Annotated in this window: 54 protein-coding genes (2 of these 54 only partly in view); 20 read left to right on the forward strand and 34 right to left on the reverse strand. The window is 64.8% G+C overall.

Features of this window, described 5'->3' with window-relative positions:
- The 15 genes from F6X59_RS18670 to benA form a co-directional block, all read right to left on the reverse strand.
- Window positions 1–132, reverse strand: the 5' portion of a protein-coding gene (locus tag F6X59_RS18670) for a hypothetical protein (protein ID WP_152957501.1). It extends 75 nt beyond the left edge of the window; the window shows 132 of its 207 coding nt (coding positions 1–132); it begins with the start codon at window positions 130–132; its stop codon lies beyond the left edge, outside the window.
- 73 nt (window positions 133–205) lie between these two features.
- A complete protein-coding gene (locus F6X59_RS18675; RefSeq protein ID WP_152957502.1) occupies window positions 206–418 on the reverse strand; it encodes a cold-shock protein in 213 nt (70 codons plus the stop codon).
- A gap of 154 nt (window positions 419–572) precedes the next feature.
- Complete coding sequence (locus F6X59_RS18680) at window positions 573–1,553, reverse strand: LLM class flavin-dependent oxidoreductase (protein ID WP_152957503.1); 981 nt, start codon at window positions 1,551–1,553, stop codon at window positions 573–575.
- A gap of 99 nt (window positions 1,554–1,652) precedes the next feature.
- A complete protein-coding gene (locus F6X59_RS18685) occupies window positions 1,653–2,564 on the reverse strand; it encodes a LysR family transcriptional regulator (protein WP_152957504.1) in 912 nt (303 codons plus the stop codon).
- Between the two features lie 69 nt (window positions 2,565–2,633).
- The gene (locus tag F6X59_RS18690; RefSeq protein ID WP_152957505.1) at window positions 2,634–3,689 is read right to left on the reverse strand and encodes a metal-dependent hydrolase; all 1,056 of its coding nucleotides are present in this window, start codon (window positions 3,687–3,689) and stop codon (window positions 2,634–2,636) included.
- Between the two features lie 94 nt (window positions 3,690–3,783).
- A complete protein-coding gene (locus F6X59_RS18695; RefSeq protein ID WP_152957506.1) occupies window positions 3,784–5,034 on the reverse strand; it encodes an OprD family porin in 1,251 nt (416 codons plus the stop codon).
- A gap of 54 nt (window positions 5,035–5,088) precedes the next feature.
- On the reverse strand, window positions 5,089–6,288 hold the full coding sequence (locus F6X59_RS18700) for a benzoate/H(+) symporter BenE family transporter (RefSeq protein ID WP_152957507.1): 1,200 nt from the start codon (window positions 6,286–6,288) through the stop codon (window positions 5,089–5,091).
- Between the two features lie 97 nt (window positions 6,289–6,385).
- On the reverse strand, window positions 6,386–7,300 hold the full coding sequence (catA, locus tag F6X59_RS18705; protein ID WP_152957508.1) for a catechol 1,2-dioxygenase: 915 nt from the start codon (window positions 7,298–7,300) through the stop codon (window positions 6,386–6,388).
- A gap of 38 nt (window positions 7,301–7,338) precedes the next feature.
- On the reverse strand, window positions 7,339–7,629 hold the full coding sequence (catC, locus tag F6X59_RS18710) for a muconolactone Delta-isomerase (protein ID WP_152957509.1): 291 nt from the start codon (window positions 7,627–7,629) through the stop codon (window positions 7,339–7,341).
- A 19-nt stretch (window positions 7,630–7,648) separates the two neighbouring features.
- Window positions 7,649–8,770 (reverse strand): muconate cycloisomerase family protein, encoded by a 1,122-nt coding sequence (locus F6X59_RS18715; RefSeq protein ID WP_152957510.1) that lies wholly within the window; start codon window positions 8,768–8,770, stop codon window positions 7,649–7,651.
- Between the two features lie 30 nt (window positions 8,771–8,800).
- Entirely contained in the window at window positions 8,801–10,123 is a 1,323-nt protein-coding gene (locus F6X59_RS18720; protein WP_152957511.1) for an aromatic acid/H+ symport family MFS transporter, read from the reverse strand.
- A 65-nt stretch (window positions 10,124–10,188) separates the two neighbouring features.
- The gene (locus F6X59_RS18725) at window positions 10,189–10,950 is read right to left on the reverse strand and encodes a 1,6-dihydroxycyclohexa-2,4-diene-1-carboxylate dehydrogenase (protein ID WP_152957512.1); all 762 of its coding nucleotides are present in this window, start codon (window positions 10,948–10,950) and stop codon (window positions 10,189–10,191) included.
- A gap of 104 nt (window positions 10,951–11,054) precedes the next feature.
- On the reverse strand, window positions 11,055–12,068 hold the full coding sequence (gene benC / locus F6X59_RS18730; protein ID WP_152957513.1) for a benzoate 1,2-dioxygenase electron transfer component BenC: 1,014 nt from the start codon (window positions 12,066–12,068) through the stop codon (window positions 11,055–11,057).
- A gap of 70 nt (window positions 12,069–12,138) precedes the next feature.
- Complete coding sequence (gene benB, locus F6X59_RS18735) at window positions 12,139–12,624, reverse strand: benzoate 1,2-dioxygenase small subunit (RefSeq protein WP_152957514.1); 486 nt, start codon at window positions 12,622–12,624, stop codon at window positions 12,139–12,141.
- The gene (gene benA, locus F6X59_RS18740) at window positions 12,621–13,991 is read right to left on the reverse strand and encodes a benzoate 1,2-dioxygenase large subunit (RefSeq protein ID WP_152957515.1); all 1,371 of its coding nucleotides are present in this window, start codon (window positions 13,989–13,991) and stop codon (window positions 12,621–12,623) included. The genes benB and benA overlap by 4 nt, the downstream gene beginning before the upstream one ends.
- Before the next feature lie 632 nt (window positions 13,992–14,623).
- Here benA and F6X59_RS18745 point away from each other — a divergent pair.
- From F6X59_RS18745 to F6X59_RS18800, 12 genes are all read left to right on the forward strand, one after another.
- The gene (locus F6X59_RS18745; RefSeq protein WP_152957516.1) at window positions 14,624–15,685 is read left to right on the forward strand and encodes a 3-deoxy-7-phosphoheptulonate synthase; all 1,062 of its coding nucleotides are present in this window, start codon (window positions 14,624–14,626) and stop codon (window positions 15,683–15,685) included.
- Window positions 15,686–15,766: 81 nt separating this feature from the next.
- Complete coding sequence (locus tag F6X59_RS18750; protein WP_054884552.1) at window positions 15,767–16,048, forward strand: peptidylprolyl isomerase; 282 nt, start codon at window positions 15,767–15,769, stop codon at window positions 16,046–16,048.
- Window positions 16,049–16,055: 7 nt separating this feature from the next.
- Window positions 16,056–17,984 carry an extracellular solute-binding protein gene (locus F6X59_RS18755; protein WP_372240451.1) on the forward strand — a complete coding sequence of 643 codons (1,929 nt, stop codon included), beginning with the start codon at window positions 16,056–16,058 and terminating at the stop codon, window positions 17,982–17,984.
- The gene (locus tag F6X59_RS18760; protein ID WP_152957518.1) at window positions 17,981–19,039 is read left to right on the forward strand and encodes a microcin C ABC transporter permease YejB; all 1,059 of its coding nucleotides are present in this window, start codon (window positions 17,981–17,983) and stop codon (window positions 19,037–19,039) included. The genes F6X59_RS18755 and F6X59_RS18760 overlap by 4 nt, the downstream gene beginning before the upstream one ends.
- The gene (locus F6X59_RS18765) at window positions 19,039–20,055 is read left to right on the forward strand and encodes an ABC transporter permease (protein ID WP_152957519.1); all 1,017 of its coding nucleotides are present in this window, start codon (window positions 19,039–19,041) and stop codon (window positions 20,053–20,055) included. The genes F6X59_RS18760 and F6X59_RS18765 overlap by 1 nt, the downstream gene beginning before the upstream one ends.
- A gap of 17 nt (window positions 20,056–20,072) precedes the next feature.
- On the forward strand, window positions 20,073–21,455 hold the full coding sequence (locus F6X59_RS18770) for a sigma-54-dependent Fis family transcriptional regulator (RefSeq protein WP_152957520.1): 1,383 nt from the start codon (window positions 20,073–20,075) through the stop codon (window positions 21,453–21,455).
- A 272-nt stretch (window positions 21,456–21,727) separates the two neighbouring features.
- Complete coding sequence (locus tag F6X59_RS18775) at window positions 21,728–23,119, forward strand: GntP family permease (RefSeq protein WP_152957521.1); 1,392 nt, start codon at window positions 21,728–21,730, stop codon at window positions 23,117–23,119.
- A gap of 11 nt (window positions 23,120–23,130) precedes the next feature.
- Complete coding sequence (hbdH, locus tag F6X59_RS18780; protein WP_152957522.1) at window positions 23,131–23,901, forward strand: 3-hydroxybutyrate dehydrogenase; 771 nt, start codon at window positions 23,131–23,133, stop codon at window positions 23,899–23,901.
- 54 nt (window positions 23,902–23,955) lie between these two features.
- Window positions 23,956–24,435, forward strand: coding sequence for a serine protease inhibitor ecotin (eco, locus tag F6X59_RS18785; protein ID WP_152957523.1), 480 nt, complete (start codon window positions 23,956–23,958; stop codon window positions 24,433–24,435).
- A 58-nt stretch (window positions 24,436–24,493) separates the two neighbouring features.
- On the forward strand, window positions 24,494–26,452 hold the full coding sequence (locus F6X59_RS18790) for an acetoacetate--CoA ligase (protein ID WP_152957524.1): 1,959 nt from the start codon (window positions 24,494–24,496) through the stop codon (window positions 26,450–26,452).
- Window positions 26,453–26,488: 36 nt separating this feature from the next.
- On the forward strand, window positions 26,489–26,764 hold the full coding sequence (locus F6X59_RS18795) for a peptidylprolyl isomerase (RefSeq protein WP_008095636.1): 276 nt from the start codon (window positions 26,489–26,491) through the stop codon (window positions 26,762–26,764).
- 133 nt (window positions 26,765–26,897) lie between these two features.
- Window positions 26,898–29,222, forward strand: coding sequence for an autotransporter outer membrane beta-barrel domain-containing protein (locus F6X59_RS18800; protein WP_152957525.1), 2,325 nt, complete (start codon window positions 26,898–26,900; stop codon window positions 29,220–29,222).
- Here F6X59_RS18800 and F6X59_RS18805 read toward each other — a convergent pair.
- Window positions 29,219–29,842 carry a LysE family translocator gene (locus tag F6X59_RS18805; protein ID WP_152957526.1) on the reverse strand — a complete coding sequence of 208 codons (624 nt, stop codon included), beginning with the start codon at window positions 29,840–29,842 and terminating at the stop codon, window positions 29,219–29,221. The two genes, F6X59_RS18800 and F6X59_RS18805, sit on opposite strands and share 4 nt — an antisense overlap.
- A 131-nt stretch (window positions 29,843–29,973) precedes the next feature.
- On the opposite strand from F6X59_RS18805, the gene F6X59_RS18810 reads away from it, so the two are divergent.
- Both F6X59_RS18810 and F6X59_RS18815 read left to right on the forward strand, forming a co-directional pair.
- Complete coding sequence (locus F6X59_RS18810; RefSeq protein ID WP_152957527.1) at window positions 29,974–30,792, forward strand: AraC family transcriptional regulator; 819 nt, start codon at window positions 29,974–29,976, stop codon at window positions 30,790–30,792.
- A 61-nt stretch (window positions 30,793–30,853) separates the two neighbouring features.
- Window positions 30,854–31,468, forward strand: a complete 615-nt coding sequence (locus F6X59_RS18815) for a LysE family translocator (RefSeq protein ID WP_152957528.1) — start codon at window positions 30,854–30,856, stop codon at window positions 31,466–31,468.
- Here F6X59_RS18815 and F6X59_RS18820 read toward each other — a convergent pair.
- Window positions 31,416–32,141: a metallophosphoesterase gene (locus F6X59_RS18820; protein ID WP_152957529.1), complete on the reverse strand. Its 726-nt coding sequence runs from the start codon at window positions 32,139–32,141 to the stop codon at window positions 31,416–31,418. The two genes, F6X59_RS18815 and F6X59_RS18820, sit on opposite strands and share 53 nt — an antisense overlap.
- 74 nt (window positions 32,142–32,215) lie before the next feature.
- Here F6X59_RS18820 and F6X59_RS18825 point away from each other — a divergent pair, with 74 nt between their 5' ends.
- On the forward strand, window positions 32,216–32,731 hold the full coding sequence (locus F6X59_RS18825; protein WP_152957530.1) for a DUF3016 domain-containing protein: 516 nt from the start codon (window positions 32,216–32,218) through the stop codon (window positions 32,729–32,731).
- A 78-nt stretch (window positions 32,732–32,809) separates the two neighbouring features.
- A complete protein-coding gene (locus F6X59_RS18830; RefSeq protein ID WP_152957531.1) occupies window positions 32,810–33,544 on the forward strand; it encodes a carbon-nitrogen hydrolase family protein in 735 nt (244 codons plus the stop codon).
- Between the two features lie 21 nt (window positions 33,545–33,565).
- On the opposite strand, the gene F6X59_RS18835 is transcribed toward F6X59_RS18830, so the two are convergent.
- The 8 genes from F6X59_RS18835 to F6X59_RS18870 all read right to left on the reverse strand — a co-directional run bounded on the left by F6X59_RS18835 (window position 33,566) and on the right by F6X59_RS18870 (window position 45,035).
- Window positions 33,566–34,066 carry a methylated-DNA--[protein]-cysteine S-methyltransferase gene (locus tag F6X59_RS18835; protein WP_152957532.1) on the reverse strand — a complete coding sequence of 167 codons (501 nt, stop codon included), beginning with the start codon at window positions 34,064–34,066 and terminating at the stop codon, window positions 33,566–33,568.
- Window positions 34,067–34,144: 78 nt separating this feature from the next.
- On the reverse strand, window positions 34,145–35,791 hold the full coding sequence (locus tag F6X59_RS18840) for a fatty acid--CoA ligase (protein ID WP_152957533.1): 1,647 nt from the start codon (window positions 35,789–35,791) through the stop codon (window positions 34,145–34,147).
- An 11-nt stretch (window positions 35,792–35,802) separates the two neighbouring features.
- Window positions 35,803–37,572, reverse strand: coding sequence for an acyl-CoA dehydrogenase C-terminal domain-containing protein (locus F6X59_RS18845; RefSeq protein ID WP_152957534.1), 1,770 nt, complete (start codon window positions 37,570–37,572; stop codon window positions 35,803–35,805).
- Window positions 37,565–40,030: an RND family transporter gene (locus F6X59_RS18850; protein ID WP_152957535.1), complete on the reverse strand. Its 2,466-nt coding sequence runs from the start codon at window positions 40,028–40,030 to the stop codon at window positions 37,565–37,567. The genes F6X59_RS18845 and F6X59_RS18850 overlap by 8 nt, the downstream gene beginning before the upstream one ends.
- Window positions 40,030–41,007: a YCF48-related protein gene (locus F6X59_RS18855; RefSeq protein WP_152957536.1), complete on the reverse strand. Its 978-nt coding sequence runs from the start codon at window positions 41,005–41,007 to the stop codon at window positions 40,030–40,032. Before F6X59_RS18855 ends, F6X59_RS18850 begins: the two co-directional genes overlap by 1 nt.
- A gap of 22 nt (window positions 41,008–41,029) precedes the next feature.
- Window positions 41,030–42,388, reverse strand: coding sequence for a DUF1329 domain-containing protein (locus F6X59_RS18860; protein WP_152957537.1), 1,359 nt, complete (start codon window positions 42,386–42,388; stop codon window positions 41,030–41,032).
- Between the two features lie 38 nt (window positions 42,389–42,426).
- Entirely contained in the window at window positions 42,427–44,382 is a 1,956-nt protein-coding gene (locus F6X59_RS18865) for a DUF1302 domain-containing protein (protein ID WP_152957538.1), read from the reverse strand.
- Between the two features lie 86 nt (window positions 44,383–44,468).
- Window positions 44,469–45,035, reverse strand: a complete 567-nt coding sequence (locus tag F6X59_RS18870) for an RBBP9/YdeN family alpha/beta hydrolase (protein WP_372240444.1) — start codon at window positions 45,033–45,035, stop codon at window positions 44,469–44,471.
- Between the two features lie 179 nt (window positions 45,036–45,214).
- Between F6X59_RS18870 and F6X59_RS18875 the strand changes: the two genes are divergently transcribed.
- A complete protein-coding gene (locus F6X59_RS18875; protein WP_152957539.1) occupies window positions 45,215–46,225 on the forward strand; it encodes an AraC family transcriptional regulator in 1,011 nt (336 codons plus the stop codon).
- Here the strand turns inward: F6X59_RS18875 and F6X59_RS18880 are convergent.
- The 7 genes from F6X59_RS18880 to F6X59_RS18910 form a co-directional block, all read right to left on the reverse strand.
- Window positions 46,222–47,232 carry a YeiH family protein gene (locus F6X59_RS18880; protein ID WP_152957540.1) on the reverse strand — a complete coding sequence of 337 codons (1,011 nt, stop codon included), beginning with the start codon at window positions 47,230–47,232 and terminating at the stop codon, window positions 46,222–46,224. The two genes, F6X59_RS18875 and F6X59_RS18880, sit on opposite strands and share 4 nt — an antisense overlap.
- Window positions 47,229–47,555 carry a Rieske 2Fe-2S domain-containing protein gene (locus tag F6X59_RS18885; protein ID WP_152957541.1) on the reverse strand — a complete coding sequence of 109 codons (327 nt, stop codon included), beginning with the start codon at window positions 47,553–47,555 and terminating at the stop codon, window positions 47,229–47,231. The genes F6X59_RS18880 and F6X59_RS18885 overlap by 4 nt, the downstream gene beginning before the upstream one ends.
- A complete protein-coding gene (locus F6X59_RS18890) occupies window positions 47,552–48,205 on the reverse strand; it encodes a DsbA family protein (RefSeq protein WP_346651995.1) in 654 nt (217 codons plus the stop codon). Before F6X59_RS18890 ends, F6X59_RS18885 begins: the two co-directional genes overlap by 4 nt.
- Window positions 48,202–49,506: an MFS transporter gene (locus F6X59_RS18895; protein WP_152957542.1), complete on the reverse strand. Its 1,305-nt coding sequence runs from the start codon at window positions 49,504–49,506 to the stop codon at window positions 48,202–48,204. Before F6X59_RS18895 ends, F6X59_RS18890 begins: the two co-directional genes overlap by 4 nt.
- 135 nt (window positions 49,507–49,641) lie before the next feature.
- Window positions 49,642–50,694, reverse strand: a complete 1,053-nt coding sequence (locus tag F6X59_RS18900; protein ID WP_152957543.1) for a 3-keto-5-aminohexanoate cleavage protein — start codon at window positions 50,692–50,694, stop codon at window positions 49,642–49,644.
- A gap of 66 nt (window positions 50,695–50,760) precedes the next feature.
- Window positions 50,761–51,609, reverse strand: coding sequence for a TauD/TfdA family dioxygenase (locus F6X59_RS18905; RefSeq protein ID WP_152957544.1), 849 nt, complete (start codon window positions 51,607–51,609; stop codon window positions 50,761–50,763).
- Between the two features lie 13 nt (window positions 51,610–51,622).
- A complete protein-coding gene (locus F6X59_RS18910; protein WP_152957545.1) occupies window positions 51,623–52,603 on the reverse strand; it encodes a quinone oxidoreductase in 981 nt (326 codons plus the stop codon).
- A gap of 219 nt (window positions 52,604–52,822) precedes the next feature.
- On the opposite strand from F6X59_RS18910, the gene F6X59_RS18915 reads away from it, so the two are divergent.
- Complete coding sequence (locus tag F6X59_RS18915) at window positions 52,823–53,029, forward strand: hypothetical protein (protein ID WP_152957546.1); 207 nt, start codon at window positions 52,823–52,825, stop codon at window positions 53,027–53,029.
- Between the two features lie 4 nt (window positions 53,030–53,033).
- Here F6X59_RS18915 and F6X59_RS18920 read toward each other — a convergent pair whose 3' ends face one another.
- Entirely contained in the window at window positions 53,034–53,438 is a 405-nt protein-coding gene (locus F6X59_RS18920; RefSeq protein WP_152957547.1) for a MerR family transcriptional regulator, read from the reverse strand.
- Between the two features lie 101 nt (window positions 53,439–53,539).
- Here F6X59_RS18920 and F6X59_RS18925 point away from each other — a divergent pair, with 101 nt between their 5' ends.
- Both F6X59_RS18925 and osmE read left to right on the forward strand, forming a co-directional pair.
- Entirely contained in the window at window positions 53,540–54,775 is a 1,236-nt protein-coding gene (locus F6X59_RS18925) for an NADH:flavin oxidoreductase/NADH oxidase family protein (protein ID WP_152957548.1), read from the forward strand.
- A 39-nt stretch (window positions 54,776–54,814) separates the two neighbouring features.
- A complete protein-coding gene (osmE, locus tag F6X59_RS18930) occupies window positions 54,815–55,180 on the forward strand; it encodes an osmotically-inducible lipoprotein OsmE (RefSeq protein ID WP_152957549.1) in 366 nt (121 codons plus the stop codon).
- Window positions 55,181–55,196: 16 nt separating this feature from the next.
- On the opposite strand, the gene F6X59_RS18935 is transcribed toward osmE, so the two are convergent.
- Window positions 55,197–55,384 carry the 3' portion of a hypothetical protein gene (locus F6X59_RS18935; RefSeq protein WP_110638049.1) on the reverse strand. Its footprint extends 142 nt past the window's final position, so the window shows 188 of its 330 coding nt (coding positions 143–330); its start codon lies off the right edge, out of view — the gene reads right to left on this strand; the stop codon is at window positions 55,197–55,199.

Genomic DNA, 55,384 nt, shown 5'->3' on the forward strand with positions numbered 1-55,384 from the left:
GTAGGAGACCGTCTGGCCTTCACGGAATTGTTTGCCGGGCTCCTGCAGAAAATACATGCCTTGTTCTGCAGCCTCAATCTCAGGATCAGCAGATACGGATAGCGGGTTTGTCTTGCGAACGCGACTGGACATGATCAACACCTCCGTGCGGATAAGCCTTGCGCTCATTCAGGCAATGAGCGAACAAGCGCAAGGCAAAGGCCTGCTATACAGGACGCACGCGGGCTGCCTGCATGCCTTTCTGGCCCTTTTCAGCCACAAAACTGACCTTTTGGCCTTCTTTCAAACTCTTGAACCCGTCCGCCTCAATGGATTTGAAATGGACGAAAAGATCATCACCGCCACCATCAGGCGTGATGAATCCAAAGCCTTTTTCATCGTTGAACCATTTCACCGTGCCCGTTTGTTCTCCAGCCATGTTCTTCACCTTAATCTCTGAATTTTGTTTTTACTGGGCAACCGTCGTGACAGTGATGTCCAGCGCAGCCTTATCTTCGAACGATCACGCAAGAATAGCTACTAGCATTTTTATCAGGTGTGTTCGTCTTTAATATGAGAAAACGTACTAGGCATTATCCGAGTTCCGCCAAAGCCCGCGCCGCATAGGCATGCGAGCGCAAACGCGCCAACGGGTCATGGATCCGGCAATCGATCATCAGCTCATCCGCAGCGGTCTGCTCGATCAGCGAACGCAGCCCTTCACGCACCCGCTCAGGCCCACCGGCAATGCTGCAGGCCATCACCTGTTCCAGTACCGCCCGCTCGTGACCCGGCAAGCTCTGCACATACCCTTCCTGCGGTTTGGGCAGCAAGCCGAAGCGCCCGACGTGCAAGTCGAGCATCCACTTGCGATGCGAACTGGCCTGGTAATCCGCCTCGGCATCGCTGTCGGCGGCGAACAGGTTTACGCCCACCATCACATACGGTTTGGCCAGTTGCGCGGACGGCTGGAAGTTCGCCCGGTAATGGGCGATCGCCTGCAGCAGGTAACGCGGCGCGAAGTGCGAGGCGAAGGCATAGGGCAGACCAAGCTTCGCCGCCAGGTCTGCACCGAACAGGCTGGAGCCGAGGATCCATATTGGTACCTCGTGCGCGCCCGGTACGCCACGGACCTGGCGTTTGCCGTTGTCGGCCAGATAGTCGCGCAGCTCGGCGATGTCCTGGTTGAAGTCGCGCTCCGGCGCGGCGCCACGCAGGGCCCGCACGGTCGGTCCGGAGGTACCGGGTGCACGGCCCAGACCGAGGTCGATACGGCCCGGATGCAGGGTGTCGAGGGTGCCGAACTGCTCAGCGACCACCAGCGGCGCATGGTTGGGCAGCATGATGCCGCCGGCACCCACGCGGATGTGCTTCGTGGCATTGGCGATCTCGTTGATCACCAGCGAGGTGGCAGCCGAACCAATGCCAGGCATGTCGTGGTGCTCGGCGATCCAGTAGCGGCTGTAGCCATGCTGCTCGACATGGCGAGCCAGTTGGCGGGATTCTTCGATCGCGTCGGCGAAGGTCTTGCCCTCGCCGATCATGACCAGATCCAGTACAGACAAGGCAGTCATGGGGTCTCCAGATGGATTATCAGTGACGCCAGTGTCTGCGCTCTGGCGCCAGGGATAAACACGGCTTCAGGCCCCACATAGGGGCCTGGCAATCCCCAATCAGTCCTCCCAGGGCACACCTTGCTCCCAAGTCGCTACCAACAGGTCGATGAACCCGCGTACCCGTGGCGACAGGTGGCGCTTGCTCGGGTAAACCACACGGATCGGGTCGGCGGGTGGGCGATAGTCGTGCAGCACTTCCACCAACGTACCGGCCCGCAAGTCGCCGCCAGTAATGTAAGACGGCAGATGAATCAGGCCGAAACCGGCCCGGGCACCATCGAGCATCGCCTCGGAGCTGTCGATGTTCAGCCGCCCGGGCTCCTCGCACAGGTGAAGCCCCTCGGCGGTATGGAAGCGCCAGGGCATCGACTTTTCGCCAGTGAGGAAGGCGATCTTGTCGTGCCCATACAAGTCCGCCGGAACCTGCGGCACACCGTGCTGGCGCAGGTATTCGGGCGAGGCGCAGGTCACGAACTGCTGCCAGCCAACAGTGCGGGTCAACAGTTGCGAGTCTTCCTTCGGCACGCCGATGCGCACGGCAACGTCCACGCCCTCTTCCACCAGGTCGACAAGACGGTCGGTGAAACGGATATCAGCCCGCAGCTCCGGCCACTGCTTGAGGTAGGCATCGAGAATCGGCAGCACATGGCGCTGGCCGAGCGACAGCGGCGCAGTCAGGCGCAGGGTGCCGGTGGGCTTGCCACGGCGCTGGGCCATGGTGCTTTCCACCTCGTCCAGGTCATCGAGAATCTGCCGCCAGCGCTCGTAAGCTACCAGGCCCTCGTCGGTCAGGCTCAGCTTGCGCGTGGTACGGTTGAGCAGGCGCACGGCCATGCGCGCCTCCAGGCGGGCGATGCTCTTGCCCACTGCCGAGCGGGTCAGGCCCAGGCTGGCAGCTGCGGCGGTGAAGCTGCCAGCCTTCACGGCACTGACGAAGGCGGCGATGTCGCCGAAGCGGTTGGGTTCCATGGCTGATTCCTGGGCATGCAGAAGGCCGGCTTAAATGGTTGCAAATCGCAGTATTGCAAGGGCAAGTGCTCAGCGCTCGCTCCAGGCGGCCAACGGCAACGGCGGTCGCTGGTCGAGAATCCGCCGCCAGATCAGCGCCAGGTCACCGTTATTGAACATCGCGCCGACCCCTGAGCCGGCCCAGCGGCTTGGCGTATCAGCGACCCACTGCCCGTGGCCATCGCGGTGGGCCATGTTGAAGCGAAAGGTGTAATTGCCGGGGATGCCCATGCGCAGGTCGGTGACCACCAGTTGGTCGTCGATGACGTCATAGCGCAGCCAGTCACCGGTAAACCAGCGCAGCCGCTCAAGCAAAGGCGCATCGTACAGCTCATCGCGCGCCGCCAGGTTCAGTGGCAGGCGCTGCATCTCCGGTGGTTCACGGTCAAACGTGCTGCTGATGCCCTCGTAGTAGAAACCCTCCGGGGTCTTGGCCAGCACCCGCCAGACCAGGCTGTTGAATGCGATGGGCACGGCGCGCACTTCGCTTGCCTGGATACCTTGCTGCCCGAGCGCCAGTTGAAAGCGCTGCTCGGCGGCAATGCGCCCGGCCAGGCCGAACCCCAGGTAGGCGGTGCTCAATACCAGTGCCAGGCTCAACAGCTGCACGGCCCTGCCCTGCAGCCCCTTGAAGGCGGCGTAAAGCACAGCCGCCAACAGCGGCACGGTATAGACCGGATCGATGATGAACACCGCCGCCCAGCTCAACGGGGTGACTTGCAGCGGCCAGAACAGCTGGGTGCCGTAGACCGTGAACGCGTCGAGGATCGGGTGGGTTACCAGCACCAGCCAGAACGCCAAAAACAGCCGGGGCAGCGTGTAGCCTTTGTCGGGCCATCTTGTTCGGGTGAGCCGGTTGACCAGCCAGGCCAGCAGCAGGGCCAGGCCGGTGAGGACGAAGATCGAATGGGAGAAGCCGCGGTGGTAGGTCATCTGCGACACCGGGTCGGCGTAGCGGATGACCACGTCGAGGTCCGGCACGGTGCCCAGGGCAGCGCCATAGATAAGCGAGCGGCGGCCCTGGATACGGCCGAGTACCGTGCCTTGCAGCGCAGCACCGAGCACGGCTTGGGTGATGGAGTCCAAAGTCAGGTTTCCTCAGTGGCCATTGAGGAAACCTAACCCCCGTTACCCGGGTGGCGCAATCGCTGCTGTGTGACAACAAATGGCCGGTGACGCCTCAAAACAGCTGCCAGGTGTACACCAGCGTCAACCGGTTCTCGTCGATATCACTGCGGTAGTTGGAGCGCGCCATGGCGTTGCGAACCCTGATGCCCAGCCCTTTTAGCACCCCACTCTGCACGGCATAGCCTATATCCAGATCGCGTTCGCGATCCTTGCCTTCGTACCCTTTGCCCGTGTCGACGTTGTTCCCGGTGATATAGCGCACCGTCGCTGTCAGGCCTGGAACACCCATGGCCGCGAAGTTGTAGTCGTAACGCAGCTGGTACGAACGCTCGTCGGTATAGGCAAACTCATAGGTCGGCACTTCGTTGCCCAACGGCGAAATGTTGGCGAACACCCGTGGGAACGGGCTGTCACCATAGATGCCCTGGTAGCCGGCATGGAAACTGTGGCCACCCAGCCGGGCAGTGAACATCGAGAAAAACGCCTGGTTGTCGATCTTGCCCAGCAACGCATCGCCATCCTCCTGGGCGGTGAAATAGCCAAGATTGGCACTCAGCACCCAGTCCCCCACCGGCTTGCTGTGCTTCAGGCCCAGGAAACCCTGGTGGTAGATATCTTCAAGCTGCCCGTACCACAGGCTGACGCTGCTCTGGTTGGCGTTGAACGCATAGTCACCGCCCACATAGTTGAAGGCATCGCTTTCGGCCTGGCGCTGGGGCACATGGCCGAGCATGGCGTTCATCTTGCCATCGCCGCCCTCGTTGCGCAGGTGGCTGCTGGTCAGGTGCCCGGCCTGTAAGGTCAGCCCGTCGATTTCCGCCGAGCTGATGCTGGTGCCCTGGTAGGTCGGCGGCAGCAGGCGGATATCACTGAAGGTCAGCACCGGCAGGTTGGGCTGCAACTCGCCCACGCGCAGCTCGGTCTTCGACAGCCGGGCCTTGAATGCGGGGCCCAGGCGGCTGTACTCGTCAGCCGCGCGGCCATCACCGTGCACCGGCAGCAGACCGGTGTTGACCCGGTCCGGGCTGCTGTCGAGCTTGATGCCAAGCAGGCCCAGGGCATCGACGCCGAAGCCGACCGGGCCTGGCGTGTAGCCGGACTTGAAATCGAGGATGAAGCCCTGGGCCCACTCCTCGGCCTTGGACTGCTGGTTGGCCCCGACGATGTCGGAAAAATCACGGCTGAAGTAGTAGTTGCGGGCGCTGAGGCTGGCTTTGGCATCCTCGAAGAAGCCGCCTTCGGCGGCGAACAAGGAGGGGCTGAGCAAGGTCAGCCCAATGGCGACGCAAGGGGTGTGGTTCATTCCGAAGCTCTCTTGATCTTGTTGTTATGGATAAAGCGCGGGGAACACGGGGTTTCAGGAATTGCGGCGCAGCACCTCGCGGCGTTGCGGGCGGCGCAGGCGCAGCAGTGCATGGGCCAGCAGGCCGAACAGCAGGCCCCAGAACGCTGCCGACAGGCCCAGGAAGGACACCCCCGAGGCGGTGACCAGGAAGGTGAACAACCCGGCATCACGCTCGCTGGGTTCGGCCAGGCTGCGTGCCAGGGCCTCGCTGATGGCGCCGTACAGGGCAAGCCCGGCCAGGGCGGCGATCAGCGCGGCGGGAAACGCAGCAAACAGCGACATCAAGGTGGCCCCGGCAACCCCCAGCAGCAGGTACAACGTGCTGCCGGCGACGGCCGCGACATAGCGCCGGCGCGGGTTCTCATGGGCTTCATGGCCGGTGCACAGGCTGGCAGTAACGGCCGCGAGGTTCAGGCCATGGCAACCGAACGGTGCGAGCAGCGCACCGGCCAGCGCGCTGGCGCTGATCAGCGGGCTGGCCGGCGTGCCGTAGCCTGCGTTGCGCAGCACTGCCATGCCCGGCATGAACTGCCCGGTCAGTGCCACCAGCACCATGGGCAGTGCCAGGCTGAAGGTTGCCGCCAGGCTGAACTGCGGGGTAATCCACTGTGGCGAGGCCAGCTCCAGCACCAGTGCCTCGCTGCGCAAGGCACCACTGGCCAGGGTTACCAACGCACCGACGCACAGCACGGCAGCGACGGCATAGCGCGGTTGCAGCCTGCGCATCAGCAGGTAGGTAGTGAACATCGCCAGCACCAGCAGCGGCTGCACCGGCAGGGCCCGGAAAACCTCGGTGCCGAAGCTGAACAGGATGCCGGCCTGCATACCCGCGGCGATGGCGCCCGGCAGGTGCGCGATGATGCGGTCGAAGGCCCCGCTGATGCCGATCAGCAGCAGGAGCAGGTTGGCGACCAGGTACGCACCTACGGCCTGCTCCAGGCCGAGCTGGGGCAAGGCGGTGACCAGCAGTGCCGATCCTGGGATCGACCAGGCAATCACCACCGGCACCCGGTAATGCAGGCTGAGCACCGCCCCCAGCACGGCGCTGCCCATGGACACGGCCCAGACCCAGGACGACAGCATGGCGTGGGACAGGCCGGCGGCTTCGGCGGCATGGAAGATGATCACCAGTGGGCCGGCGTAGGAAATCAGGGTCGCGATGCAGCCGGCGACCAGGGCTGACAGGGAGCAGTCCTTGATCAGGGTTTTCATGAGACTTCTCGCAAGGCATCGGCCGGCCTTGGTGGCTGGCTCTTGTTCTGTGTCGGCTTCTTCGCGGGCACGCCTGCGAAGAAGCCAAGGCGATGTATCAGCCCTCCTGCAAGGCCCGTGGCCGACCACTGCGCTGTTCATCCGCATTGGCCTGGGCCTTCTGCAGCTGGAAGTCGAACTTCAACTCGGCATGGCGCCCCTCTGCCCCTTCATGGAACACCACCTCGCCCACCAGCCCGTCACGGGTGGCGTAGGCAAAGTCGTCCCATAGGTACTTATCCCCGGCCAGGTTGATCTGCGTGGTCAGGTGGCGATGCCCCGGCGCCGAAATGAAGAAGTGCACGTGTGCCGGGCGCTGGCCATGGCGACCGAGCAGGTCCAGGCATTCCTGGGTCGGGCCCTGCGGGTCGCAGCCATAACCGGACGGCACGATGGAGCGCGCGCGATAACGGCCTTCGGCATCGGTGATGATGCGTCGGCGCAGGTTGTATTCGGACTGGCTCTGATCGAAGAACGAGTAGGTGCCACGGGTATTGGCATGCCACAAGTCGACAATGGCGCCGGCCAGCGGCTGGCCCTGAGGGTCGAACACCTGGCCCTCGAGGAACATCACGGTAGCCACGCCCTCCTCGCTGCCGTCGTCCATGCGCACTTCACCTTCAGCGAGCGGCGCACCGGCCACATACAGCGGGCCTTCGATGGTGCGCGGGGTGCCGCCGGTCAAACCGACTTCGGCGTCCTTGGCATCCTGCAGCAGGTCGAGGAAGTGCTCGATGCCCAGGCCTGCCACCAGCAACCCGGCCTCACCGCGCCCGCCGAGGCGGTTGAGATAGTCGACGGCGTGCCAGAACTCGTCCTCGGTGATGTCCAGGTCTTCGATCAGCCGCGCGGTGTCCTGCAGCACACGCTGGATGATGCGCTTGAGGCGCGGGCTGCCTTGGTCGTTGCCAAAGCCGGCGGCTTCTTCGAAGAACTTCTGGATATCGGCAGTGTGGGAAATCTTCACGGTCATGATGGTTACCTCATGGTGTTCTTGGGCAAAGGGTTGAATCAGCGGTCGTCGCTGTGGATCGACGACGGGTGGCGGCACAGGCCGTCGACCTCGATGTCCATGTACGGGAACAGCGGCAGCTGCATCAGCGTGTCGTGCAATGCCTCGACGCTGGGCACGTCGAACACGCTGTAGTTGGCGTAGTGCCCGGCGATGCGCCACAGGTGGCGCCAGGTGCCCTCGCGCTGCAGGCGCTGGGCCAGTTCCTTCTCGTCGGCCTTCAGTTGCGCGGCTTTGGCCGGGGCCATGTCGACCGGCAATTTCACGGTCATCTTCACGTGGAACAGCATGTTCAGTTCTCCTGTTGGTTCAGCGGCGGGCAAAGCGCGCCAGGCGTTGTTCGTCGAGGGTCAGGCCCAGGCCCGGGGTGCGCGGCACGTGCAGCTGGAAGTCGTGGTACTGCGGCGGCTCGTTGACGATCTCTTCGGTCAGCAGCAGCGGCCCGAACAGTTCGGTGCCCCAGGTCAGCTGGCGCAGCGTGAGGAAGGCATGGGCCGAGGCCAGGGTGCCGATCGAGCCTTCGAGCATGGTCCCGCCATACAGCGCGATACCGGCCGCTTCGGCGATCTGCGCGGTGCGCAGCACGGCCCGCGGGCCGCCGTTCTTGGCGATCTTCAGGGCGAAGATGCTGGCTGCGCCGTCGGCGGCCAGGCTGAAGGCGTCCTCGACGCTCTCGATGGATTCGTCGGCCATGATCGGTGCCGGGCTGCGCTGGTTCAGGCGCACCTGGCCGGTGCGGTTGATGCGCGAGATCGGCTGTTCGATCAGGTCGATGCCGTTGTCGCCGAGCACCTGGCAGGCGCGAATGGCTTGCGACTCGTCCCAGTACTGGTTGACGTCGACGCGCACGCTGGCGCGCTCGCCCAGCTCGCGCTTGATCGCCACCACGTGCTTGAGGTCGTGCTCCAGCGGGTTGGCGCCGATCTTCAGCTTGAACACGCGGTGGCGGCGGACTTCCAGCATGTGCTCGGCTTCGGCGATGTCGCGGGCGGTGTCGCCGCTGGCCAAGGTCCAGGCCACTTCCAGGCTGTCGCGCACACGGCCGCCGAGCAGTTCGCTGACCGGCAGGCCGAGGCGCTTGCCCTGGGCGTCGAGCAAGGCGCTTTCGATGCCGGACTTGGCGAAGGTGTTGCCCTTGGCCAGCTTGTCGAGCTTGAGCATGGCGGCGTTGATGTTGTCGGCTGGCAGGCCGACCAGCGCGGGCGCCAGGTGCGCGTCAATGTTGGCCTTGATGCCCTCGGGGCTCTCGTAGCCGTAGGCCAGGCCGCCGATGGTGGTGGCCTCGCCGATGCCTTCGACGCCGTCGCTGCAGCGCAGGCGCAGCACTACCAGGGTCTGCTGCTGCATCGTGTGCATGGCCAGCTTGTGCGGGCGGATGGTCGGCAGGTCGACGATGATCGCGTCCAGCCGTTCGATGGTCGGGCTTGTCATGCAAAAGCTCCAGTTCAGTCAGTTGAAGAATCAGGCCGCCGCCATCTGGGCCTGGCGCCGGCCACTGGCCAGGTGCACGGCCATGGCCAGCGCGGCAATCGCGCCGGGGATGGCGAAGGCGATGAAATTGAGTTGCAGCGGCAGGTTGATGCCCATCAGCGCGCCGCCAAGCAGCGGGCCGACGATGGCACCGTTGCGGCCGATGCCCGATGCCCAGCCAAGGCCGGTGGAGCGCACCGACAGGCCGTAGAGCTGGGCAGCACCGGCATACAGCAGGATCTGCGTGCCGATGGTGGTGGCACCCGCGACGAAGATCAGCAGGTAGAGAACCGGCATCGGGCTGTTCACCCCAAGCAGGCTGATCGACAACGCAGCCGCGATGAAGAAGGCCACCTTGACCTTGACCAGGTTGTAGCGATCCCCCAGCCAGCCGCCGAGAATTGCCCCGGCCATGCCGCCGAAGTTCAGCGCCAGCAGGAACGACAGGCTCGACCCCAGGCTGTAGCCGGCGTTGGCCATCAGCTTGGGTAGCCACGCGCTCAGCGCATAGACCATCAGCAGGCAGCAGAAGAACGCCAGCCACAGGGCCAGGGTGCGGATGGCCAGGCCGTTGCGGAACAGTTCCAGCACCGAGCTGCCAGCGCCTTTGCGGTCCGCCGCCTGCAGCGTGTCATCCGCCTGCACATCGCAATCCGGGGCCAGGCGCTTGAGCAGCTTGCGCGCTTCATCGGTACGCCCCTGGCGCACCAGGAAGCCAACGGATTCCGGCAGGTAGTAAAGAATCACCGGCAACAGCAGCAACGGCACCGCAGCGGCGAAGAACATCGACTCCCAGCCAAAGCGCGGCAGCATGAAGATGCCGACCCCTGCCGAGAGCATGCCGCCCAGCGAATAGCCGCTGAACATGATCGCCACCAGGGTGCTGCGCAGGCGTTTGGGCGCGTATTCGTTCATCAGCGCCACGGCGTTGGGCATCAGGCCGCCGCAGCCGAGGCCGGCGATGAAGCGGTAGATGCCGAACTCGCCGGGGCTGCTGGCAAAGCCGTTGAGGATGGTCGCCCCGGAGAACAAGGCGAAACAGATGGCGATCCCTTTCTTGCGCCCGATGCGGTCGGCCAGGCTGCCGAATGCCAGGGCGCCGAACATCATGCCGAACAGCGCGTAGCTGCCCAGCGCGCCGGCTTGCAACGGGGTCAGGCCCCACTCCTTCATGATCACCGGCAGCACGACGCCGTAGATGAACAGGTCGTAGCCGTCAAAGATCAGCAGCAGGCCGCACAAGGCCATGACCAGCCAGTGAAATGACGTGAAGCGGGCGTTATCGATGATCGGGTGTACGTCTAGGGTTCGCATGGCATCTGTCTCTCTTGTTGTTGTTTTGGAGGAACGCTTTGCCTGGGGGCTTTGATGAGGAGTGTTCAGCCGAGGTCGCCGCCCCCCACCGGCAAGGTCACGCCGGTGATGTAGGAGGCCTCGTCGGAGGCCAGGAAGAGGATCGCGCCGACCTGTTCGTCGATGCTGCCGTAGCGGTGCATCAGGCTGCTGTCGAGGGTCTGGTCGACGATCTGCTGGTACCAGGCCTTTTCCTGCTCGCTCTGCTCGCTGGTGTTGCGCGGCACCCGGCGCGGGGGCGCTTCCGTGCCGCCTGGCGCGGTGGCGTTGACACGAATGCCGCGGCCGGCGGTTTCGAAGGCCAGGCACGCGGTGAGTGCGTTGACGCCGCCCTTGGCCGCGCCGTACGGCACGCGGTTGACCCCACGGGTGGCGATCGACGAGACGTTGACGATGGCACCGCTGCAGCGTTCGAGCATGTACGGCAGTGCCGCGTGGCAGCACCACAGGGTGGGGAACAGCGAGCGGCGCACTTCGGCCTCGATCTGCTCCACTTCATAGTGCTCGAAGGGCTTGGCCCAGATGGTGCCGCCGACGTTGTTGACGAGGATGTCGAGGCGGCCGAAGGTTGCCACCGCCGTGGCCATGACCTGGGAGCAATCGGCATACCGTTCGAGGTCGGCAGTCAGGGTCAGCATGCCCTCCCCGGCCAGTTCGTGGACCAGCTCGGAACGGTCCACCGCCACCACCTGCGCGCCTTCGGCCTTGAGCCGCCAGCACACGCCGCGGCCAATGCCTTGGGCGGCGCCGGTGACCAGCGCGACCTTGCCTTGGAATCTGTTGTTCATCGCTCTTTCCTCATTTGCCCCATCGCCGGCAAAGCCCTCGCCGAGGCCATTGCAATAAAAGGAGGCCACCGGCACCCGCACGATGCCGGCAGCCCCAAGGAAACTCAGGCAGCCGCCGCCGCGAACTTCTCGTAATAGAAATTCACCGGGTTGATGTCCTGCTCGCGCAGGTACTGGCTCACCGCCTCGACCATCGGCGGCGGCCCGCACAGGTACACATCGACATCGCCGTCATTGAGGTGCTGCGGCGCAATGTGCTGGGTCACGTAGCCCTTCTGCGGGTACTGGCTGTCGGGGTTGGCCACGCAGGCGCTGAAGGTGAAGTTGGGGATGCACGCCGCCAAGTCCTGCAAGCGGTCCAGTTCGACCAGGTCGAAATCGTTGGTCACCCCGTAGATCAGGTGCAGCGGGTGCTCGCTGCCCTGCTCGGCAATCTTCTCCAGCATCGCCGTGAACGGTGCCAGGCCCGTACCACCGGCCAGCAGCAACAGTGGGCGCTCGATCGGCCGCAGGTAGAAGCTGCCCAATGGGCCAGCCAGGCTCATGCTGTCGCCGGCCTTGGCCAGGCTGGTGAGGAAGCTGCTCATCAGGCCGCCCGGCACGTTGCGGATCAGGAAGCTGACCTCGCCGTCCTTCTGCAGCGAGCTGAAGGAATAGGCGCGGCTCTGGTCGCTGCCCGGCACCTTGAGGTTGACGTACTGCCCCGGCAGGAACGCCAGGCGGCCCAGTGCCTCACCCTTGATCGACAAGGCGATGGTGCTGGCCGACAGCTGGCGCACCTGGCTGATGGCCGCCTCGAAGCTGGCTTGTTCGGTCTTGCACAGTTGTGACGAGGCCGGAATGCGCACCACGCAGTCGCTTTCGGCGCGCATCTGGCAGGTCAGCACGTAGCCTTCGGCGATTTCATCCTCGCTCAGGGCGTCTTCGATGAAGTTGTCGCCCAGGTCGTAACGCCCGGACTCGGCCTTGCACTTGCAGGTACCGCAGGCGCCGTCGCGGCAGTCCAGCGGGATGTTGATGCCCTGGCGGTAGGCGGCATCGGCCACGGTTTCATGGCCGCTGGCCTCGATGAAGCGGGTCACCCCGTCTTCGAAATTAAGCGCGATCTGGAAGCTCATGTTGCACCTCACGGGCGAGCCTGGCCGCGGCGCGCCAAAGGGCACACCGAGCGGCTCGCGATACCTCGGATCAGATGTGGTAGATGTCGATGACCTGACGCACGTAGTCGTTCTTCAGCACCACCTTCTTGGCCTTGATCAGCGGCTGCTCGCCGTGCAGGTCGAGGGTGTAGAAACTGGTGCCGAAGTAGCTGTCGGTGGTCTTGTAGCGGAAGCTCAGGGTGTGCCAGTTGAAGCGCACCTGGCAGCTGCCTTCGCCCTGTTCGACGATCTCGATGTTGCTGATGTTGTGCGAGGTGCGGGTGTCCGGCACGGTCGCGCTGGAGCGCTCGGTCTTGATGCGGAACACGCGGTCTTCAAGGCCGCCACGGTTGCCGTACCAGATCAGCGAGATTTCGCTCTGTGGGTCTTCGGTGAGGGTGTCGTCATCGTCCCAGGACGGCATCCAGAAGGTCGCGTCGCTGGCGTACAGTTCCAGCCACTGGTCCCACTGGGCATCGTCCAGGTAGCGCGCTTCGCGGTAGAGGAAGTCGCGCACGGTGTCATGCAGGCTCATTGCACGGCCTCCACGGGAATCAGTTGCTGTGCCTGTTGATGCTCCAGTTTCAGCGCCTTGATCATGGTGTCCTGCCAGTACTTGTGCTGCAGCACGAACAGGCCCTCGTCCTCGGTGCGCACGCCCGACAGCAGCGGCTTGAGTTCGATTTCCTTCGCTGCGTCATCGGCACCTTCGACCCAGTGCTGCGCGCCACGGGACATGTCATTCCAGCCGGTGCCGCCGCCGTAGCCGGTCTGGCAGGAGCGGAATTCTTCAAGGTCGTCTGGGGTGGCCATGCCACTGACGTTGAAGAAGTCTTCGTACTGGCGGATACGCTTGGCCCGGGCATCAGCGCTCTCGCCCTTCGGCGCGATGCAATAGATGGTGATTTCGGTCTTGTTCACCGAAATCGGCCGGGCGATGCGGATCTGCGAACTGAACTGGTCCATCAGGTACACATTCGGGTACAGGCACAGGTTGCGCGAGTTCTCGATCATCCAGTCGGCGCGGGCCTGGCCGAAGTCGGCGGCCAGCTGGTCGCGGCGCTCGAAGGCCGGGCGGTCTTCAGGGTTGGCCCAGCGGGTCCACAGCAGCAGGTGGCCGTGGTCGAAGGAATAGAAGCCACCGCCCTGCTTGGCCCAGGCACCGGCGCTCATGGTCTTGATCTCGTCACCCGCTTCGCGCTGCTTGCGCTGGTTCTGAGTGGCGGCGTAGTTCCAGTGCACGGAGCTGACGTGGTAACCGTCGGCGCCGTTCTCGGCGGTGAGCTTCCAGTTGCCCTCGTAGATGTACGAGCTGGCACCGCGCAGCACTTCCAGGCCCTCCGGGGATTGGTCAACGATCATGTCGATGATCTTGGCGGACTCACCCAGGTGCTCGACCAGCGGCTTGACATCGGCATTCAGGCTGCCGAACAGAAAGCCACGGTAGGACTCGAAGCGGGCAACCTTGGTCAGGTCGTGGGAGCCGTCGCAGTTGAAGCTGTCGGGGTAGCCGGCGTTGCTCGGGTCTTTGACCTTGAGTAGCTTGCCGCTGTTGTTGAAGGTCCAGCCGTGGAACGGGCAGGTGTAGCTGGAGCGGTTGCCGCGCTTGTGCCGGCACAGCATGGCACCGCGGTGGCTGCAGGCATTGAGGAAGGCATTGAGTTCCCCGTCCTTGTTGCGCGCGATGAAGATCGGCTGGCGCCCCATGGTCAGGGTGAGGTAGTCATTTTTCTCGGGAATCTGGCTTTCATGGGCCAGGTAGATCCAGTTGCCCTCGAAGATGTGCTTCATCTCCAGGTCGAACAGGCGCGGGTCGGTGAACATTTCACGTTTGCAGCGATAGACGCCGGTTTCGCGATCGTCCTCGAGCATGGCATTGAGGTAGTCGAATCCCAGGGACATGGCCAGGGTCTCCATTGTTATAGTTCAGACCGGGTCAGGTTAGGGTTTGCCCTGGGGCGGCAATATCCATCGTCTGCAGAGTGCTATCCGTTTTGTGCAATTATCGGCGCAATAGCATTTATCCATTGAACAGTGCGCAGCGCCTGAAGTAAGCTCGGGCTCATTCACTGGAGCGCGACATGCCGAAACTCACCCGCAACCCCGCCAACCACACCGGTCGCAACCTGCGCCCTGTGCTGGCCGTTGCCGGCTGCCAGGCTGCTGCCAGCTATTACTTTGGGTATTGGTTTAGCCACTAGGCGCCGATACCCACCCGGCGCCCACCTTCGAGGGGCCGCCGAACATGAGAATACTCAAACCCCCGGTCGGCTCCCCGACCGGGGGTTTTGCTTTTCAGGCCATTGCACTTTTACCGATGCGAACCGAGGACAGATTCATGAACTACGCCACTTATTACTACGCAAGCACCTATGCCTGGCGATTTAGCCAATCCCGTTCGGGCCAGCCTGCCGCCTCCGATCGGTCCCTCACCGGTGGCAATGCTGCAGACAATCAATCAACGAATAGTCGAACACCTCGATAGGGCCGACCGCGCGGGCCAGAACCCGCCGTCCGCCCAGGGAACATACGCCATGCACGCCTCCAACCTCGCTCTGCCCCTGACCCAACCGCAAGCGGCCAACACCACCGTCAGCCAGCGCCTGCCCAGCCCGCACCTGCTCAAGCAACAGATGCCGCTGTCTACCGAACTCGCCCAGCAAGTCCACAGCCAGCGCCAGGCCATCCGCGCCATTCTCGACGGCCGCGATGAGCGCCTGCTGGTGATCGTCGGCCCGTGCTCGATCCACGACCCCCGCTCGGCCCTGGAATACGCCGACCGCCTGGCGGCGCTGAGCCGCGAAGTCGATGACAAGCTGCTGCTGGTGATGCGTGCCTATGTGGAAAAGCCGCGCACCACGGTCGGCTGGAAAGGCCTGGCCTACGACCCGCACCTCGATGGCAGCGACGACATGCATGCCGGCATCGCCCTGTCCCGTGGCTTGATGCTGAGCATGATCGAACGTGGCTTGCCGATTGCCACCGAGTTGCTGCAACCGATGGCGGCCGGCTACTTCGATGACCTGCTGGGCTGGGCGGCGATTGGCGCACGCACCACCGAATCGCAGATTCACCGGGAAATGGTCAGCGGCCTGGCGCTGCCAGTCGGTTTCAAGAACGGCACCGACGGTGGCGTTGGCATCGCCTGTGACGCCATGCGCAGCGCTGCGGCCCCGCACCGCCATTTCGGCATGGATGCGCAGGGCTACCCGGCGATCATCGAGACCTTGGGCAACCCGGACACCCACCTGGTGCTGCGCGGCGGCCATAACGGCCCGAACTACGATGCCGGCAGCATTGCCCAGGCCCGCCAAGGGCTGGCCAAGGCAGGTTTGCAGGCCCGCATCATGGTCGACTGCAGCCATGCCAACAGCGGCAAGGACCCGGCCCGCCAGCCCGCCGTGTTCGAGGACGTGCTGGCCCAGCGCCTGGCGGGTGACCGCGCGATTGTCGGCGTGATGCTCGAAGGCCACCTGTTCGATGGCTGCCAGGCGCTGGGCAAGGGCGCGCTGAAATACGGCGTGTCGATCACCGATGGCTGCCTGGGCTGGAGCGCGACCGAGAGCTTGCTGCGCGAGGCCGCAGCGCGTCTGTGAAGCGGCTACAGCAAGCCTGGCGAGACATGACCCGATCAAGTGCGCTAGGCTTGCCGTTTTCACCCCCAAGGAGCAGTAACCATGGCACGCGCCACCGCCCGTCACATCCTCGTCGCCACTGAAGACAAGTGCAACGAACTGAAAGCCCAGATCGAAGCCGGTGCCGACTTCGCTGAAATCGCCAAGGCCAACTCCACTTGCCCGTCCAGCCGCCAAGGCGGTGACCTGGGCTCGTTCGGCCCAGGCCAGATGGTCAAGGAATTCGACACCGTGGTGTTCAGCGCCCCGGTCAACACCGTACAGGGCCCGGTCAAGACCCAGTTCGGCTACCACCTGCTGGAAGTGACCAGCCGCCAGGACTGATCTGCTGATCATCGTGTCCCTTGTGGGAGCGGGTTCACCCGCGAAGAGGCCAGAGCAGGTAAACCCATTGCCTGCTCGGGCCTCTTCGCGGGTAAACCCGCTCCCACAGGTCATTTATGGGGTCGTGCTTTTGTGTATGGGCTGGATGGCCCAAGCCGCGCCCACCCACGCGTTGACCGTCTACGGCGAAGCCCCCCGCTACAGCGAAAGCTTCCGCCACTTCGACTACGTCAACCCCGACGCCCCCAAGGGTGGCCTGATGCGCCGCTCGGCCATCGAGATCGGCCAGTTCGACCATATCCTGCCCTACATCGACAAAGGCATCGGCGTCAGCGAGGTCGATGGCTGGTTGTATGCGCCCCTGGCGCAACGCTCGTTCGACGAGCCTTATACCGTCTACGGCCTGATCGCCCGGCGCATGGAACGCGGCCCCGATGACACCTGGCTGCGCTTCGAGATCGACCCCAAGGCGACCTTCGCCGACGGCAAGCCGGTGCGCGCCGAAGATGTGCGCTTCAGCTTCGACAAGCTCATGGCCGAAGGCAGCCTCAAGTACCGCACCCAGTTCGCCGAAGTCGCCGGGGTCACGGTCGAAGGCCCCCTGCAGGTGCGCTTCGACTTCAAACAGCCGCACGGCCGCACCCTGGCCCTGGACCTGGCCAGCCTGCCGGTACTGCCCGAGCACGACTGGGGTAACCGCGACTTCGCCAACGGCGCCGGTTTCGACAAGCCGGTTGGCAGCGGCCCGTACCGCATCGGGCGCATCGACAACGGCCGCAGCATCACCTTCGAACGCGACCCGAACTGGTGGGCCAAGGACCTGCCTGCCAACCGCGGGCGCTACAATTTCGAACACATCCGCATCGAGTATTTCGGCGATACCGAAGTGGCGCGCCAGGTGCTCAAGGGCGGCGGCTACGACTACAACCGCGAGTTCTCCGCCACCGCCTACACCCTGGGCTACAACGGCGCGCAGCTGGACGATGGCCGCCTGCAGCGCGACCATCTCGGCCCGGCCAAGCCGCAAGCCGCCCAGGGCTTCGTGTTCAACCTGGACAAGCCTCAGTTCAAGGACCGCCGCGTGCGCCAGGCGCTGGCCATGCTCTGGGACTTCGAATGGAGCAATCGGCAGATGATGCGCAATATGTACATCCGCCAGCAGAGCGTGTTCTCCAATACCCCGCTGGCAGCCCGCGAACTGCCGGATGCGGGCGAGCTCAAGCTGCTCGAACCGCTGCGTGGCCGGGTGCCCGACGAAGTCTTCAACCAGGTGTTCACGGCACCGGTTACCGACGGCTCGGGGATCATTCGCCCACAACAGTTGCAGGCGCTGGCCTTGCTGCAACAGGCCGGCTGGCACCCCGACGGCGATCGCCTGGTCAACGCCCAGGGTGAGCCGCTGGAATTCACCTTCCTCAACGGCCAGTCCGGTATGGAGCGCCTGCTGTTGCCGTGGAAGCGCAACCTGGCCCAGATCGGTATCACCCTGAACATCCGCAACGTCGATTCGGCGCAGTACGTGAACCGGCTGATGGCCCGTGACTACGACATGATCGTCACTGGCTATTCGGTGACCCTGTCGCCAGGCGCCGAGCTGTACAACTACTTCGGCTCGGCCGCCGCCAACGACCCGGGCTCGAACAACCTGATGGTGCTCAAGGACCCGGTGGTCGATCAGCTGATCGACGGCCTGGTGCGCGCCGACACCCAGGCCGACATGCTGCACCATGCCCATGCCCTGGACCGGGTGCTGCAATGGAACTACTACTGGATCCCCAACTATTACCCGCCCGGCAGCTCTACGGTGTGGTGGAACCGCTTCGGCCTGCCGAACGTCCAGCCCGCCTATGACGAAGGCCTCGACAGCTGGTGGGAAGTCAGCCCGACGGCGCTGACCAATGCGCAGATGGCCGAACGGCAGAGGGCCCAGCCATGACCAGCTACATCCTGCGGCGCCTACTGCTGATCATTCCGACCTTGCTGGCGATCCTGCTGGTCAACTTCGCCATCGTCCAGGCCGCGCCCGGCGGCCCGGTCGAGCAGGCGGTGGCGCGGCTGCAGGGCCTGGGCGGCGGTGCGCCAGGCTCGCGGACCGAAGTGGTACACGGCGAGTCCCGTGCCACCCGCGGCCTGGACCCGAAGCTGATCGAGGAGATCAAGCGCCAGTACGGTTTCGACAAGAGCGCCCCGCAACGCCTGTGGCTGATGCTCGGCCAGTACGCCCGGCTGGACTTCGGCCAAAGCTTCTTCCGCGGCGCCAAGGTCACCGACCTGATCCTCGACAAGCTGCCGGTGACCCTGTCGCTGGGCTTCTGGGCCACGCTGATCACCTACCTGGTGTCGATCCCTTTGGGCATCCGCAAGGCGGTACGCCACGGCAGCCGCTTCGATGCCTGGAGCAGCGCGCTGATCGTGGTCGGCTATGCCCTACCCTCGTTCCTGTTCGCGCTGCTGCTGATCGTGCTGTTCGCCGGCGGTACTTCGCTGAACTGGTTCCCGGTGCGTGGCCTGGTATCGGATGACTTCGACCAGCTCAGCCTGCTGGGCAAGGTCGCCGATTACTTCTGGCACCTGGTGCTGCCAGTCGGCGCCCTGGTGATCGGTGGCTTTGCCACCCTCACCCTGCTGACCAAGAACGCCTTCCTCGATGAAATCTCCCGCCAGTACGTGGTCACCGCCCGCGCCAAGGGCTTGAGCGAACGCCGCGTGCTTTATGGGCACGTGTTGCGCAACGCCATGCTGCTGGTGCTGGCCGGCCTGCCCCAGGCGTTGATCACGGTGTTCTTTGCCGGCTCGCTGCTGATCGAGGTGATCTTCTCCCTCGACGGCCTTGGCCGCATGAGCTACGAAGCGGCCGTGTCCCGCGACTACCCGGTGGTGTTCGGCACGCTGTTCATCTTCACCCTGGCCGGCCTGCTGTTCCGCCTGATCGGTGACCTGGCCTTCACCGTGCTCGACCCGCGCATCGACTTCGACACGAGGGCGCACTGATGCTGTCGCCGGTTGCGCGTCGTCGCCTGCAGCGTTTTCGCCGCAACCGCCTGGGCTGGGTATCGCTGTGGCTGTTCGCCGGCCTGCTGATACTGAGCCTGTGCGCGGAGCTTGTGGCCAACGACAAGCCGCTGCTGCTGAGCTACAAAGGTGATCTGTACACGCCTGCGCTCAAGCGTTACAGCGAGCAGCAGTTCGGTGGCCAGCTGCCGTTCCAGCCCGATTACCGCAGCGCCTACGTGCGCCAGTTGATCGAAGGCCAAGGCGGCTGGATGCTGTTCGCCCCCATCCCGTTCAGTGCCGACACACCCAACTACGACCTGTTGGTCCCCACTCCCAGCCCGCCGAGCGCGAGCAACTGGCTGGGCACCGACGACCAGGGCCGCGACGTGCTGGCGCGGGTGCTGTATGGCACGCGTACCTCGCTGCTGTTCGCCTTTGCCCTGACCGTGATCAGCGTACTCATCGGGGTCGGTGCCGGCGCGCTGCAAGGCTATTACGGTGGCTGGGTGGACCTGTTCGGGCAGCGCTTGCTGGAGGTCTGGTCGGGGCTGCCGGTGCTGTACCTGCTGATCATCCTCAGCGGCTTTGTCGAGCCGGATTTCTGGTGGCTGCTGGGCATCATGGCACTGTTCTCGTGGCTGGCCCTGGTCGATGTGGTGCGCGCCGAGTTTCTGCGCGGGCGCAACCTCGAATACGTCAAGGCGGCGCGTGCCCTGGGGCTGTCAGACACCCTGGTGATGCTGCGTCATGTGCTGCCTAATGCGATGAATGCGACGTTTACCTACGTACCGTTCATGCTCACCGGGGCGATCACCACGCTGACAGCGCTGGATTTCCTCGGCTTCGGCATGCCCGCGGGCAGTGCCTCGCTGGGAGAACTGGTGACCCAGGGCAAGCAGCACCTGGAAGCGCCGTGGCTGGGCTTTACCGCGTTCTTTGCCCTGGCGGTGATCCTGTCACTGCTGGTGTTCATCGGCGATGCGCTGCGCGAGGCGTTCGACCCCAGAAGATAGGTTTCAGGATTCTTCCCATGCATGACAGCGACAGCCTCAAGGACTACCCCCAGGTACGGCAACTGGCGATCCGCTCGTTGTTCGAAATCATCGAGCAGTCCAGCGAAGGCACGGTGATCGTCGACCGCGACGCACGCATTGTCTGGATGAACGAGCGCTACGCCCGGCGCTTCGGCCTGGCCGACGCGGCCAGCGCGATCGGCCAGCCGTGCGAGGCGGTCATACCGGGCAGCCTGATGCGCCAGGTGGTCAGCGATGGCCGGCCGATCCTGCTGGACATGCTCGATACCCCCAACGAGCCGCTGGTGGTGATGCGCCTGCCGATTCACGATGCCCAGGGCGCCCTGATCGGCGCCATCGGCTTCGCCCTGTTCGAGGAGCTGCGCAGCCTGTCGCCCTTGCTCAAGCGCTTTGCGAGCATGCAGCAGGAGCTGGCCAGCACCCGCTCGCAATTGCGCGCACGCCAGGCCAAGTACAGTTTTGCCCAGTTCGTCGGCAGCAGCCCGGCCAGCCTCGAAGCCAAACGCCGCGCACGGCGCGGTGCCAGCAGCGATTCGCCCGTGCTGCTGCTGGGCGAGACCGGCACCGGCAAAGAGTTGCTGGCGCATGCCATCCATGCGGCTTCGCCGCGGGCGCACAAGGCCTTCGTCAGTATCAACAGCGCGGCGATCCCGGAAACCCTGCTGGAAGCCGAGTTCTTCGGCACCGCGCCCGGCGCCTTTACCGGTGCCGATCGCAAGGGCCGCAGCGGCAAACTGCAACTGGCCGAGGGCGGCACCTTGTTCCTCGACGAGATTGGTGACATGCCCTTGGCGCTACAAAGCAAGTTGCTGCGCGTACTGCAGGAAAAGGAGTACGAACCGGTCGGCTCCAACCAGATGCTGCGCAGTGACGTGCGCATCATTGCCGCTACCTCCATCGACCTGCAGGCAGCCATGGCCCGCGGGGCGTTTCGTGCCGATCTTTACTACCGGCTGAATGTGCTGCCGATCGAAGTGCCGCCGCTGCGCGAGCGGGTCGAGGACTTGCCGGCGCTGTGTGAAGCGATTCTGGCCGAGTTGGGTAGCCAGTACGAACTGGAGCAGGATGCCCAGGCATTGCTGGCGCGGCATGGGTGGCCTGGGAACATTCGTGAGCTGCGCAACGTGCTGGAGCGGGCGACGTTGCTGGCTGACCAGCCGCGCCTTGGCGTAGCCGACCTGGTTGCGGCGCTGGGGCCATTGAGCCCGGTCGCGGGTCAGGAACAACGGATGAGCTATCGTGAGGCGTGCGAACAGTTCGAGCGCCGGCTGATTGGCGGGGCATTGGCCGAGCATTCGGGGAATGTGCCAGAAGCGGCCAAGGCCTTGGGGTTGGGGCGTTCGACCTTGTACAAGAAGATGGTTGCGCTTGGTCTCTGATTAGAGATTTGTGTTTCTTATTTGAGATTGTCGCCCGGGCTTCGCCCTCGATCGCCGACAAGCCCGGCTCCCACAGGGTACCGCGCCCCCCTGTGGGAGCCGCGCTTGCCGGCGATGGGCTGCAAAGCAGCCCCTTACCGTCTCAACATATAGACACGGCTTAAAACTGGAAGAGGATTTTCCTTTAAATTCAATACGTTACTAATTTGGCACGATTCCCGCTATCTCCCGGTCACCCATAACAACAAGACTCACCCAGGAGATCCATCCCGATGACCGTGCTCATCGCCCTCGCCGCTCTGGCCCTGCTGATGCTGGCCGCCTACCGCGGCTACAGCGTGATCCTCTTCGCCCCCATCGCCGCCCTCGGCGCCGTCCTGCTCACCGACCCCGCCGCCGTGGCCCCCGCGTTCACCGGGGTGTTCATGGAGAAGATGGTCGGCTTCATCAAGCTCTACTTCCCGGTGTTTTTGCTCGGCGCGGTGTTCGGCAAGCTGATCGAACTGTCCGGCTTCTCGCGCTCGATCGTCGCCGCTGCCATCCGCCTGCTCGGCACCCGCCAGGCAATGCTGGTGATCGTGCTGGTCTGCGCCCTGCTCACCTACGGCGGCGTGTCGCTGTTCGTGGTGGTGTTCGCGGTGTATCCGTTCGCCGCCGAAATGTTCCGCCAGAGCGACATCCCCAAGCGCCTGATCCCGGCGACCATCGCCCTGGGCGCGTTCTCGTTCACCATGGACGCCCTGCCCGGCACCCCGCAGATCCAGAACATCATCCCCAGCACCTTCTTCAACACCACCGCCTGGGCCGCGCCGTGGCTGGGGTTGATCGGCACGCTGTTCGTGTTCTGCAGCGGCATGCTCTACCTGCAGCGCCAACGCAACAAGGCCCAGCGTGCGGGCGAAGGCTATGGCAGCAACCTGCGCAACGAGCCTGAGACGGCCGCTGACCTGGCCCTGCCCAACCCCTGGCTGGCGCTGTCGCCGCTGGTGCTGGTGGGCGTGATGAACCTGCTGTTCACCCACTGGATCCCGCAGTGGTATGGCCCCAGCCACACCCTGCAACTGCCGGGCATGAGCGCGCCGGTCAACAGCGACGTGGCCAAGCTCACGGCGATCTGGGCGGTGCAGGCGGCTCTGCTGGTGGGCATCGTGATGGTGCTGGTATGTGCCTTCGGGGTTATCCGCGAGCGCCTGGCCGAAGGCACCAAGAGTGCAGTGGGTGGCGCCCTGCTGGCGGCCATGAACACTGCATCCGAGTATGGCTTTGGTGCCGTGATCGCTTCGCTGCCGGGCTTTCTGGTGCTGGCCGATGCCTTGCGCGGGATACCCAACCCGCTGGTCAACGAAGCGATCACCGTGACCTTGCTGGCCGGCATCACCGGCTCCGCTTCGGGCGGCATGAGCATCGCCCTGGCGGCCATGAGCGACAGCTTCATCGCCGCTGCCCATGCTGCCAACATTCCCCTTGAAGTGCTGCACCGGGTGGCCGCGATGGCCAGTGGCGGCATGGACACCCTGCCGCACAACGGCGCGGTGATCACCTTGCTGGCAGTGACCGGGCTGACCCACCGCGAAGCCTACAAGGACATTTTCGGTATTACCCTGATCAAGACCGTGGCGGTATTCGTGGTCATCGCCACTTTCTACGCCACCGGCATCGTCTAAGGAGTTTGTGCATGACTTTGAAAGGCAAGACGGCACTCGTCACCGGCTCCACCAGCGGCATCGGCCTGGGTATCGCCCAGGTGCTGGCCCGCGCCGGAGCGAACATTGTGCTCAACGGTTTCGGCGACCCGTCGCCAGCCTTGGCACAGATCGCCAGCCATGGCGTCAAGGTTGCCCACCACCCGGCGGACCTGTCCGAGGTGGCACAGATCGAAGCGCTGTTCGCGATGGCCGAACGGGAGTTCGGCGGCGTCGACATCCTGGTCAGCAACGCCGGCATCCAGCACGTGGCGCCGGTGGAGCAGTTCCCGCTGGAAAGCTGGGACAAGATCATCGCCCTCAACCTCTCGGCGGTGTTCCATGGCACCCGCCTGGCCCTGCCCGGCATGCGCGCGCGCAACTGGGGGCGGATCATCAATATCGCTTCGGTACACGGGCTGGTCGGCTCCACCGGCAAGGCGGCCTATGTGGCGGCCAAGCACGGCGTGGTCGGGCTGACCAAGGTGGTGGGGCTGGAAACCGCCACCAGCAATGTCACCTGCAACGCCATCTGCCCAGGCTGGGTGCTGACCCCGCTGGTGCAGAAACAGATCGACGATCGTGCTGCCAACGGCGTCGATCCGCAGCAAGCACAACAGGATCTGCTGGCCGAGAAGCAGCCTTCACTGGCCTTCGTCACCCCCGAGCACCTCGGTGAGCTGGTACTATTCCTGTGCAGCGAGGCCGGTAGCCAGGTTCGCGGTGCCGCCTGGAACGTCGACGGTGGCTGGTTGGCCCAGTGACGGGCGGCCTGGCCTGGCAACGGTCTTGCACCCGTCTATCTGCAAGGAGGCCCTATGCGCCCTAACCCAATGTCCGCGATCTTTGCCCTGACCCTGGCCGCCGCCGCTCCGGCGATGGCGGCCAGCCTCAAGGACGTCGCGCCCTATCCCGAGGCGGAAAAAGGCTTCACCCGGCAGGTCATCCACTTGCCGGCGCAAACCGATGAATCGGCCCACAAGCTGGAAATCCTGGCCGGCAAGACGCTGGAAGTGGACTGCAACCGCCAGCGCCTGGCCGGCAGCCTGGAAGAGCATACCCTCGAAGGCTGGGGCTACAGCTACTACCGCCTGGACAAGGTCGCTGGCCCGGCCAGCACCCTGATGGCCTGCCCGGATGGCAACAAGACCCAGGCCTTCGTGCCGGTGGTCGGTGAAGGCTTCATGTTGCGCTACAACAGCAAGCTGCCCGTGGTGGTGTACGTGCCCAAGGGTGTCGAAGTGCGATATCGCGTGTGGTCGGCATCGGCCGACGTGCAAACCGCTAAAGTGGAATAAATGACTCCGAGGGCCCTTCATGGGGCCCTCAACCCCAAGCATTCTCTGGAGGTTCGGCATGAACGATGTGCTCTGGCGCCCCTCCACGGCGCAGATCGAAGCCAGCCGGATGGATGCCTTCCGCCGCCGGGTGAACCTGCGCTACAACCTGCAGCTCAATGACTACGCGGCCCTGCACCGCTGGAGCATCGAGCAGCGCCCGGCCTTCTGGCAAACCCTTGCCGACTATTTTCAAGTGGCCTGGCATACCCCGCCCAGCCAGGTCCTCAGCGAAGGCGCGCACATGCCCGACGCCCGCTGGTTCAGCGGCGCCACGCTGAATTTCGCCGAACACCTGCTGCGCCGTCGTGACGACCGGCCTGCGCTGGTTTCGGTGCGCGAAGATGGCCAACGCGTGGTCTTCACCCATGCCCAACTGGCTGCCGAAGTTGCGGGCCTGCAGCAAGCGTTCAAAGCCGCCGGCATCGAGCCCGGTGACCGCATCGCTGCGGTCATGCCCAATACCTGGCAAACCCTGGTGGCGATGCTCGCCTGCACCAGCCTGGGCGGGGTCTGGTCGACGTCCTCGCCGGAGTTCGGCCTGCACGGCATCATCGACCGGTTCGGCCAGATCGAACCGAAACTGCTGCTGGTCTGCGCCGGTTATCAATACGCCGGCAAGTCGATCGACCAGGTCGACAAGATCAACCAGGTCTGCGCCCAGTTGCCGGGGCTGCAGCAGTTGATCGTGGTGCCCTATACCCGCCCGCACACACAAGCGGCTGAATTCACCGCCGCCAAGGTCAGCCTGTGGGATGACTTCTACCAGCCTGGCGGCGAACCTGTGTTTGCCTCGCTGCCGTTCGACCACCCGCTGTACATCCTCTATTCCAGCGGCACCACGGGTGTGCCCAAGTGCATCGTCCACCGCGCCGGCGGCCTGCTGCTGCAGCACCTCAAGGAACACGGCCTGCACAACGACCTGAAGGCCGACGACGTGCTGTTCTACTACACCACCTGCGGCTGGATGATGTGGAACTGGCTGGCCAGCGGCCTGGCCGTCGGTGCCACCCTGGTGCTGTACGACGGCTCACCGTTCCATCCTGGCCCCGAGCGCCTGCTCGACCTGATCGACGGCGAACGCATCCAGGCCTTCGGCACCAGTGCCAAGTACCTGGCTGCGCTTGAACAGGCAGGTCTGCAACCGGCCCGCAGCCATCGCCTGGACAGCCTGCGGCTGATCCTGTCTACCGGTTCACCGTTGTCGCCACACAGCTACGACTACGTCTACGGCAAGATCAAGGCTGATGTGTGCCTGGCCTCAATGTCCGGTGGCACCGATATCGTTTCGTGCTTCGTGCTCGGCAACCCGACCCTGCCAGTGCGACGTGGCGAAATGGCCTGCAAGGGCCTGGGCATGGCCGTGGAGGTCTGGAACGAGCAGGGCCAGCCGGTGCTCGACGAAAAAGGCGAGCTGGTCTGCACCCGCAACTTCCCGTCGATGCCCCTGGGCTTCTGGAACGACGCTGACGGCAGCCGCTACCATGACGCCTATTTCAGCCAGTTCCCCGGGGTCTGGGCGCAGGGCGACTACGCCGAGCAGCGCAGCAGCGGTGGCTGGTTGATCCATGGCCGTTCCGACGCCGTGCTCAACCCCGGCGGCGTGCGCATCGGCACGGCCGAGATCTACCGCCAGGTGGAAAAGGTCGAAGAGGTGCTGGAAAGCGTGGCCATCGGCCAGGACTGGCACGGCGATGTGCGCGTGGTGCTGTTCGTGCGCCTGCGCGATGGCCTGCACCTGGACGACGCCCTGCGCCAGCGCATTCGCCAGGTGATCCGCCAGTACACCACACCGCGCCATGTGCCAGCGGTGATCGCCCAGGTCAGCGACATCCCGCGCACCATCAGCGGCAAGCTGGTGGAACTGGCCATCCGCAACGTGGTGCACGGGCTGCCGGTGAAAAATACCGACGCCCTGGCCAACCCGCAGGCGCTGGAGCAGTTTCGTGACCGCACGGAGTTGCGCGATCAGGCATAATGGCGCCCTTTTTTGCCCCGAAGCACAGGTGTACCCATGAAAGCTCAAGCCCGCCACATCCTGGTCAAGACCGCTGACGAAGCCGAAAAGCTCAAGCAGCGCATCGCCAACGGCGAGGCCTTCGACGTGCTGGCGAAGAAGTTCTCCACCTGCCCGTCGGGCAAACGCGGCGGTGACCTGGGTGAAGTACGCCCGGGCCAGCTGGTCGGCGCGATCGACCAGGTGATCTTCAAGAAGCCCCTGCGCGTGGTGCACGGGCCGATCAAGAGCAAGTTCGGCTACCACCTGGTGCAGACCTTCTATCGCGATTGATAGCCACGGGCCACCTAGCATTTTTGCCAGTTGCCCCGTGTTCGCGCATTCCATACAACTCAGGCAGGGCCGAAGCGGCACCTAAGATGCCGCTTCAGGTAGTGGTCCCTCTAATGGACACGGAGACCTGCCTATGCGTTGCCCTCGCCTGCTACTGCCTGCTGCCTTTCCCCTCGTTGCCCTGCCGCTGATCGTCCACGCGCAAGCCTTGGTGGTTTCGCCTGGCGACAACCTGGGTGCCGTCGTACAGACCCCGGCCATCGACGACTTCAGGATGACCGGCGGGACTGTGCAATCGCTCAATCAAGGGCAAGGCTACGACACGTTCTCCATGTCCGCCGGGCAGATCGTCGGTGCATTCGAGGATGGCGACTACGCGATCTTCGCCGGCGGGCGTATTGGCCGGGTTGACCTCAAGCTGGCAGACAACTACTTCGAAATGTCCGAGGCCCCTGGTGTCGATACCTTGATCGATGGCAACCTGGTCAGCGGCTTCGGCAACGACACCATCATCCTGCGTGGTGGCACCATCGGCGGCAACATCAGTACCAGCGGCGGAGTCGACGACATCACCATCAGCGGCGGCCTGCTGAAAGGCAATGTACTGGCCAGTGCGGGAGACGACGTCTTCACCTGGAATGGCGGCCGTATTCGCGGCGAGGTCGATATGGGCCCGGGTGATGACCATGCAACCATCGTCGGCCTCGACTCCAGCACGCTGGTCATTGTACTGGACGGTGGCCGCGGCAACGACAGCCTGGTATTCGAGAACAGCCAGATCAATGGCGCAACCCGGTATGTGAACTGGGAAGCCATCGGCCTGTTCGAAAACAGCCGCCTCACACTGGACGACACCTTGACCCTTGGCGACGGCACCGCTGAGCAGCCTGGCAGCGGCACTGGCGCCTTGCTCATCGACGACAGCAGTACACTGGTTTCCCGCCAAGGCACCATCACGCCCGTCAGCCAAGGGCAGAAGGCGACGCTGAACAATGCTGGCACCCTCGACCTCAGCAGTGGCGATGACGCTCAAGGCAGATTGACTGTGAACGGCAATTACGTGGGGGAAAATGGCCTGTTGCGCGTAAACAGCGTGTTGGCAGGTGACGACGCAGCCTCCGACCGGCTGGTCGTCAGCCAAGGCACGATCACCGGCAGTACGCGCTTGCAGATCAACAACCTGGGCGGCACCGGTGCTACCACCCTGCAGAACGGCATCCAGGTGGTCGAGGCTCGCAATGGCGCCACCAGCAGCGCCACCGCCTTTGTCCAGACACAGACGCTGTCGGTCGGCGCCTACGACTACCGGCTGTTCAAGGGCGGGGTAACCGCAGGCAGCGAGAACAGCTGGTACCTGCGCTCGACGCTGGTGGCAACACCGTCCGCCACTGCCCCGGCACCAGGTGAGCCGCCAGTCGAGCCCGCAGCAACCCCACCCGTGGCTGCACCGGCTCCCGGCCAGGCCGAGCTGCCAGCCCCGGTTGCCGGCGTCAGTGTGCCGCTGTACCGCCCCGAAGTGCCGGTTTACGCCGCCGCACCACGGGGTGCTGCAATCATCGCTCGTCAGGCCCTGGGCACCTTCCACCAACGCCAGGGTGACCAGCAGTTGCTGGCTGGCCAAGGCAGCCTGCCCGCCAGCTGGGGCCAGGCCTACGGCGGCGCGCTGCGCCAGCAATGGAGCGGCACCGTCAGCCCGAGCCTGAACGGTGACCTGTACGGTTTCAAGGTGGGCCAGGACCTGTATGCCAAGCTCAGCGATAACGGCTATCGCCAGCATCTGGGCCTGTATGTCAGCCACAGCCGGCTGGACGCCGACGTCAAAGGCTTCGCATTGGCCGTGAAGGACCGCAGCATTGGTGACTTGAAGCTCGATGGCGACAGTGTCGGCGGCTACTGGACGCTGGTTGGGCCGCAAGGCGGGTACCTCGACAGCGTGCTGCAGTACACCAAACTCGATGGCCGCGCCCGCTCTGACCGGGGCGACAAACTGAACATCGACGGCCACGCCTGGACCGCATCGCTGGAGTCCGGCTACCCGATCAGCCTGTCGGAACGCTGGACCCTGGAGCCGCAAGCCCAGCTGATTGCCCAGAAAGTCTCACTGGACAGCGCCAACGACAGCGTCGCGCACGTCAGCCATGATGCCCAGGTCGAGCTCACCGGCCGGCTCGGCGTGCGCCTCGAAGGGGCCTGCAACACCAGCACCGGGCACTTGTTGCAACCCTACGCGCAACTCAACCTGTGGCATGGCGACGGTGGTCGCGACACCCTGACGTTCGATGGGCTGGACAAGATCAAGACCGACTACCGCTACACCTCGTTGCAGCTGGAAACCGGCCTGGCTGCCCAGGTCAGCGCGGCGCTGAGCCTGCACGGCGGCGTGCAGTACTCAAGCAACCTCGACAGCCGCCAGCAGGAAGCCAGCGGCGTGAATCTGGGCGTGCGCTGGCAGTTCTAGCGGCGCGCCGCCAGCAGGCCAAGGCCGGCGCAACCGAGCAGCGAGGCGCTGACCCGGTTGAACAACCGGCGCGGCCCTGGCTGGCTGAACCAGCGTTGCAGGTAGGCACCCAGGCCTGAGTAGATGGCGATCGCTGCCCACTCCAGCAGCAGGAACAGCATGCCGAGCCAGAGGAACTGCTCGCTCACCGAGGTGGCGCTGCCAACCGAGACGAACTGCGGCAGGAAGGCGGTGAAGATCAGGATGGCCTTCGGGTTGCCCGCCGCCACCCAGAATTCCTGGCGCGCCAGGCGCCAGGTGCCGCGCGGATGATCACCGGCCACCACGGCCTCGCCAACTGGGGCGCGCCACAGCTGCCAGGCGATGTAGAACAGGTACGCCGCGCCCACCACCTTGATTGCCAGGAACAGGTATTCGCTGGTGTGCAGCACCACCGCCAGGCCCATGGCGGCCAGGGCGATCATGCCGCTGAAGGCAAGAATCCGCCCGGCGCCGGCCACGCAGGCGGTGCGCAGGCCGAAGCGGCTGGCATTGTGCAACGACAGCAGGTTGTTCGGCCCCGGCGCCATGTTCAGGGCAAAGCAGGCAGGGATGAATAGCAACAGGCTCGACAGGTCCATTTTGTTCTCCAGGCAATCAGCCGCTACTGTCGATGCCGGGCCGGGGCCGGGTCAAGGTACAGCCAGCGGCAAAAACTGTACGGTCAAGTGCCCGCCGCTGCTAAGCTGCCCAGCTGATCGAGGACCCTGTCATGCCCACTGCCCGCTCCCAGCATTGGCGCGACCCGGCACTGCCCTGGGTGGAAAGCCGCCGCGCCTGCCATAGCCGCGCCTGCTACAAGGCGCACAGTCACCCGACCTTCTCCATCGGCGCGGTGGATGCCGGCAACAGCTGCTTCACAGGCGCTGGCGACGGGCAGGAGCGCCTGACGCCGGGTACCCTGGTGCTGGTGCCGGCGCAGCGGGTACATGCCTGCAACCCCGTGCCCGGCCAAGCCTGGAGCTACCAGATGCTGCATGTGGATGCTGCCTGGCTGGCGCAGTGGCGGCTGGAGTCAGGGCTCGCCGCAGCCAGGCCCGGTGCCCCTGCGCGGCTCAGCCGGGACCCGGCGCTATACCGTGAATTCTGCGCGCTGAACGACCTGCTCTTTTCCACCGCCGGCGTCGGCGAGAAAGAAGCGGCGCTACTGGCATTCCTGGGGGATCACGATTTTTCGGCGCAACCGGCATCGCTCGCGGCCCCCGCGCCTGTGTTGCGGATGCCGACCTTGCGGGGGCTGATCGAACACATCGAAGCGCAGGACCTGGCGCAACTGAGCCTGGAACGCCTGGCCAGGCAAGCAGGCCTTGGCCGCTACCAGCTGATCCGTGCATTTCGCGCCGCCACCGGGCTGACACCCCATGCTTACCTGCTCAATGCACGGGTCAACCGTGGCCGGCTGCTGCTGCGTGACGGCCTGGCGTTGGCCGAGGTTGCCTACCAGCTGGGGTTTGCCGACCAGAGCCACTTCCAGCGGGTGTTCAAAGCCCATGTCGGGGTGACGCCGGGGCAGTACCGCCACGCGCAATAATCTTCAATACCTGTGCCAGAGCAGCCTCCAGACTGCGGCTTTGTTCCCGAGACAGCCCAGCATGGAGCAGTTCCTGATCGTCGCCCTCGCCCACTTCCTTGCCCTGCTTTCACCCGGCCCGGACTTTTTCCTGGTTGCCCGCACCTCGGTAGCGGCAGGCTGGCGCGTGGCCAGCGGCGCCTGCCTGGGCATCGCCTTGGCCAATGGCCTGTTCATCGCCATGGCCTTTGCCGGCCTGGCCATTCTGCGCCAAGGCAGCGTGCTGTTCCTCACCCTGCAACTGGCCGGTGCTAGCTACCTGCTGTACATCGGCCTGCTGTTCCTGCGCCATGCCGGTAAAAACGAGCTGACAGCCGTTGCTGGGCCGGGCGCGATCAAGGGTTGGTGGCGTGGCCTGGGCCTGGGCTTTCTGTCAGGGGCGCTGAACCCGAAGAACGCGCTGTTCTACGCCAGCCTCGCTGGCATGGTGGCCAGCAGCAGCGCCGGCTGGAAGTGGCTGTACAGCGCGTGGATGTTCAGCATCGTGCTGCTGTGGGACCTGCTGGTGGCAGCGGCCATCGGCAATCAACGCCTGCTGCGGCGCTTCACCCATGCCCTGCCGTGGCTGGAACGGGCCTGCGGGGTCATGCTGATGGTGCTGGCCGTGGCGCTGCTGATTCATCTGCTGGCGGGCTGACCAGGCGCAGGCTGGCAAGGTCCATCAGGCTGAAATGGCCGCTGGCCCAGCCGCCGGTATCCAGATGCCAGACGTTGCCCAACTGCTTGGCCCGCAATACCGGCGTATGCCCTACCAGCAAGGCGCGCAAGCCTGCCACGAGCTCGGTGTTGCCATCCTTCAGGCGTTGCCGCGACCACTGGCACACCTCGCGAACGCCAGCGTCATCATCGAACAGCAGGCTGTTGCGTAATTCGCTCCAGTCGTTGAACGGGCTGTCGGCATGCAGCAGGCCGATCAGGCCGGAGTGGGTTTGCACTTCCAGGGCAATCGGCAGTTGCAGGAACCGTTCGACGAAGACCGCCTGCTTGTCGCGGGGCATGTCGATGAACCAGCCACCACCTGCGGCACGGTACATCTCCAGATCCAGACGCCCGCCATGCAGGCAGGTGATCGCCAGCGACTCGTGATTGCCCTGCACGGCGTGAAACCAGGGCTGCTCCAGCCACCACAGGCATTCTTCGCTGTGCGGCCCGCGGTCGACCAGGTCGCCGACGCTGAACAGGCGGTCCACTGCGGGGTCGAAAGCTGCTGCGTCCAGGCATTGCTCAAGCCGCCGAAAATGCCCGTGGATATCACCCACGGCCAAGTCACGCCCCTTGCTGTTGGCGGCTAACCGCCGAAACCGGCTCATTACAATGTTCCTCTGCTGGCGCGCCGCGGCCGGCGTAAAATGAAGCGACACGCAGCCCGCCCCGGAGGTGCATCATGCGTAACGCTCTTGTGTGTGCCGTGCTCATGGCGCTGTCATTCAACAGCATGGCACAAGGCACCCCACCTGCGCAGGTCGAGGTGCGTTTCGACCACCCGGAAACGTTTCGCGACGCCAGCCTCGATGGCCCTGGCTATGAACGCGGCGCCGATCCCTACGTGATGAAGACCCTGACCGAGTACCTGCAGAAACTCGGCCAGCGCTACCTGCAGCCCGACCAGCAACTGGTCATCGACATTCGCGACGTCGACCTGGCTGGCCGTTACGAGCCATGGCACAGCCAGGCCTACGATGTGCGCTTCATGCGCGACATCACCTGGCCGACCATCGACCTGAGCTACACCCTGCACCAGCCTGGCAAGCCCGACCAGCAGGCCCAGGAGCGGGTCAGCGACAAGATGTACCTGAGCCGCCCGGGCCGCGCCGCCCATAGCAGTGACCGCCTGTACGCGGAAAAGGCCATGCTCGACGACTGGTTCCGCCAGCGGTTCGCGCCGCATTCGACGTCCTGAGGCAACCCTTTGCTGGTACAGGCGAGTGTGTCGGGGGTATGCTCGGCCCTTCGACCTGTGCCAGGGAAGGGACGCACCATGAAACTCTGTGCCGTACAACTGGCGTCGCGCAAAGGTGACCTGGCCGGCAACCTCGCCCGCCATCTGCGCTGCATCGAGCAAGCCGCGGCACTGGGCGCGGAACTGGTGGTGTTCCCGGAACTGTCGTTGACCGGTTACGAACCGACCTTGGCACGCCAGGTGGCCCTGCCGCTGACCTCTGCCCGCCTTGAACCGTTGCAGGCGCTTTGCGATCAGCTGGCAATCAGCGTGGCCGTGGGGTTGCCACTGCCGACCGCAGAGGGAATACGCATCGGCATGCCCATCCTGCGCCCGGGCCAGCCGCCGCTGGCGTATGCCAAGCAACGCCTGCATGACGATGAACGGCCGTTCTTCACGCCCGGCGATCAACCCCTGGTGTTCGCGTCGGGGCCGCTGCAGATCGCCCCGGCCATCTGCTATGAGTCGATGTTCATCGAACATGCCGCCCAGGCCCATGGGCTGGGTGCCGAGCTGTATCTGGTCAGCGTGGCCAAGACCGCCAAAGGCATGCGCGAAGGCAACGAGCATTATCCGGAGGTGGCACGCAGCTTGGGCATTCCGGTGTTGCTGGCCAACTGCGTCGGGCCGGCCGACAACTTCATCGGTGCCGGCGGCTCGGCAGCCTGGGACAGCCAGGGCAACCTGCTGGCAGCGCTGGATGACAAGGCTGAAGGCCTGATCCTGCTGGACACCACCAGCAACATTGCGCTCGGTGTGCCGCTGTCTGCGTGAGGGACAACTGGCGCAGATTGTTCAGAGGTCCAAAGCCAGGCTCTGCCGCCCTTCCAACGCCAGCAGATACTGCTTGGCCGGCAAGCCCCCGGCAAACCCGGTCAGGCTGCCGGACGCGCCGATTACCCGGTGGCACGGAGCAATGATCGAGATCGGATTGCGCCCGTTGGCTGCACCCACCGCGCGCACGGCACTGGGGTTGCCGATCTGCCGGGCGATGTCGCTGTAGCTGCGGGTCTGGCCAAAGGGAATGGTCAGCAGGGCCGCCCACACCTGGCGCTGGAATTCGGTGCCGGCAAAGTCCAGCGCCAGTTCAAAGTGCTGGCGGGTGCCAGCGAAGTACTCACCCAGCTGGCGGGCCGTTTCGCGCAGCATCGGGTGGCGGTCATCGCGGTGCAGATCGCCAAGCCGCACGCGGTTCTCGCGTTCCTCCTGCCACAGCACAGCGGCGAGTCGCTCGCCGCGTGCCACCAGGGTCAGGGTGCCGACCGGGGACGGCATCAACGTAAAGGCGCTGGACATCTGAGTTCCCTACGGCAAACCAGTTTCAGCGCACTTTAACGTCGCTCGCCCCCCGCTGCATCCGCTTTCTTGCGCAGGTTATTCGGTGAGCAGCGACTGTCGGATCAATTTCTTGTCGACCTTGCCTACGCTGGTTTTCGGGATTTGCTCGACACAACGTATCTGCCGCGGAATCGCCCACTTGTTCAGCTGGCCGCTGGCAACAAAAGGCTGCAGATGCTCGGCCAACGCCGCCGCATCCAGCTGCCGACCGTCGCGGCAAACCAGCAGTGCCAGCGGCTGCTCGCCCCATTGCGGGTCCGGCACGCCGACTACCGCCACCGCCTCGACCGTCGGGTGCTGGCTGATCAGGCTTTCCAGTTCGACCGAGCTGATCCACTCGCCACCGGTCTTGATCACATCCTTGATCCGGTCGCGGATGCGCACCACGCCACCTGCGTCGACGCAGGCCAGGTCACCGGTGTGCAGCCAGCCACTGCGCCACAGCGCGGCGCCTTGCTCCGGTTCCTTGAAGTAGCCCTGGGTCAACCATGGCGCGCGCACCACCACTTCACCCAGGCGCTCGCCATCGTGTGGCACGTCATTGCCAGCGTCATCGACGATACGCAGGTCCACCAGCACGATCGGCACGCCGGCATTGATGCGCAGCGGCACCTGCTCGGCCATGGGCAGCGCCAGGTCCTGGGCGTTCAGGCGGGTGACGCTGAGCAGCGGGCAGCTTTCCGACATGCCATAGCCGCAGTGCACGCGAATACCGCGGTTGCTCGCGCGCTGCGCCAGCCCCACGGTCAGTGCGCTGCCACCGAGCAGCATCTTCCAGCCGATCAGGTCGGTGCGCCGGCCCTCGTCGCAGTCGAGCATCATCTGCAGCACGGTTGGCACGCAGTGCGAGAAGGTCACACCCTCCTCCCGGTACAGCCGCACCAGGCGGTTGGGCTCGTAGCGCCCCGGGTAGACCTGCTTGATGCCCAGCGCCGTGGCCACATAGGGCACGCCCCAGGCATGCACATGGAACATCGGCGTGATCGGCATGTACACATCGCCTTCACGCAACAGCGGTTCGCCGCCGCAGGCGGCCAGGGTGGCCTGCTCGGCCAGGGTGTGCAGCACCAACTGGCGATGGCTGAAATAAACGCCCTTGGGCAGGCCGGTGGTACCGGTGGTGTAGAACAGCGTGGCCAACGAGTGTTCGTCGAAGTCGGGGAAGTCGAAGCGGGTGCCCGCCGCGTCCAGCAACGCCTCGTACTCGCCCAGGGTGGGCAGCGTCGGCTGGTCGCAGGCGCCATCGCTGAGGCGGATGAAGCCTTGCACGGTCGGCAGTTCATCGCGCAGCTGCTCCATCAGCGGCAGGAAGTCGTCATGCACCAGCACCAGCCGGTCTTCGGCATGGTTCATGGTGTAGCGGACCTGCTCGGCGGACAGCCGCACGTTGACGGTGTGCAGTACAGCGCCGAGCATCGGCACGGCGAAGAAACATTCCAGGGCGCGGTGGCTGTCCCAGTCGAGCAAGGCGACGGTGTCGCCTGGCCTGACCCCGGCCTCGGTGAGCACGTTGGCCAGGCGCTGGATGCGTTCGATCAGCGTCGTGTAGCTGTAGCGCAGCGTGTCGGCATAGACGATTTCCTGGTTCGGCTGGTAACGCACGCCCGACAACAGCAGGCGCTTGATCAGCAGCGGGTAGCCATAGGCCTGTTCGGCGGCCGGCATGATACGGGTGGTGGTCATCGCGGCATCCTTCACAGCAGGTCGGCATCGAGCAGGTAAAGGCTGTGGCTACCGGCCTTGACGCTGGCGCTCAGCGATTGGGTACGCGGCAGCAGGCGCGCGAAGTAGAAGCGCGCGGTGGCCAGCTTGCTCTGGTGGAACGGCTCGGGCTGCGCGGTGTTCAGGGCGACCTCGGCCATGCGTGCCCACAGGTAGGCATACAGCGTGTAGCCGAACGCATGCAGGTATTCCACCGACGCAGCGCCAATCTCCCGAGGGTTGCCCTGGCCGCGGTCGAGGACCCAGGCCGTCAGGTCATCGAGCTCGTTCAGCGCCGCCAACAGCGGAGCTGCGAATTCGGCGGTCAGCGCCTCGGCGAAGGTGCGGATCTCCGTCGACAGCAGGCGGTACGCCTGGCCGCCATCGCCCAGCAGCTTGCGCCCCACCAGGTCGAGGGCCTGGATGCCGTTGGCGCCTTCGTAGATCTGGGTAATGCGGCAATCGCGAATCAGCTGTTCCTGGCCCCATTCGCGGATGTAACCGTGGCCACCGAACACCTGCTGGCCATGCACCGTGGTTTCCAGGCCCATGTCGGTGAGGAAAGCCTTGGCCACCGGGGTCAGCAAGGCCACCTTGGCCTCGGCCAGGCGACGTGCGTCGGCATCCTCGCTGTACTTGGCCAGGTCCAGTTGCAGCGCCACGTAGGTGGAAAATGCCCGCCCGCCTTCGTTCAGGGCCTTCATGGTCAGCAGCATGCGCCGCACATCCGGGTGCACGACGATCGGGTCGGCGGCCTGCCCGGGCGCCTCGGCGCCGGTCGGGGCACGGCCCTGCTGACGGTCGCGGGCATAGGCGATGGCGTTCTGGTAGGAGCGCTCGCCCAGGGCCAGGCCCTGGATACCCACGCCCAGGCGCTCGTAGTTCATCATGGTGAACATGGCATTGAGGCCCTTGTTCGGTTCGCCGACCAGGTAACCGATGGCGCCGTCGAAGTTCATCACGCAGGTGGCCGAGGCCTTGATGCCCATCTTGTGCTCGATCGAGCCACAACTGACAGCATTGGCCTCGCCCAGCGCGCCATCATCGTCGACCAGCACTTTCGGCACCAGGAACAGGGAAATACCCTTGGCCCCAGCAGGTGCGTCAGGCAAACGGGCCAGCACCAGATGGATGATGTTCTCGCTCAGGTCCTGCTCACCGCCGGTGATGAAGATCTTGGTGCCGCTGACCCGGTAGCGGCCATCGGCCGACGGTTCGGCACGGCTGCGCAGCAGGCCCAGGTCAGTACCGCAGTGCGGCTCGGTCAGGCACATCGAGCCCGTCCAGCGCCCTTCATACATCGGCGGCAGGTAACGGGCCTTGAGCGGCTCGCTGGCGTGGTTGAGCAGTGACAGGCAGGCGCCTGCGGTGAGCATCGGGTACAGGCCGAACGACAGGTTGGCCGCGTTGAGCATTTCTTCGAGCTGAGCGCCGATCACTTTCGGCATGCCCATGCCGCCATATTCCGGGGCGCCGGCCACACCCACCCAGCCATCTTCGGCAAACGCCCGGTAGGCGTCGGCAAAGCCATCCGGGGTGATTACGCGGCCGTTTTCCCAACGGCAACCCTGCTCGTCACCACTGCGGTTGAGCGGCGCCACCACGTCGGCAATCAGCTTGCCGGCCTGCTCGAGCACGGCCCGGGCGGTGTCGCCATCGACCTGCTCGGCCAGCGCCGGGGTCTGCGCCCACCAGGCCGGGATATCGAACACTTCGTTGAACAGGAAATCCATGTCGCGCAGTGGCGGAAGGTAATCAGACATGAGGCGAACACTCGGTTTCTTGGGTTGACGAACGTGACGCGGCACGGGCCCGGCTTGCCGCCGGGGCGCCATGGCCACGCAAGAGGAAGTGCGACAGCGCCGGGATCAGCACCAGCGCGCCGAGCATGTTCCAGAGGAACATGAAGGTCAGCAGCAGGCCCATGTCGGCCTGGAACTTGATGGGCGACCAGGCCCAACCGACCACGCCAGCGGCCAGGGTGATGCCCACCAGGCCGACCACGCGCCCGGTGAAGGCCACGGCCTTCTGGTAGGCCTGGGCCAGCGGCAGGCCGGCACGCTGGTGATGCAGCTGCACGCTGAGCAGGTACAACGCGTAGTCGACGCCAATGCCGACACCCAGGGCGATCACCGGCAAGGTGGCGACCTTGACACCGATGCCCATCGCCACCATCAGCGCTTCGCACAGCAGTGAGGTGAGCATCAGCGGCAGGATTGCCACCAGGGTGGCGCGCCAGCTGCGGAAGGTGAACAGGCAGAACACGGTAACCGCCAGGTACACCAGCAACAGCATGCGGTGGTTGGCCTCGCGCACGACGATATTGGTCGCGGCCTCGATACCGGCGCTGCCGGCGGCCAGCAGGAACTGGCGATCGTCACCACTGTTGGCCTGGGCGAAGCGCTCGGCGGTGGCGGCAACTTGCGCCAGGGTGTCGGCACGGTGGTCCTTGAGGTAGGCGATCACCGGCATCAGCGAACAGTCGTTGTTGAACAGCTCCGGGGTGTTGACCGAGGCCTGCTGGGCCGCGTAGTTGAGCACGTCCTGGTTGCGCTGCAGGCTGTTCAGGCGCGGGTTGCCCTCGTAGGTGCCGGCGGTGATCTGGCGCACTGCGTTGGCCAGCGACAACGTGGTCTGTACCCCGGGCAGCTGTTGCAGCTCCCAGGCCAGGCGGTCGGCCAGCACCAGCGTCTGGTAGCGCAGGCAGCCTTCGGCGGGCGTCTTGACCATCACCGCGAAGGTGTCGCTGCTCAGCGCGTAGTGGCTGGTGATGAAGGCGTTGTCACGGTTGTAGCGCGAGTCGGCGCGCAGCTCCGGGGCACCGCTGTCGAGGTCGCCGATCTTCAGCTGCAGGCTGCCCCACACACCGACGGCGGTAAGGGCCACGGCCACCAGCAAGGCGCCCGTGGCCCACTTGCGTTCGGTAAAGCGGTCGAGCAGGTCCCACAAGCGGCCAAAGCCACGGTGCTGCGCCGCACGGGCATCGATGTACAAGGCGCGCTCGGCGGCCTTGCGGCCAACGCCGACATACGACAGCGCCACCGGCATCAGCAGCAGCGAGGTGAAGATCAGCACCGCCACACCGATGCTGGCGGTGATGGCCAGGTCCTGGATCACCGGGATATCGATCAGCATCAGTACGGCAAAGCCCACCGCGTCCGCCAGCAGCGCGGTGACCCCGGCCACGAACAGGCGGCGGAAGGTGTAGCGTGCGGCGATCTGCCGGTGGGTACCACGGCCGATGTCCTGGAGGATGCCGTTCATCTTCTGCGCGGCGTGGGACACGCCGATGGCGAAGATCAGGAACGGCACCAGGATCGAGTACGGGTCGATGGCATAACCCAGCCAGGCAACGATGCCCAGCTGCCAGACCACCGCGGTCAGCGAACACAGCACCACCAGCAAGGTGCTGCGCACGCAGCGGGTGTACAGGTAGATGATCACCAGGCTGGTGACCACGGCCAGGGCAAAGAACGCCATTACCTGGATCAGCCCGTCGATCAGGTCGCCCATCAGCTTGGCGAAACCGATCACGTGGATCTGGTACTGGCCGCTGGCCTGGTACTGGCTGCGCAGGTGTTCGAGCTTTTGCGAGAAGGCGTGGTAATCGATGCCTTTGCCGGTGGCCGAATCCTGGTCCAGCAGCGGCACGATCAGCATGCTCGACTTGAAGTCGCGGGCCACCAGGCTGCCGACGATATTGGCGCGCTCGATGTTCTGGCGCAGCTGCTCGATGTCGGCGGCGCCGCCCTGGTAGCCGTCAGGCATCACCGGGCCGCCCTGGAAGCCTTCTTCGGTGACCTCGGTCCAGCGCACTGCCGGGCTCCACAGCGACTTCATCCAGGCACGGTCGACACCGTCGCTGAGAAACAGCTCGTCGTTGATCTGGCGCAGGGTCTGCAGGTAGTCGGGGTCGAAGATGTCGCCGCGGGTGTTCTCCACCACCACCCGCACCGAGTTGCCAAGGCCGCGCAGCGACTGGCGGTTTGCCAGGTAGTTCTGGATGTAGGGGTGGCTCTGCGGCAGCATTTTCTCGAAGCTGGGGCGCAGCTCCAGGCGGGTCAGTGCCATGTAGCCGAGCACCAGGGTGGTCAGCAGCATGCACAGCACGAAGGCCAGGCGGTGGTTGAACACCAGGCGCTCCAGGCGATTGCCCGAACGCGGGTCGAAGTCGGCGAGGTTGTGGATCACCGGCAGTGGGTCTTGGCGGATATCGGCCATCAGGGTCTTCTCTCGTCGAAGGTACGCACGCCCCGCTCGCCCACCAGTACCAGGCCGGTACCGGCGTCGTCGGCAAGCGCGGTCACCGGGCCACGCGTGGCTTGTGGCTGCGGGCTGAAGCTGGCGCCGCCGTCGCGGCTGAGCAGCAGGTCGCCGGCCTGGCTGGCCAGCCAGACCTCGCCGCCTGCGCCAAGGCTGGCCGCCGTGAGGCTGGTCTTCACCCCGCTGCTGACCGGTTGCCACTGCTGGCCGCCGTCACTGCTGCGGTAGGCATTGCCGCGCAAGCCGTAGATCAGCAGCAGGCCGGGTTTGCCGACGGCACCGAACAAGGTGCCGGCATACGGCGTGGGTACCTGCTCGAAGCGTTGACTGGCGGTATCCAGCTTGAGCAGCAGGCCCTGCTCGCCAGTGATGTACAGCGCGTCACCGACTGGCGCCAGGCTGGTCAAGTGCAGGCCTTGCGGGTTGTCGCTGTGGTCCTGCCACGGCAACCAGTGCTGGCCACCGTCCTCGGTGCGCAACAGCAGGTTGAACAGGCCCACGGCATAGCCGTGCTGGTCATCGCTGAACCACACATCGAGCAAGGTGCTGTCGGTGCCGTCGGCCAGTTCACGGCCATCGAGCTGCTTTTGCCAGTGCTGGCCGCCGTCGCGGCTATACAACACCACACCGTCGTTGCCCACTGCCCAGCCGTGCTCGGCAGTGGGGAAGCTGACCGCGTTGAGGTCGGCGCTGACCGGCACCTGGGCCTGCTGCCAGTGCGCGCCATGGTCGTCGGAATACACAATGTGCCCGCGCGGGCCCACCGCCACCAGGCGCGCACCGGCCTGGGTCACATCACGCAGCGCACTGGCTGCGGCCAATGCACTGGGCATCGCCGGCAGGTCCAGCACGTCGGTGAAAGGCGCCGCCTGGGCCGCGCCTTGCAGCGCGCCCCAGAGCAGCATCGCCACGCTGCATCGTTTGAAGACAGACATTGCCAACCTCTGCGCCATGCGCTCAGCGAATGCCATTGCCGGCCAGCGATTCAGGCGACCACTGGGCCTTGGACAGCGGGTCGATGTAGCGGATGCCGCCGTAGGCGCCGACCACGCCGTTGAGGTTGTAGGTGCCACCGACCAGGTCGTAGATCATGAATGGCGTGGCATCCGGGGTCTGCTTGTCGTAGCTCTGGGTCAGGAAGGCGAACGAGCCACGGTACAGCTGGCCGCGGGCGTCATACTGGTCGGAAGCCAGGGCCACCCAGCTGTCCTCGTCGAGGTAGAAGCGGCGCTTGTGGTAAATGTGCCGCGCACCGTCCTTGAGCTTGCCTTCCACTACCCACACGCGGTGTTTTTCCCAGCGCACGAACTGCGGAGCGAGGTGATTGGGGGTGATCAGCTGCTTGACGTCGGTGTTGTAGGTCAGCTGGTAGGTGTTGTACGGCACGTACATTTCCTGCTTGCCGACCAGGGTCCAGTCGTAGCGGTCCAGGGCGCCATTGAAGACGAACACGTCATCGTAGGTGCCGGAGCCCGAGGTGCCTGGGTTGGGCGTGTCGTAGGCCAGGTTCGGGGCCAGCTTGACCCGGCGCTGCCCAGGCAGGTACTGCCAGGCGCTGCGCGGCTGCACCAGCGGGTTGGCGGCATCGCGCAACATCATCGCTTCACCGGCGCGGCGGGCGGGGCCGGTGTACACCAGTTTCATCTGGTAGTAGGTGTCCTTGGCGCCGATCGGCTTGTTCATGTCTTCGTAGATCGGGTAGCTGATGTTGGCCTGGCCGGTGGTCGACAGCGTGGGCTTGCCCGCCGCGTCGACGTTCCACGAGTCGTATTTGGCGGTCATGCTCACGCCCTGATAGCGCAGCAGGAAGTTCCACATCGCCTCGGCGCCGTTCTGCGGGATCGGGAACGGGATGCCCGGCAGCACGTTGTCCACCGCGGTGCCGCCCTCCTGGCTCTTGGCACCGGTGGCGTTCTTCAGGGTGTTGTCCAGCACCGCCTGGGGCAGTGCCACGCTGCGGTGGGTCGGGTAGACATCGACACGCATGGTCGGGAAGCGTTTGAGCAGTTCAAGGGTGGTGGCCGTCAGCTGGCCCTTGTACTGCTCGGCGTTCTTGCCATCGATGACCAGCAGCGGTTTCTCGCTGGCGAACGGGTCGGGGCGCATGCTGGCGCCGCTCTGGTAGCCGGCCGGAGGCGTCAGCAGGCCGCCCTGGTAGGCCGGGATCGAGCCATCGGCATTGGCGGCCTTTTCCGCGCCCAGGGTGGTCAGGTTCTTGCCCAGCTTGGCAGCCTGGTCAGGGGATACCGCAGCGTGGGCGGCGTTGAGGGCAGCCAGCGACAGGCAGGTGGCCAACAGGGTTTTCACGTAGTTCATGATTGTTGTTTTCCTGTGAAGTCTGTGGGGGACAGGTCTCAGAACGTGGTCTTGAGGGTCAGGTACAGGGCGCCACGGTCTTCGGTGGTGGCACCACCGCCGGAGAAGGAGGCGTAGCCGCCGCCGTAGCAGGTGTAGTCCTGTTCGCCGTCGAGGGCGTTCGGCGTGCTGCCGTCGGTCTGGCCATCCTTGCAGGACTGGGTCTTGCCGAAGCTGTCGACGTACTTGAGGTCGACGAAGTACTGGTTGTAGATGGCAGCGCTGACGCCGACCGCATAGTTGCCGGTGTCCTTGGCACCGCCGCCCTGCACGGGCGACACGCCGTCGATGCCGACGTTGACCGACAGCGGCATGCTCATGTCGACACCTGGCATCACCTGGAACCAGGTGGGGGTGAAGTTGACGGCGATGCCCCAGTTGTCACGGGTCGGCTGGTCAATGCCGCGGTAGCTGCTCTTGCCCTTGTACAGGGCCTCGTTGTGGCCATCGAGCTTGAGCAGGTTGCTGTAGAACAGCTCGCCGAGCAGGGTTGCCGAGTCGAACAGCGGCGTGTTGCCGATGGTCATCAGGCCGTTGAGGGTCCAGTGCAGGGTTTCACCGGTGGCGCTCAGGCTGTCGCCGTCCTTGGGTACGTCGTAGATCACCCCGCTGCTGGCCAGGCGTGGTGGCAGCAGGCCGAAGCCGCCGCCCAGGCCAGCGGTGCCGGGGGCGCTGACGATGGCCGGGATACTCGCCAGGGGCATGTGCTGGCGAATGTTGAGGTCGCTGCCGACGCTGATGCCGCCGATTTCCTTGGACAGGCTCAGGCCATAGATGTCGATGTCGTCGGAATAGGCAAACTGGTACGTGGTGCTCTGCAGCGAGTTGTACAGGTTGCCGACCGCACCCTGGCGGCCGCCTGGCGGGTTGCCGAACGGCCCCCGGGCCACGGTCATGCCGCGTGCGTCGAGCCAGGCCTGGGGCAGGATCTCGGAAGTCTTGCGGTAGTAAAAGCCCAGCGTGCCGCCAAGCCACTCGGGCGACCACTTGGCCATGACGCCCCAGTCGCCGCTGTTGCGCGGGGTCAGGTCGTCGCCACGGCGGATGGTGGTGAGCGCGCCGCGCACCGGGATCAGCCCGGGGGTACCGGTGTGGCCGAGCAGGAAGCTCTCGGCGCCCTCGCCCACCACGTCGGAGCCGCCATAGAAGGTACCGGCCTCTGGCAGGCGCGCGGCATCCCAGTCAAAGAAATACTGGGCGCCCAAGGTCAGTTCGGGGTTGACCATGAACGACGTGGACAACTGGTTGCGCGGGACGAACAGTTCCTTGGCTTCGGTGCCCGGCGAGGCCGCCAGCTTGGCCAGGTCCAGCCCGGACTGGCCGTAGCTCAGCGAGTGCACCGGGTTGAGCAGGGTTTCCCCCCAGAACAGGTTGTGCTGGCCGACTTTGGCGCTGACTTGCGATTGCTCGCCCACATCGCGGCTGAAGAACACGAAGGCATCCAGCACTTCACCGGACGGGCCGCTGTAGTAACGCTGGGCATAGTTGCTCAGGTGCGGGCTGCCCAGCGGCACACCCGTGCCCGGCAGGCCGTTGAGGCTGGGGTTGATGCCGGACTGGTCACCGTTGCCGTTGACGAACGGGTTGCTGTTGGAGCCGGTGTTGTCATAAGCCTTGTCGTACCAGCTGGCGGTGCTGACGCGAAAGCCAGTGTTGCCCTGGTAGACCACGTCCAGCTCGGTCAGCAGGTCGACCCGGTTGGTGACCGTGGTGCCAGCCTTGCGGAAGTTGTAGTCACCGTCGTTGCTGTTGGGCGTGCCGAGCAGGCGTTTGTCGGCGCTTTCGGTGCGCACGCCATAGTTGTACTTGACCGTGTTGTCGAAGCGCACGGCCCAGTCTTCGCTACCGGTGGTGACTTCGAAGGCTTGCGCGCCGGGCAGGCTGAACAGGCTGATGGCGCAGGCGAGCAGGCAGCGCTGTGGTTTCACAGCACGGTGAATGCGGTGTTCTGGCATTGCGATGACTCCACTTATTGTTCTTGTTGTTCATGGCCGCCCGTCATCTGCGGGCTTGGCTTGGGCATCCGTGCGGGGTTGGCAGATCAGTGGTCCAGGCGACGAATCAGGTTTTCAGCCAGCGGCCAGGGGCCAAACCCGGCTGCCGGGTTGAGGTGGCCGACCGGCCCGAGGGCGATCAGCTCGCTGCCCCAGGCGTGCGCCATGCCACCTGCTGCATCGAAGCTGGCGAGGTGGTCGTTACTGCTGGCGGCGACGATGCTGGGGAACGGCAGCGGTGCCATCGGCAACGGCGACCAACCCTGCTCGGCGAGGCTTTGCGGGCTGGGGTACTGAGCCGGCCACTGGGCGTGCAAGTCGGGCGGTGCGGCCAGCAAGGCGCCTTTGATCGGCCGCTGATAACGGGCCGCCCAGTGGGCCACCATCAACACGCCAGCGCTGTGCGCCACCAGCACCACCTCGCCGTCGATCTGTTCCAGCTCGCGCTGGATAGCTTCGACACGGGCGTTGCAGCTAAGCCCGTCGACCTGCAGCGGTGGCACGCTGCGGACCTTGGCCAGGCGCGCTTCAAGCAGGGTTTGCCAATGCTCGCTGACATGCTCGCGCAGGCCAGGGATGATCAGCACGGTGGCGGTGGTTTGCAGTTTTTCCACGTCAGGACCTCGGCTTGGATCGGGTACGAGGTTCACAGTAAAGAGGGGGCTCGACGGGTGCTTCACATTGCGCGTCAGTGACTTTTCATTTGATGACAAGCTGATGTTTCGGGCTTGTGCTTCTCAATTGATGACACGCAGGCTATAAATCACAGACCGCCTGACGGAAAACAATAAAAATGCCAGCCCTAGTCCGTGCCGCCAGCCTGACCAACTACCTCGAAGTGTCCCGCCACGTGGGCCTGAACCCTAACGCCCTGCTCGCCCAGGTGGGCCTTAGCGCTGCAATGCTCGAAGACCCCGACCGGCGGATTCCGGCAGCCAACGTGATTACCCTGCTGGAAGAGTCGGCCCGTGTCAGCGGCTGCGATACCTTTGGCTTGCGCATGGCCGAGTCGCGCCAGCTCTCGGATTTCGGCGAGATCAGCCTGCTGCTCAGCCACCAGCGCAACCTGCGCGATACCCTGGAAGTGATCGTGCAGTATCGTCATCTGCTCAACGATGCACTGGCCATCCATGTCGAGGAAGCCGGCAAGACGGTCATTATTCGTGAGGAAGTGATCAACGAGCGGGCGCCGTGCAGCCGCCAGGCCACGGAGCTTGCCATCGGCGTGATGCTGCGCCTGTGCGCGGCGCTGCTGGGTGCCCAGTGGCACCCGATCAGCGCCAACTTCACTCATGCCGCGCCGGCCGACCTGGCCGTCCACCGGCGCATCTTCGGCTGCACGCTGGTGTTCGGCAGCGAGTTCAACGGCATCGTCTGCCCCGCCGCCGACCTCGACAGCGCCAGCCCCCAGGCCAACGAGGCCATGGCACGCCTGGCACGGCGCTACCTGGACACCCTGCCGGCCGGTGGCACGCCGTCACTGGAGCTGGAGCTGCGCAAGACCATCTACCTGCTGCTGCCCATGGGCCGCGCCACCATCGAACAGGTGGCGCAGACCCAGGGCATGAATGTGCGCACGCTGCAACGGCGCCTGGAAGAGGAAGGGCTGACGTTCAAGGACATGATCAACAACGTGCGCCGCGACCTGGTGATGCGTTACCTGGAAAACCCCAGCTATTCGCTGGGGCGCATCGCCGACATGCTCGGTTACTCGATGCCCAGTTCATTCACCCGCTGGTTCATCGCCCAGTTCGGCATGCCGCCCGCCAGCTGGCGGGCGCAGCATGCCGAACAGGCGCCTTAAAGGCCCCAGTGCATCAGGGCCAGCACCAGCAATACCAGGAACACACTCTCCCCCACCATCAGCGCGATGGGCTTGAGCCCCACGGACGCCAAGGCCTTGAGTTGGGTCTTCATGCCCAGGGCGCTGATAGCCACCACCAGGCAGCCACGGGACAGGTCATTGATACCGCCCTGCACCGCCGCAGATACCCACCCCGTGCTGTTGACGCAGGCCAGCAGCACAAAGCCGACGGCGAACCACGGCAGCAACGGCGGACGCTGGCCACCGGTATCCAGGCCCTGGCGGCGGGTGATCATCGCCGCGCAGACAATCACCGGCAGCAGCATGGCCACGCGCATCAGCTTGACCACCGTGGCGATGTCGCCGGTTTCGGTGGACATGCTGTAACCGGCGCCGACCACCTGGGCCACATCGTGAATGGTGGCACCCAGGAATACGCCAGCCTGCCCCGGCGGCAGGTGCAGCCAATTGGCAATCATCGGGTAGAGGATCATCGCCAGGGTCGACAACGCCGACACGCCAATCACCGTGAACAACGTGGCGTGCTCCTTGCGCGGGTGCTGGGGCAACGCTGCCGCCAACGCCAACGCCGCCGAGGCGCCGCAGATGGCCGTGGCACCGCCGGTCAACAGGCCGAACAAGCGGGAAAAGCCCAAGGCCTTTGCTGCAATCACCGAGACCACGATGGTCACCGCCACCAGCGTGATCACCAGTACTACAGGTTTCCAGCCAAGGCTGGCGATCTGGTCCAGGGTAATGCGCATGCCCAGCAGAGCCACGCCCAGGCGCAGCACACCGCGGGCGGTGAACTCGATACCGGCCTTGCACGGCCCGTCGACGGCAAGGAAGTTCAGGGCCATGCCCAGCAGCAAGGCAAACAGCATGACCGGGGCCGCATAATGCTCGCTCAGAAAGCTCGCCGCCGCGCCCACGATCAGGCTGACCGCAACGCCTGGGGCCAATGCACGAATGCGGTGTTGTGCCGCCGTTATAGCCAGCGTGCTCATTGCCCGCCCTCCTCGTCATTCAGCACGATGAACACCTGCTGGCCCTGACACTCGACCGGGTAGCTGTTGACCTTCAGCGCGGTGGAATTGAGCAGGTAGCCGCTGGCCAGGTCAAAGCGCAGGCCATGGGCGCAGCACTGGATGACCCGCCCCTCCAGGCGCCCGCCGCACAGCGAGGCGCCCTGGTGCGGGCAACTGTCGTCGATGGCGTAAAGGGTATCGGCCACATTGAACACGGCCAGGCTCTTGCCGTGGCTCTCCACCAGCACACGCCCGTTGCGCTCGGGCACCTGGCTCGCGGCCAGGGCGATCCGCCGGCTCATGCCGGCACCTGTATCTGCAGGGCTTCACGCATGGCGGCGAACAGCACTTCGGCAGGTTGCGCGCCGGGGATCAGGCGGCCCCCATTGAAGCGGAAACACGGCACCGCGCTGCCCGCGCGCCCGGCGCCGCCAAGGAACGGGCTACCATCGTCGCGCAGGCAATCGACCACTTGTGCCACCTGCAGTCCGCAGGACTGGGCAATCGCGAGCAGTACCCGGTTGTCGCCCAGGTCGCGCCCCTGATGGAAGTAGGCAATGAACAGCTGCGCCAGCAGGGTTTCAAGCCGCCTGGCGCTGAGCAGGCCGGATGCACGTTGCAGCAAGCGGTGGGCATTGGCGGTATTGGGCATGCGGCGGATACGCGTGAAGTCGATATCTTCACCCACCACGCTGGCCGCAGCACGCACCTGCGCCTGGCGCTCGCGAACGGCCTGTTCGCTGCCCAGCCGCTGCACATAGAACGCGTGGAAAGGCAAGCCACCGGCGGGCAGGCCAGGCAGCAGTTGCACGCCCTGCCACTGCTGGGTCACTTCAACCTGCGGCTGCTCGCGCTGCAGCAGCAACAGGGCGGCCTGCAACTGGCGCTGGCCGATCAGGCACCACGGGCAAATGAAATCGAAGAACACTTCGACGGACAACGTCTGTTTCACGAACTCAACTCCTCGGTACGGCTGACCGATGCTTGCAGACGTTCCATGTCGCTGTGGTAATGGCGTTTGGCAATGAAGAACACGGCGGCGGCGCCGATGCTCACCAGCGGCACCAGCTGGAACGCGGCGTGCAGACCGATCAGGTCGGATACCCGGCCGGTAATCAGCGGGCCGGTCGCCAGGCCCAGCAGGTTGTTGGCCAGGGTCAGGGTGGCGAACGCCGTGCCATGCACGGCGGCGTGGGTCAGGTTGGCGACCATGGCGCTGGACGGGCCGTTGGTGCCGACGGCGATCATCATGCCCAGGCAGATCAGCACCAGTTGCGCGGTACCTGCCGGCAGCGCGAAGGCCACCGACAACAGCAGGCAGCTGCCCAGGCAATAGCCGATGGCCAGGCTGATCTTGCGGTCCGGGCGCTGGCGGCCCAGGCGGTCACAGAGCATCGCGCAGAGGATCGTGCCGATGCCGCTGCACAACACGATGACCGCAGCAATTGCGCCGGCGCGATCAGTGCCCATGGCGTAGTAACGGTTGAGGTAGCTGGGCATCCAGACGATGACCGTGCCACCGACGAACAGTTGCAGGCCACTGCCGATGTAAGCACCGATCACCGAGCGCGAGCCATACAAGGTGCGCAGCGGGTTGCTGGCCTTGACCTGAGCCTGTTTGGCGCATGTGGGGGTGATGCGCGCTTCCTTGACGATCAGCGGGTAAAGCAGCGCCAGCACCAGGCCGAACAGGGCCATGCCGGCGAACGCCCAGCGCCAGCCCAGGTGCTGGGCCAGCACGCCGCCCAGGGCCATGCCCAGCACCGAGCCGAACATGCCACCGGCCATGAACGCGCCGGCCAGGGTCGAGCGCATGTCACGGGGGAATACCGCCACCACCACAGCGATGCCAACGCTGCCATAGGCGGCCTCGCCGACACCCACCAGGAAGCGGGCAATGAACATCTGCGGGTAGTTTTCCGCCAGGGCGCAGCCCAGGGTCGCCAGGCTCCACAGCACGGCCATCAGCACCAGGCTGCGTACCCGGCCGAAACGGTCCGCCAGCAATGACAACGGAAAGGTCAGCAGGCCGACCATCAGCGCGACGATGCCACTGAGCAGGCCGAGCTGGCTGTCGCTCAGGGCCCATTCACCCTTGAGCAGCGGGAAGACGGCGTTGAGCACCTGGCGCGACATGTAGTCGGAAATCAACAGGCCGAAGGTCAGGGCGAAGACGACCCAGGCGTAACGCCGGGGCACGCTGAGCGCGGTGTCGGTGCCGGGTGCTTCGGCACTGGCGAGATAGGTGGCCATGGTGCCTCCTCGGAGTATCTGGCGTGGGTGATGTTCTTGTTGTTATGGGTAACAGCCAAAAGCTTTACTGCTTGTTCTGGCCCTATCGCCGCGGTTTGTCGCCACGACAAGCCGGCGATAGGGCCGGACCTGCTATCAGGCCCGCTGCGGTACGCCCTTTTGCCCCGGCTGGCGATTGGGCGCCATGCCGTTGGCCTTGAGGGTCTGTTCGATGCTGCTGTACTGCTCGCCAATGCGGTAGATGGCCCGGGCCTCTTTGCCGTTGGCCACTTCACGGCCCAGTTCATGGGCCACACGTACGGTCTGCTGGATCTGCTGCACCGAGCCGAAGCGCTTGCCGTGCTGGTCGATGATGGTGTCTTCGTTGCCGCAGCGTGGATGCAGGCCCATGGCCAGGGCCATGGTGTTGAACGGCAGCACGTTCTTGAGCAGCGATTCGGCAGTCAGCGTGCAACCATCCGGCGCGCGGTGGATGAAGTTGAAGAAGTTGAACGGGTTGGGGCCGTCGAAACCGCCACCGATACCGATCCAGGTCAGGTTCAGCGGGCCCATGTAGTCGCCACGGCGAACGATGCGCTCAAGGGTTTCCAGGGCATGCATGCCGGTCAGCTGGAAGTGCGGCTGGATGCCACTGGCCTGCAAGCGGCGCAGGTGTTCGCGGACCCAGGCCGGGCCGGCGGGCACGGTCATCTCGCTGTAGGCAGCGTGGATCGCCGGGTGGGCCAGGGAGGTGCCTTCCAGATATTCCGGATACAGCAGCTCCATGATGTTCATCTGCGTGGTGTTGATCGCCACGGTCACCTGGTCAGGGCGTGGGGTCAGTTCGGCGAGCATGTGCCGGGTGTCGTCGGACAGCCACTTGGCCGCCTCGCCTTCGCCCTCGGGGGCAAAGGAAATCGAGCCGCCGACCTGGATGATCATGTCTGGCACGGCTTCGCGCACGCCGGCAATCAGCTCGTTGAACTTGGACAGGCGCTTGGAGCCCTTGCCGTCCAGCTCGCGCACATGCAGGTGCAGCACGGTGGCGCCGGCTTCATAGCAATCGACCGCCTTCTGCACCTGCTCGTCCATGGTCAGCGGAATGTCTTCGGGGAAGTCCTCGGGCATCCACTCCGGGCCATACGGGGCGACGGTGATCACCACCTTTTCCATGTTTTCCGGGTGCAACGAATCGTCGAAGAATTGCATGCAGTAGTCCTCGCTATTGTTATTGTGCTGTGCGCCGTACGTGTGTGTGTGTGTACGGCGGATGACTCAGAAGGTGCGGCTGCCCTTGATCCCCGCACGCTCCATCTTGCGATGGCACGGCGGGTAGTCCATGACCGCGTAATGCTGGGTGCTGCGGTTGTCCCAGATGGCCACGCTGTTGGGCTTCCAGCGCCAGCGCACCTGGTACTCGGGCAGGTAGGCCTGGCTGACCAGGTAGCGCAGCAGGTCGGCGGCGCCGGGGTTGGCGTCCTGGCCGAAACGCACACGCTGGGGCGTGTGGTAATTGCTGAAGTGGGTGGTGAAGGCGTTGACGAACAGGACCTGCTCACCGGTGTCCGGGTGCGTGCGCACCACCGGGTGCTCGGCATCCGGGAACTGCGCCTTGAGTGCCAGGCGCTTTTCGATCGGCATGGCGGCGCCGAAGCTGGCTTCGATGCTGTGGCGTGCGCGCAGGCCTTCGATCTTCGCCTTCACATCACTCGGCAGGTTTTCATAGGCCAGCACCATGTTCGCCCACATCGTGTCGCCGCCCACCGGCGGGCACTCGACGCAGCGCAGCACGCAGCCCATGGGCGGTGCCTCGCGCCAGGTGGCGTCGGTGTGCCAGGCGTTTTCATAACGGTCGTTGGGCTGGTCAGGGCGCTTGTAGATCTGCACCAGGCCCGGGTGTTGCGGGTCGCTGCCGGCCACCGGGTGGTCTTCAAGGTCACCAAAGCGCCGGGCAAAGGCCACGTGTTCGGCACGGCTGAAGTGCTGGTCACGCAGGAACAGCACTCGGTGCTTGAGCAGCTGCGCGCGCAGCTGCTCGAACAGGTCGTCATCGTGGATCGCGTCAGCCAGGTTGACGCCGCTGATTTCGGCGCCGATCGCACAGGTCAGTTGTTCGATGTGCATGCTGTTGCCCTCTTCAGATGACGAAGATCGACGAGCCGGTGGTCTTGCGCGCTTCCAGATCACGATGGGCCTGGACGGCGTCCTGCAGGGCATAGTGCTGGTTGATTTCGATGCGGATGCGGCCGCTGCTGACATGGTCGAACAGCTCGCCGGCCAGGTCGGCCTTTTCCGCAGGGTCGGCAATGAAGTCGGCCAGTGCCGGGCGGGTCAGCTGCAGCGAGCCCTTGATCGCCAGCAACTGTGGGTCGAACGGCGGGATGGTGCCGGAGGCGGTACCGACGCAGACCATCAGGCCACGGCGCTTGAGCGAATCGAGCGAGCCCATGAAGGTGTTCTTGCCAACGCTGTCGAACACCACGTTGACGCCGACGCCATCGGTGAGCTCACGCACACGGCTGGCCACGTCCTCGACGCTGTAGTTGATGATCTGGTTGCAGCCATGGGCGCGGGCCACCTCGGCCTTGGCCTCGGTGGACACCGTGCCGATCACGTTCAGCCCCAGCAACCTTGCCCACTGCGCGACGATCAGGCCGACGCCACCCGCCGCGGCATGCAGCAGCACGGTGTCGCCGGGCTTGAAGTCGTACAGCCGGCGCATCAGGTAGGCCGCGGTCAGGCCGCGCATGGTCATGGCGGCGGCGGTCTCGAAGGCAATGGTTTCCGGCAGTTTGATCAGCGCTGCGGCGGGGATCAGGCGTTCGGTGCAATACGCGCCGAGGGTGTTGAGGAAGCCGGTGTAGGTGACCCGGTCACCCACCGCCACCTGGGTCACGCCCTCACCTACCGCCTGCACCACGCCGGAGGCTTCCACGCCAATGCCATTGGGCAGCGGGATCGGGTAGGTGCCATTGCGGAAATAGGTATCGGCGTAGTTCAGGCCGACCGCCACCTGACGCAGGCGCACCTGGCCCGGGCCGGGCTCACCGACCTCGGCATCCTCGTAGCGCAGCACTTCCGGGCCACCGGTCTGATGGAAACGTACGACTTTGGACATGCTTGTCTCTCCAATCATCGATCTGGACGCAGGGCGTCAGTTCTGGGTAATTGGAATGTAAGCGCTCGGGGTGCGGGGTGCTTCGCATCGGGCGACAGCGGGTTTTCATTTGATGACAGATCGCAGGGCCGGGGGCTGCAATCTTTTCTTCATGAACCGCCTTGAAGGCTAGGAATGGCCCGACTAATACTTAGGTCTCTGCCTGGGGAGGCACGAAACATGCAACCAAGATTCGTTATCGTTCCGGCGGTGCCCATCGAAAAGCAGTCGCTGCGCATCGGCACCCGTGACTACGCGGCGACCGTATGCGGTGGTTTCGATATCTATGACAATCAGGAAAAGGAGCGGCTCAAACCCAGCTACCCGAGCAAGGCGGATGCCGAGGTACAGTGCCGAAACCTGAACATGGCAAAGCAAGCCCGGTAGTCAGCTACCCTTCTTGCCACCCGGCAATCAGGCGCTGGGCATTTTCATCGCAATCCATGCCCTGGGGCTTGCTCTGCATGCCGGCAATCACCGCCAGTAATTGCGCGCGGTTCTGCGCCAGGCGCAACTGCATCGCCTCGATCTCGGCCACCTTGTGCTTGAGGCTTGCCAGCAGCCGATCGTGCCGCGCCGCGCCGTCGCCTGAAGCGTTGGTCAGGTTGCGCATCTCCTCCAGGCTGAACCCTGCCTGCTGCCCGCAGGTGATGATCTCCAGCGACCTCACCACCTGCTCCGGGTAGTCCCGATAGCCGTTGCCCAGGCGCCGGGCCTCGATCAGCCCGCTGGCTTCATAGAAACGGATGCGTGATGCGCTGAGGCCCGTGCGGCGGGCCAGTTCGCCAATTTTCATGCGGGGTGAAATTCTCTGTTGACCTTAAGGTTTACTTTAACCTTAGCCTTCTCCAAAACCCAACCCGCCCGACGCCCGGCGCTACCTTTGGAGAACACCGCATGACGCCCTTCCAGCCCCTGCAACTGCCCAATGGCAGTGTCATACCCAACCGCATCGCCAAGGCGGCCATGGAAGAAAACCTCGCCGATCAGGACCAGACCCCTTCCGATCAGTTGCTGCGCCTGTATCAGGCCTGGGCCGAAGGCGGCGCTGGCTTGCTACTGACCGGCAACGTCATGGTCGACCCCAGCGCCATGACCGGCCCAGGCGGCGTGATGCTCGATGACAGCCAGCCGTTGCAACGCTTTCGCCAATGGGCCGAAGCCGGTCGCGCCGGGGGCGCGCAGTTCTGGATGCAGATCAACCACCCCGGGCGGCAAATGCAGGCCAACCTCGGCCAGCCAACCGTGGCGCCTTCGGCGGTGGCGCTGGACATGGGCCGTTTGTCGAAACTGTTCCCGCAGCCCAAAGCCCTTGACGAAAACGAGATCGCCGCACTGATCCAACGCTTCGCCCGTACCGCGGCACTGGCTGAACAAGCCGGTTTCAGCGGCGTACAGATCCACGCCGCCCACGGTTACCTGCTCAGCCAGTTCCTCTCGCCACTGACCAACCGGCGCCAGGACCGCTGGGGCGGTAGCCTGGAAAACCGTGCGCGGCTGTTGCTGGAAGTGGTCAAGGCGGTGCGCGAGGTGGTGGCTCCCGGCTTCAGCGTGGCGGTCAAGCTCAACTCGGCCGACTTCCAGCGCGGCGGCTTCGAACCTGCGGATGCACGCCAGGTCGTGCTGTGGCTGAACGAACTGCCGGTGGACCTGGTGGAACTGTCTGGCGGTAGCTATGAAGCACCGGCCATGCAAGGCGATGCCCGGGACGGCCGCACCCTGGCACGGGAGGCCTACTTCCTGGAGTTCGCCCGCGAAATTGCCGCGATTGCCCGCATGCCCGTGATGGTCACCGGTGGCATCCGCCGCTTGCCAGTGGTCGAACAGGTGCTCGCCAGTGGCGTGGCCATGGCTGGCATCGCCACCGCACTGGCGGTCGACCCCAACCTGCCTCGGCGCTGGCAAGCTGGCGAGACCAAAGCCCTGGCCGAACTGCCACCGATCCGCTGGAAGCGCAAGGCGTTCGCCGCCCTGGCCTACATGGCGCTGGTGAAGCTGCAGATGCGCCGGCTGGCCTCGGGCCGCAAACCCGAGGCCAAAGCCTCGCCCCTGCGAGCCCTGCTGCTGGAACAGTGGTGCACGCTGCGCCGGGTAAAGCAATACAAGCGTATGATGAATAGCCGACTGGCTTGATGCTGTTGCGTAACGGCGTTCTCTGACGGGAGCACTGCCATGAACAAATCAACTTGTGCGCTGTGGCTGGTATTGGCAGCGCTCGCGGGCTGTTCAAGTAATTCATCTCTCTACCATGACCAGCCGTTGGTAGCCAAAGTCGATACCGGCATGAGCAAGGCGCAAGTGCTGCAAATAGGCGGCGAGCCCGGCGCCCAATCCGACCGCACGGTGGTGCCAGGTACTTGCTTCGACTACATGCTGACCAAGCCGGGGCAAAAGCAACAACCTTACATGGTCAGCTTCGATCAGGCCGGTAAGGTCGACAGGACCAGTTTCATGACCTGCGCCGAATGGAGCAATGCACAGCAGAAGTCCCGGCAGACACTACCCGGCATGGGTGGGATGGGCGGGTCAGGCTATTGATGCACCCGGCAGCCGGTCACTCAAGGCACTCTCTGGCGGCCAGGCGCAGCTTGTCGCTCGACAGGAAGCTGCCTTTGTAGAACGTTGCCCGGCTGCCATCGTGATATTCGACGACTTCCAGCACTTCGTCTGAAGTCACCGCGCTAGGTGCGGTCAAGCGATAACCATGGCTGATGGACTTTTGCGTGGTCTGCGGCGACAACG

Source organism: Pseudomonas sp. MN1F (assembly GCF_009391885.1).
Taxonomy (GTDB): domain Bacteria; phylum Pseudomonadota; class Gammaproteobacteria; order Pseudomonadales; family Pseudomonadaceae; genus Aquipseudomonas.

Bases quoted from the DNA above. Each gene is read 5' to 3' on its own strand.
- F6X59_RS18675 (WP_152957502.1), bottom strand. From the start codon at position 418: ATGGCTGGAGAACAAACGGGCACGGTGAAATGGTTCAACGATGAAAAA.
- F6X59_RS18680 (WP_152957503.1), bottom strand. From the start codon at position 1,553: ATGACTGCCTTGTCTGTACTGGATCTGGTCATGATCGGCGAGGGCAAG.
- F6X59_RS18685 (WP_152957504.1), bottom strand. From the start codon at position 2,564: ATGGAACCCAACCGCTTCGGCGACATCGCCGCCTTCGTCAGTGCCGTG.
- F6X59_RS18695 (WP_152957506.1), bottom strand. From the start codon at position 5,034: ATGAACCACACCCCTTGCGTCGCCATTGGGCTGACCTTGCTCAGCCCC.
- F6X59_RS18700 (WP_152957507.1), bottom strand. From the start codon at position 6,288: ATGAAAACCCTGATCAAGGACTGCTCCCTGTCAGCCCTGGTCGCCGGC.
- catA (WP_152957508.1), bottom strand. From the start codon at position 7,300: ATGACCGTGAAGATTTCCCACACTGCCGATATCCAGAAGTTCTTCGAA.
- catC (WP_152957509.1), bottom strand. From the start codon at position 7,629: ATGCTGTTCCACGTGAAGATGACCGTGAAATTGCCGGTCGACATGGCC.
- F6X59_RS18715 (WP_152957510.1), bottom strand. From the start codon at position 8,770: ATGACAAGCCCGACCATCGAACGGCTGGACGCGATCATCGTCGACCTG.
- F6X59_RS18720 (WP_152957511.1), bottom strand. From the start codon at position 10,123: ATGCGAACCCTAGACGTACACCCGATCATCGATAACGCCCGCTTCACG.
- F6X59_RS18725 (WP_152957512.1), bottom strand. From the start codon at position 10,950: ATGAACAACAGATTCCAAGGCAAGGTCGCGCTGGTCACCGGCGCCGCC.
- benC (WP_152957513.1), bottom strand. From the start codon at position 12,068: ATGAGCTTCCAGATCGCGCTTAATTTCGAAGACGGGGTGACCCGCTTC.
- benB (WP_152957514.1), bottom strand. From the start codon at position 12,624: ATGAGCCTGCATGACACCGTGCGCGACTTCCTCTACCGCGAAGCGCGC.
- benA (WP_152957515.1), bottom strand. From the start codon at position 13,991: ATGTCCCTGGGATTCGACTACCTCAATGCCATGCTCGAGGACGATCGC.
- F6X59_RS18745 (WP_152957516.1), top strand. From the start codon at position 14,624: ATGCACGCCTCCAACCTCGCTCTGCCCCTGACCCAACCGCAAGCGGCC.
- F6X59_RS18750 (WP_054884552.1), top strand. From the start codon at position 15,767: ATGGCACGCGCCACCGCCCGTCACATCCTCGTCGCCACTGAAGACAAG.
- F6X59_RS18760 (WP_152957518.1), top strand. From the start codon at position 17,981: ATGACCAGCTACATCCTGCGGCGCCTACTGCTGATCATTCCGACCTTG.
- F6X59_RS18765 (WP_152957519.1), top strand. From the start codon at position 19,039: ATGCTGTCGCCGGTTGCGCGTCGTCGCCTGCAGCGTTTTCGCCGCAAC.
- F6X59_RS18770 (WP_152957520.1), top strand. From the start codon at position 20,073: ATGCATGACAGCGACAGCCTCAAGGACTACCCCCAGGTACGGCAACTG.
- F6X59_RS18775 (WP_152957521.1), top strand. From the start codon at position 21,728: ATGACCGTGCTCATCGCCCTCGCCGCTCTGGCCCTGCTGATGCTGGCC.
- hbdH (WP_152957522.1), top strand. From the start codon at position 23,131: ATGACTTTGAAAGGCAAGACGGCACTCGTCACCGGCTCCACCAGCGGC.
- eco (WP_152957523.1), top strand. From the start codon at position 23,956: ATGCGCCCTAACCCAATGTCCGCGATCTTTGCCCTGACCCTGGCCGCC.
- F6X59_RS18790 (WP_152957524.1), top strand. From the start codon at position 24,494: ATGAACGATGTGCTCTGGCGCCCCTCCACGGCGCAGATCGAAGCCAGC.
- F6X59_RS18795 (WP_008095636.1), top strand. From the start codon at position 26,489: ATGAAAGCTCAAGCCCGCCACATCCTGGTCAAGACCGCTGACGAAGCC.
- F6X59_RS18800 (WP_152957525.1), top strand. From the start codon at position 26,898: ATGCGTTGCCCTCGCCTGCTACTGCCTGCTGCCTTTCCCCTCGTTGCC.
- F6X59_RS18805 (WP_152957526.1), bottom strand. From the start codon at position 29,842: ATGGACCTGTCGAGCCTGTTGCTATTCATCCCTGCCTGCTTTGCCCTG.
- F6X59_RS18810 (WP_152957527.1), top strand. From the start codon at position 29,974: ATGCCCACTGCCCGCTCCCAGCATTGGCGCGACCCGGCACTGCCCTGG.
- F6X59_RS18815 (WP_152957528.1), top strand. From the start codon at position 30,854: ATGGAGCAGTTCCTGATCGTCGCCCTCGCCCACTTCCTTGCCCTGCTT.
- F6X59_RS18820 (WP_152957529.1), bottom strand. From the start codon at position 32,141: ATGAGCCGGTTTCGGCGGTTAGCCGCCAACAGCAAGGGGCGTGACTTG.
- F6X59_RS18825 (WP_152957530.1), top strand. From the start codon at position 32,216: ATGCGTAACGCTCTTGTGTGTGCCGTGCTCATGGCGCTGTCATTCAAC.
- F6X59_RS18830 (WP_152957531.1), top strand. From the start codon at position 32,810: ATGAAACTCTGTGCCGTACAACTGGCGTCGCGCAAAGGTGACCTGGCC.
- F6X59_RS18835 (WP_152957532.1), bottom strand. From the start codon at position 34,066: ATGTCCAGCGCCTTTACGTTGATGCCGTCCCCGGTCGGCACCCTGACC.
- F6X59_RS18840 (WP_152957533.1), bottom strand. From the start codon at position 35,791: ATGACCACCACCCGTATCATGCCGGCCGCCGAACAGGCCTATGGCTAC.
- F6X59_RS18845 (WP_152957534.1), bottom strand. From the start codon at position 37,572: ATGTCTGATTACCTTCCGCCACTGCGCGACATGGATTTCCTGTTCAAC.
- F6X59_RS18850 (WP_152957535.1), bottom strand. From the start codon at position 40,030: ATGGCCGATATCCGCCAAGACCCACTGCCGGTGATCCACAACCTCGCC.
- F6X59_RS18855 (WP_152957536.1), bottom strand. From the start codon at position 41,007: ATGTCTGTCTTCAAACGATGCAGCGTGGCGATGCTGCTCTGGGGCGCG.
- F6X59_RS18860 (WP_152957537.1), bottom strand. From the start codon at position 42,388: ATGAACTACGTGAAAACCCTGTTGGCCACCTGCCTGTCGCTGGCTGCC.
- F6X59_RS18865 (WP_152957538.1), bottom strand. From the start codon at position 44,382: ATGCCAGAACACCGCATTCACCGTGCTGTGAAACCACAGCGCTGCCTG.
- F6X59_RS18875 (WP_152957539.1), top strand. From the start codon at position 45,215: ATGCCAGCCCTAGTCCGTGCCGCCAGCCTGACCAACTACCTCGAAGTG.
- F6X59_RS18880 (WP_152957540.1), bottom strand. From the start codon at position 47,232: ATGAGCACGCTGGCTATAACGGCGGCACAACACCGCATTCGTGCATTG.
- F6X59_RS18885 (WP_152957541.1), bottom strand. From the start codon at position 47,555: ATGAGCCGGCGGATCGCCCTGGCCGCGAGCCAGGTGCCCGAGCGCAAC.
- F6X59_RS18895 (WP_152957542.1), bottom strand. From the start codon at position 49,506: ATGGCCACCTATCTCGCCAGTGCCGAAGCACCCGGCACCGACACCGCG.
- F6X59_RS18900 (WP_152957543.1), bottom strand. From the start codon at position 50,694: ATGCAATTCTTCGACGATTCGTTGCACCCGGAAAACATGGAAAAGGTG.
- F6X59_RS18905 (WP_152957544.1), bottom strand. From the start codon at position 51,609: ATGCACATCGAACAACTGACCTGTGCGATCGGCGCCGAAATCAGCGGC.
- F6X59_RS18910 (WP_152957545.1), bottom strand. From the start codon at position 52,603: ATGTCCAAAGTCGTACGTTTCCATCAGACCGGTGGCCCGGAAGTGCTG.
- F6X59_RS18915 (WP_152957546.1), top strand. From the start codon at position 52,823: ATGCAACCAAGATTCGTTATCGTTCCGGCGGTGCCCATCGAAAAGCAG.
- F6X59_RS18920 (WP_152957547.1), bottom strand. From the start codon at position 53,438: ATGAAAATTGGCGAACTGGCCCGCCGCACGGGCCTCAGCGCATCACGC.
- F6X59_RS18925 (WP_152957548.1), top strand. From the start codon at position 53,540: ATGACGCCCTTCCAGCCCCTGCAACTGCCCAATGGCAGTGTCATACCC.
- osmE (WP_152957549.1), top strand. From the start codon at position 54,815: ATGAACAAATCAACTTGTGCGCTGTGGCTGGTATTGGCAGCGCTCGCG.